The organism is Pantoea sp. EKM103V (genome assembly GCF_011800365.1).
GTDB classification, from domain to species: domain Bacteria; phylum Pseudomonadota; class Gammaproteobacteria; order Enterobacterales; family Enterobacteriaceae; genus Pantoea; species Pantoea anthophila.
In genome coordinates this window covers 1-57,671 of the sequence record NZ_JAALFQ010000003.1, presented here as the reverse complement: position 1 = coordinate 57,671, position 57,671 = coordinate 1, and the positions used below count along the sequence as shown (strand labels likewise).

Sequence of the window (57,671 nt, the reverse complement as noted above, 5' to 3'; positions counted from 1 at the left end):
TAATATTTTATAATCGATAACTCAATGTGGGCTGCGAATATCTATTAAGAATTTAAAGCTTCCCTTTGTAAGTTAATTAAAAAAAGGTTACTCATGAGCATATCGAAATAAATCTGATGTTTGTGGTAAGAAACTTCGCGATTCAGACCAATAACTTCAAACCAAATAAAGCCAGCAATCAATGCTTGGCTTTATATATCACAGGAAAATTATTTTTAGATAATTTATAATCTTTTCCTAAAATTATCATGCTCACCATTATCAGGATTTAATATACTACTTACCTTAAATTTTTCTTCTTTCACCCTTCTTCTGACCAGCATTTCCTCAAGGTTGCTCTCAAAATTATTATCAAACAATTCTTTTACGATCCAACGCTCAATCTCACCATTTATTTCGGTATAATAACCTGATAAATCAAAGTTATTTATTATGAACAGTGCCTTTTCAGCAAATTCAAGTTCAAAATGTTTCCAAAAAACATCGATTACTATATTCCACCCTGGAAATTCTGTGAAGTGGTCATATACTCCTCTTTCAACAAGTAATTGTGATGTAGTTTCTCCAAGCCTAACCACAACTTCTTTTATATCATCACCTGTTATTTCTTTCTTATCCATAATAAACCCCCTCTTTAATCGAAAATCATATAAACTATTAATCTGATTTTTTATAAAAGTCAAACCCACTCAATTAATTTATAACTAAAGAGAAATATTTTTTGATATTTTTACTTAATTCTTATAGTAGTCTCATCGAATATAAAGATTGATGTTTTCGCCTTTGATTTATTCAATTATCTTTATCCTCAATATCAACTAAGCAATATTATACAAAAAATATTTTTCTCCTGACTCTTTCACAATGTGGCTTTCTCATCTTTAAATCGCCCTATTATTGATTCACATTTTAAGGTGAAATTCTATGAATTCTTCTTGTTTCATACTGTCCTAACTCCCACAAACTTAAGCACTTACTCTCACATAGAAGTTGAGAGATGGACCATTTGAAAATATGCCATGAGAAAAGAAAAAAGAGTTGCAACTGACAAAGAATTGATCAATTTTTATACAAATCAATATTCCACAGTTGCACCAAGGCACTGCAATGGATAATAAAATAGAGCAAAAACAGAAAGTTAAAGTAGCACAGTATCTACGGATGTCTACAAATCTTCAGGAGTTTTCGTTAGATAACCAAGCTCAGTTCATAAAAAAATATGCTGACGACCACAATATGGAAATCTTGCATACTTACGATGATGCAGGAAAAAGCGGTGTATCAACGTCAGGGAGGCATGATTTTAACAAGTTAATCAATGACATACTCACCAAGGAAGTTAACATTGAAGCTGTACTTGTATATGATGTTAGTCGTTTTGGTCGCTTTAAAGATCCACAAGAAGGCATTTACTATAAATATCTATTAAAAATGAATAAGGTAGATGTTATCTACTGTGCTGAAAATCTTCCTGCGAATAGTGATACTGAGACATTCATACTCTCATCACTTATGTATGCTGCGGGAGCATTTAGTAAAAACCTTTCAATAAAAGTATTTGCCGGACATGTAAATCTTGTTAAGCGAGGATACTATCAAGGTGGAGTGCCTGGATACGGACTTAAAAGAAAATTACTTGATAATAATAACAAAGCAAAAATGATACTCAACAATGGTGAGAGAAAGAGTCTGCAAACAGATAGGATAGTTTTAGTGCCAGGCAGTAAAAAGGAAACAGACTTAGTAAAGAAAATATTTAACATGTTCATCTTTGAAGGATTAAATGAGTATCTCATCGCTTCAAAATTAAACCAAGAAGGATATAAATACAGCGACAGGTCGGATTGGACACGAAGCCGGATACATTCTGTGCTTATAAATAATCGCTATACTGGTAAGTATACATATAATCGAACATCTCAGAAACTTAAAACTAAAAGAGTTCACAATCCTGAAGAGGATTGGATTGAGTATAATTCCTTTTTCAAACCCATAATTTCAGAAGAAAAATTCAGGTTAGCGAAAGATATTATCGATAACCGCTCAATAAAAATGAGCAATGAAGAGATTCTTGATTTTTTAAAAAAGATCCTTTCGACTCATGGAAAAATATCAGGCTTTATCATTGATGAAGAGGATAATGGCCCATCAAGCAGTGTAGTAGCAAGCCGCTTTGGAGGACTTCTTCCAGCATATAAGCTGATAAATTACACACCCGAACGGGATTACCGCTATTTAGAAATAAACTCAGCCTTACGAATTAAACATGACAACATTGTGAATAAAATACACCAAGAAATTAATAATAGCGATGTATCTATATTAGATAACAAACTAATCACCATAAACAAAAGTTTAACCTTTTCCATAATACTGTCTCGATGTCGAAAAATGGGTTCTGGAAAATGTAGATGGATAGTTAGATTAGACAGGAGCTTAAATCCCGAAGTTAGTGTAATTGCAAGAATGAACAGCCTTAATACCGAACCTGTAGATTATTACATCCTACCTTCAATTGAAAGTTTTGAAAATGAGTTGTGTCTAAAAGAGAATAATAACCTTCTATTCGAAATGTATAGATTTGATAATATCAGGACATTCTTTGATATGCTTTCAACTGCGGAAATAGAGGTAGCCTAAATGAACGACGATCAAATTCATATGCTTGAAATATCAAAAATAAAAGTTGTAATCCCTCGTTCTCGGAACAAATTCAAACATGCTGAGATAACAGATAGTATCGACACAAGTGGATTAAGAAAGCCAATAACAGTAAGAAGGATTTCGGATAGAAAATATGAATTCGCCTTAATTTGTGGTCAAGGTAGACTTGAATCACTCACAGCTTTGGGAGAAAAGCTAATACCTGCTTTCATACTGGACATTGATGAAAACAAAGCATACATAATGAGTTTGGTTGAAAATATGGCTCGTGTAATACCAAGAGCGGGTGAGCAGTTCCAACGAATAAAAGAAATGAATGAGCAAGGTTTATCTAACAAAGAAATATCCTATTCTACTGGCCTATCATTGCACTGGATTACCAGCCTGACTATGCTAATTAGCAAAGGAGAAAACAAACTATTATCTGCTGTAGAATCAGGAAGCATTCCAATCTCGCTTGCAGTTGAAATTGCCAGAGTAGATTTCGAAGGTGGACAAGAATTACTAATTAAAGCTTTTGATGAAGGTTTAATTAAGCATAAAGATGTTGGTAAAATAAGAGATATATTGGACTCCCGAGATGAAGGTTTGAAAGGATTTCTGAACAATAGTTTCGGAGTTGCAAAGAAAAAGAAAAAACTCACTACTGATGAGCTTAAACAGATATATCAAGATAATATTTCACAGCATAGAAAAATTAAAAATAAAGCTGAATATGTTGAGAGAAACTTACTCATAGCCAGTCAAATATTTAAAGAGCTATCTGATAACGAAGAGTTTAGTAAAATCTTATACGAAGAGAATTTAAATGAAGTAGTAAAAGTTATAATGAAAAATACTTCTTGCTGAGGCCAAAATGATTAAATACTGCTTTAATGAAAAAACGGTCAGCTTTAGATTATGTGATCTTATTTATACTAAGAAACTTCCTACCAACTACAAAAGCAGCCAAAAATACATACAAATAAAGAGCACGATATCTGCACTTGGATTAGTCGAACCTATACTGGTTTACATTGATGGGGCTGATGGCACTGCAAAAATCCTTGATGGTCATCTGAGAGTTGAGGCATTAAAAGATATTGGAGAAGAAAGAGTTGCTTGTCTCGTTTCAACTGTTTACGACACTTATACTCCCAACAAAAAAGTTAATAGAATAACAATCATTCAAATTCAGAAAATGTTAAAAGAAGCTGTTCGAGTAGGAGTTCCTGAAGACATGCTCTGTTCAGCCTTGAATATAAGCTCCGATTCACTAAAAAGTAATCTATCAGTTCTTAAAGGCATATGCCCTGAGGTTATAGAGTTATTTAATGATAGAGATATACCTAAGAACACATTTATGATCTTAAAAAGAATGATTCCTTTTAGGCAAATTGAATGTGCAAACCTAATGATAAAATTTGATAATTATTCAAAGATTTTTGCTCAATCGCTTTATCACAGTTCATCACCTGAGCTTTTAAACGACAAAGGTAAACCTAACACTGATGAGAGATCTGGTAATAGAAAAGCAATTGAAAGACTTGAAAAAGAGATGGCTCAGGTCCATTTCGATACACAAAAGATAAAAGAAAACTACGGTTCCAATAGTTTGAAGCTAACGATTGTTATCTCACACATCAAAAAAATACTCGAAAACCCTAATGTTTTCCATTGGCTTCTTAGGAATAAACAAGATTACCTTAGTGAACTTACCAAGATATCTGACATTAATAAATTATCTTAGGTCTTGTTCTTTTGCGGTTTACATTGTTTCCTTTTATAAATTTCAGGATCTACATCAATTTTGCAAATCCTGACTTCGTATCCAAAATTACTGATACTCTTATAAAAGTTCTTTAAATTTATTTTTGAAAATAGAGGAAGATCTTCAGGCAAGTTTTTTTTCGTAGCTATGGCGAAGACTAATCTATATTTTTTGGCATCTGGTCGTTTTGTATGATCAATTAATTTAATATGGTCAGGAAGTTTTTCATTAAGTTTACTTCTGAACTCAATATCGCTTATAAAGAGTTCAGAACCGACATATCCTTGTGAGAAAAGATGACTCATACTTTGCGGACCACTATAATATTTCACATGAATGAAGTCTGATGCCCCATTTATTAAGTCGCAAAATTCAACTTTACTTTTACCCCCACCGTGATAAATAAATTTTTGGTCCATAAGTGTAAATGACTTGTTATCAAGACAAACTTTTTCATTGTAATCTTCTTCTTTATTATAAGAGTAGATAGGTAAATTATTTGACTCTTCATAATGTTGAATCTTTTTCAACTCATCATCGATGTTAGATACAAACTTTCTATCGGCAACATACCATATCGAGTCTCTTAAAATATAGTTTTGGTCGCCCTCTTTTATCTCAGCATAAAAGCATCTATATAGGGACCATTTTTTTATGGATTCAAAATCGGCATTCAAAACATGCAGGTAATTTTTTTTAAGATTATCAATAGTTATCTCTGTATTTTTACTGTCAAAAAAATCACAAACTTGTTCTACTGACAAGTTTTCATGTACAAATCGTTGTCTCTTCTCGAAGCAATAACCTATTTGATTTTCCCAGTCTACGATTTCAGGCTCTCCAATCCATACATCATTAAATTCTCTTGATTTTATTTTTTCAATTAAAATGAGATCCAATATTTCAATTTCTTCTTCGTCGGCTTCTTTAATATTATTAACCCACTCGAATTCTTCAGGAAGTGGTAAAAGATAAATAGAGTTTATTTTAGATAACAATTCAGGAATGGCTTTCAATTCAACATCAGGCATTACTACAAAAGCATCTTTCCCAGTTATTTTATTTCCTAAAACATCTTCAGTGGAAGTGCCTGTAAGGGTTGTGAGAATATCCATCTCAGAATCTATTTTAAGATTATATATATCGACTTCTTTACTACTTTGACTACGAGTTAGAAGATTGGTTTCGTTATGACTACCTTTATCCAGACTACGGATTTTTTTATGCTCAATACATTTAAGGGTTGTTTTCAGTCCAAAACCTTTGACAATGCTACTATCATTGATTAAATGATGACCAGTTCCAAACGGAATAAGATATCTTGTGTTATCAACCTCAACAACCAGAACTGCTCCAGTGCTACTATTCATACCGAAAAAATCGGGTTTTATGTCTACCTTTTGGCTTGTAAATAAAGTTGTCCATTCAGGTAGCACTGGGTCAGAAATTTGCTTTGCATAAAGGTATGCTCTTGCATCATCCATTTCAAATTCAATAGGTTTTTGGACTTTTTCCAAATTCAAAACCTGATCAATGTCATCAGTAATTCTTTTTGCTTTATAAATTGAAAGTTTTATCTTCATTGTATTTACTCCCAATGTCTTATCGGGCCAGTATATTTAAGGAGTTCAATAGCTGAGTGTCTAATGTTTCTCTTACTGGAGTAGGCAATCCATTCGCAACCCTATAATTCTTGATTGCTGTCCTTGTGGCTGGTCCCATACTCCCGTCAATATTACCGTTGTAAAAACCTTTATCGAGTAAGGCGAACTGCACTCTCATGATCAACCGCTTACGTTTTTCTGTATCCGAAGTCAGCCCACCACTTGCTCGGTTGGCACCTTTAGTTCCTGCTGAATTTGTTGTGGTTGTTCTATCTGTGTCATTAGAACGAAGTGAACGGACAGAGGAGGATGACGACGAACGAGTTCCTGAACTGGATGAGTCAGAGGTGCTAGGGGAGCTGTATGTTTTGGGATAGTAAGGAGTGCTTCCACCATAGTAGCCACCGCCTGATGAGGAACGGTGTGAGCTGTGGCTACGGTGAGAACTGTGACTTCTGTGTCCTGCAATGTAGAACGGCACTTCGGTGTTGAGCGGTGCTATCACCAAATCATGTTCGTTCAGAGTCATACCAGGTAAGTCACTGGCACCAGTAGATGAATCACTTGCCCAAACAGAGTTATTAAGAGCCAAAAATCCAGGAAGCAGAGCTGCGAAATTAAACTTTTTCATATTATTGGTCTCGGAGGTTGATGAAAACGGCCTTTTGATGAACTGAAATAACCAGCACAGGAAGACTTCTGAGTGCATTCATCACATTCTTTGGGATAGTAATTTTTCCAGTCAGAGATCGACTGAGTTGCAAAACCCCACGCCCTTTCAGGAAGATGGCATAGTGGGTAATTGAAGATGGTAAGAGGGATACCTGACCTGTGTGCAGTGTCCACAGCCGAAAGAATTTGTTCGCTGTAGTTGTCGTGCTCTATGAAGATTGATGACCAGTTCTTACGGGCCCATCCAATCGACTCTAACCCCATCAGGGAGATTTGGTTAATGTTCGAGAACACACGACCAGCAAACTCTACTATGTCATCAAGCTCGCTGTAGTTTGCCTGAGTAGGGATGACTCTCAGTTCGATGTTGATACCTGAGTTACCAGCATTGATCAGTCCTCTGACTGTTTCATCAAATGCTCCCTCACTTCCGACCAGGTAGTCGTGCACGGATGCTCTTGAAGAATAAAGTGGAATGCCAAAAGTGATTTTGATCTTATCGCTTCGTTCTTTCATCTGCTGGGTAAAGCTGACATCCGCAAACTTGCGTCCATTGGTTAGAACATGCAGTGCTGTGTCAGGAGAGTTTTCTATTATGAAGTCCAGAAAATGCAGAAAGTCTTCGTCATAGAGCAAAGGCTCTCCCCCGCTCACTCCCACTACTCCATTCAGAGAGAAGGAAGCGATAGCAAGAGCTGACTGGTTGAGAAGCCAGTCATCGTTTCCAGCTTTAGGAGGCTGAGAACAAAACAGGCAACTATTGTTGCACCTTTCAGTCACAAGGACAGTGTTGTGGTTTGCTCTACGGGACAGTATCACCCGGAGCATGTTGCCGTTGTTGACGATCCCAATGTCCCCATCTTCTATGGAATCGAAAATTTCCTGGCTCACAACCGAGTCTGCAAAATATGCAGGCAGTCTGGAGTCGAGTTGTGTTGCAGTGACAAGCAAATTTGGCAGATAGAATTGAGGATTCTCGGGCTTGGTTTTGCACAGGCGATAGAAGCCTTGCTGAACTGGTAAGTCTGATGAAAACCGGAAAATATCGTTTCTCAGCACCTCAGACATAAGCCCACCTTTTGAGCATCTCAGCCATTGGTCCATCCTGAGAGATTTCATTCAGTAGGAAGCGGAACATCCCTTTGTGATACTGGCAGAAGGTTGACCGACTCTTGTCACCAACAGGTTCGCCATGAACACTGATGTTCTGACACGGATCTGCTCCACAGAAAGGCTGATATGCGCAGGTTTCACAACCTGGCATGGCAAAGTTGAATGATGATGAGAGAGCGGAACGGTAGTATTCGTTACTACTGAATGAGAGTGAAGCAAACTCTCCTGCACTGAAATCTGCTTCGGGATTTACTTTCTGTAGCATACGGCTTTCGTCGCTACCGTAGACCTTGCCGTCATAGTTAAACAGGATGCAGTTCAGCACGACTCCACTTGGTGATTTCAGATCTGCATAACCACTGAAGCCTGGATTGAAAATTCTCTTTAGATGGATTGAGGCCGAATGCTCAACGACAGGTATACCCTTCTGGTTTTGAAGCAACACTTCCTGCATTAACTTTTTATAAAACTCAAAATATTCAGGCATTGAAAAAGTGAAGCTCTGCTTCTGAGCAAATCCATAGGGACTAACGGGCCTGATAAACATGTCAGTGAGACCAAGAGACAAATGGGCATCCACTATGGAAGCTGGTTCTTTTGTTAGCTCTTTAGTCACTGTGGTGACCGTTGCTACACGATTTGCTCCCAGCTCTTCTGTGATTTTTCTAATGCCCGTGACTGCTTTATTGTGAGCCTGAGAGTCTGTGAGGATACGGTTTTTATTGTGGACGGCTTCATTACCATCAAGAGAGACAGAAAAGGTGATATTCCGTTCTTTAACCCAAGAGAGGATGCTTTCATCGAGTATTGAGAGACTCGTGGCAATAACCATTTCGAAAGCATCGCTACCTAAGGAACTCACACACTCTTCATAAATTGACTGGACGAGATCGAACCTGAGAAGCGGTTCTCCTCCCTGCACTTCTATCTTATACGGCGGAGTGCCAAGTTTCTTAATAGTGCTGACGATTTGCGGTATCAGTATAGGGTTGAGGTCATAACCATCAGCAGTGACCGATGCTCTACTGACCTGGCAATACTTGCAGGTGTGATCGCACCTGAGAGTCGGCACAATCATAAAGATTGGTCTGACGGCCAGTTCGTTCATCAGTCGCTTGGCAAAGGCAGAACTCAGTGAGGCTTTTGAAACTGCCTGAGTTGCATCGTCAGCAATGAACAATCGGCTTTCAAGTAGCTTCGAGGTTGTTTGTTCTGGAGGAAATTTGTTATCAGCAAGAAGATGTAGCTCTTCGTGATCGACGAAGCTGTGAAAGCCAGCAAAATTGCTGATGAAGACTTTGCCATTGCTCAGGCGGTCAAAGTTGAATGGCATAGTGTTCATTGAGAGAGTCTCGAATCAATACTCCTCAGAACATTGTCGATGATAGAAGCCCTGACTTGGCCGGTTTGTGCCTGAAGCTTATCCCTGAGCTTGTAATCATTCAGCAATCGCTCAAACTCGAACTCAACCTCGTCGTTCCAATCTTCGAACGAGACGAGCCAGTGCTCATCGTCTTCATCAAGCTTCCAACGAGCGACAGTGCTCATCCAGTAGAGGCTGTTTCGGAGCACCCATTCAGAATACATTGTTTTTGATATGTTTTTTTGCATAACATTATCATCCAGATAGTAAAATATTATGGTACTAAAGCTTAACTTCTCAGTTTCAAACCGTAATAAATCACTAAAAAAATAAACCCAACTCTGAAAACGATTAAACCAATGATTTTATTGTTCTTTTTCACTAAAAATTACAGAATATTCTTATTTCACTTATCTTAATCCTCGAAATGAAGATTGTAAATTCATTATTAAAATTTTATAATTTTCTCCAAAATCATTACAAAAATGATTGATTTTTTTAAATTCTAATTAATCACTAATTTACGAGTAACATACTGATTTAACTGTAAAATTTGATCTTCTCTTCCAATACGTATAAGGATTTTTTTTAAGCAATTATCCCAATAGATGCCACCATAATATTCATGTGAAATTTTACATTACTGAAATTACGTTAATTAAATTGTTCATCTAAAGCGTTTATAACAACAGGCTTAAATCATGAGAAGAAAATCAATTAAATATTTCTCAATCGCATTAATCCCAATAATAATTTCAATTTGTGCATTCTTTTATTTCATTAAAAGAAATGCCGGATATGAAAATAAAGCAATATCCATTACCAGTCACTTGCAGAAAAAAAACAACCACCTTAATTACGACAATGTAGGATCGCTAACAGGCCGCCTTCTAAAGATGGATTTAGACTATGGATTGATAACTCATGAGCAATACAATTTAGCAAAAATTAACACTATATTTTACTTCAATTCAGTAAACTCAATATGCTCTAAATTTAAAAAAAACAAATCTGATTTTCTTTCTTGTGCAAATAAATTGCTAGGTGATCTTTTCTCATATAAAGATTCTGTAGATATTGGTTCTGACCTTTCATCGAACCAATCAGATTGTGACTCTAATGTCTACCTTCTTTACGATATTGCTAAACAAAATAAAATTGAAACTCGCATTAGATATTTACCAGGGCACGCTGTATTGTGGTTTGAGAGAAAAGTAAACGGCGAAAATCTTTTCTGGGAAAGCACCTATAATGACAATCATGGTGCAATTGCCGACTTTAAAAATAAAAAATACTCATTCAGTAGTGATATTTTCTACAATAATCTTTATGATGAGGGCGAAGTCTTTAATATTTATCCTATTTTGATGTTAAGTAGACTATCAAATAAGCAAGCAGATGTGATTTTAGCAGATAAAAATCCTTTAGTAAGAGATAATCCAATTAGGAAAGAATTTTATTACTGGAAGTTAAATAAACTTTCCTCTGAGGATATAGCCTCACTAATTGAATTACTTGAAAAAACACCATCCTCTACGAATGTTCTTTTAATCTTATCTATTCATTATCTAAAACAAAATGATTTGTCAGTTGCACAGAATTACTTAAAAAGGATCGCCCCACCTCTTTGTAAAAAATTATGCCTCGACATGGATGCTGAAATTAACAACACTACTACTTCAAGATTTATAGTTCAGCATATAATTTCATTTCTGAAGATTGAGGACAATGCTAACAACCAGAACTTTATTGTTAAATACACTTTTATTCCTGTGTTAGCCACTATTTTCCAATGGATTTTATTGTTGCTTGTATATTTATTAAGAAAAAAATGACAACACCCAAGCACCAGTGAGACTAATGAGTATAGAAATAGGAGTTAGTATGAAAAAAAACAATCTGGTTGACCTTTCATTAAATATAAAATGGAAAGTTAGCGTTATATATGGAATGAACCAAAATATAAAAAAACACAAAAATAGCGGTCCGCTTTTCAAAAGTTCATCGAAATCTTTGTATGCTTCCCACTCAGGATGCAATTCCAAATATAAGCTTTTTGGAATTACATAGATAAGCACCTCACCTAAATAACTCCAAAAAATTACTGTAAAAACATAAATAATATTTTTCATTGATGCACCTCCTTGCATTTATTTATCATCCTGTAACAACATGTCAATAGCCTTATTTAAAACTTTATTTAATTAAGTTAAGCAAGGGCTAACTCATAGATGCTCCGCATCTTTGAGTTGCCTTGCTTTTTCTGCCCTTCGGTTGAAAAAGAAAGATCAAACCAAAAAAACACTAAACCCAAGCCATTGACGCAATTGATCTTTATGGTATTTATTATAGTTAGCATATGGATATGCTATTAATGAAAATATCAAAAGGAGTTGATATGAAAAAAAACATTACTATATTCGACGATGAGTTTCCTTCTTCATTTACCAATGATCCTTCTATCAAAAAATTACCCCCTAACCGCCTTCGCAGATATACAGTAACTGTTAGATTAAATGAGATTGAGCTGAGCAAAGTAAACCAGTTCAGAGGACAGCTAAGCAGAAGTTGTTGGCTGAGATCTTCAGCTCTCAAGCAACTTCCCCCTTCTGTTCCCGAAATCAACAAAGAAGCTTGGCAGGAGCTTACTGGTTCCCTACAGAAACTTAATGATCTTACTTCGTTCCTGCTTCGCAGAGGCGAAGATGCTCAGCCACTATCGCAGGAAGTAAGCGCTTTAAAATTGAAACTGTCGCATGTAAGAGATGCTCTGCTGACACTTGAAAAGTGATCATCGCTGATGAAGGGCATGAATAAAATAAAAAGGGGTAAAAACTTCCGAGGAGTCATCTCGTATGCGCTTGCCCCTGCTCCTCATCACATGACTACACCAGTAGTGATTGGTGGCAATCTTGTGGGCATCACTGTAGACGAGCTTATCGCTGAGTTCGCAAACACTCAGAAGCTAAGAGAGGATGTTACTAAACCAGTTTGGCATAACTCCCTTCGTCTCCCAGTCGGTGAATCACTCACAAATCAACAATGGAAGAACATCGCTGACGACTACATGAAGAGAATGGGCTTCTGTGACACTCACCTTCGTTGTTATGTCCTACACAATGATGAAGCTGGTCAGCACATACACATCATTGCTTCCCGTATAAACGTTTTAGTAGATGGCCAACTTTACTTGGGTAAGAACGAGAATCTCGTTAGCACCAGAATCATTCAAGACCTTGAAGGGGATCATCAGCTCACACGAACTAAAGGTCCCTCTCCTGCTAAACAGCCACAGAAGCAAAAGAAGCTCACTCGTAACGAAAAGATGATGCAGGACAGGACCGGGGAGAAACCTTCTAAAAAAGTGATACAGGAAGCTATAGATGCAATCCTCACCTTCTTCGATACCATCACTATCGAAGACTTCATATATGAATTACAAAAGCAAAACATATCAGCGACAGCAAACATCGCATCTACTGGCAAGATGAACGGTTTTTCATTTGAGCATCAGGGAGTCGCTTTTAAGGCATCACAGCTCGGTAAGGCATACAGTTGGTCAAACATGAGTAAACGAATCACCGTCACTCAACCAATAGAGGCTGTTGCTCCTGAATCGATTGCCGACAATGAAAACGTTTCGAATCCCATTGAAGTTCCTCCCACAGCTACACCCCTTAAGGCAAATTCCAGAGAACATATGCGATCTCGCTGGTTGCAGTGGATACCTTACCTTGACGAGCTTGTTGACGGTTTAAAAGCCATTGGTTCAACGATTCTCAATCCTCTCAAAAGAAATGTCATCTATACAGCAATACGAACCGGCAACTCCGAAACACCAGAGATTTCTGAGGTAACTTTTCAAAACTCAGCGATAAAAAACGTTTTCAAACGACCTTAAAGAGCTAGTTTTCAGTGAGTTAAAACTACTTACTAAGTCAAACTCGATAAATTTTTTCATTTTTTTCAAATTGATAGACAAAAACGATCGATCGTTATTACTGATCGATAAAATACACATGATAGCTATAGACTATCAAACCAAAGCGATCGATCGGTACAAATGATTTGCTAGACACTCATTCCTAGCCGTAATGTAACTTCAAACGAAGCGATATAGCTCACTGATTTATCAGCAAAACTAGCTGATGGATGAGTGCGCTCTGAATCCAACGAAACAATACCGGATGGTTCTATGACAACAATGACTGAAATAAAACAGCCCAACTTTCTTTTGATGAAAAGAGTGTGGATAGCTATCGCTTTACCAATCATCATTTTTTACTTCCTGGGTATACAAGGTTTGGTTCAGCTTGCAATCATCTGGGTCTTCGCAAGCATCATGCTCTTGATGTTTGCCTACAAAAAATTCCGAATTAAGAAGTGGAATGCCAGCACCAGAGATGTGTTCGGAGAGTCTGACGGCATGTGGAGCCATGAGTTCGGTCCAACTGCTATGAAGCTCGATGAAAAACGGGGACTGATCCATCTCAAGGAAGAGAACAAACAAAAAACCTATCCGTTCTCAGCAATCAAAGAGTGGCGATACAATTTGTCTACTACGAGAGAACGGGCTGGTATCAACAAAGAACTCGACCGCACTCATGATTTCAGAGAATCAGGCTTTTACATCGCAGTAGACGATGTTCAGTATCCAGAATGGAGAGTAATGTTCTTTCCTCAAAAAGGTGACTTCAACTCACAAGAAGGCATCCGGGATACGGAACTGCAACTTAAGCGATGGATGCATATCTTTGATAATGTAATTAATAAATAAACACTTCAAAATAAATGGAAGTGATAATTCTTTATCGCTTCCATTTTATAAATAAAGCTAACTAAAAAACTCATAATTATTAAATATTTTCTGAATGCTATCTTTTTCAAGTCCGTTATCAGAAAAAAGCACAACTCTCAGATTTTTAATAGCTCTTGATGTTGACACATATAAGAGCCTTCTAACTTCTTCTAAGTCAGGAGACAACTCTACGTTCAAATCCGAATTTAGAAGACTAGAGAAATACGTATGCCTTTTGTTCATCTTATCGTTTAAAAATACAATTACATTTTCATACTCAAGTCCCTTAGACGAGTGACATGTCATGACATTCACCGGACTATCGGTTTTATTGGAATTGATGTATTTCATCCAATGAATCATCTCATCAAAGTCAACCTTTAAAAAATTCTGGAATACTGCGTCATCAAATTTAACTTTTCTTAAACCACAGTATCTAACTAATTTTTCCTTCCAAATATCTTCACTATCAAACTCGATTGGCAAAAGAGAATTAATTAAAGATTTAACTCTCTTGTTTTTGGTGGTGTTAAACAACTCATATAGGTTGACGAAATACTCTTCCAAGCTGCAATAACTCAATGCATTCAACTTACGCACTGCCATCCCAATATCTTTAACTGTGCATTCTTGCAAATGAAGCTTTGGAAATAATTCGATTATAGGAGCATCGCTTTTTATTTTTAACAAGTAAGCAGGCTTACAATAAGAATACATAATAGAAGCAAAGGAACCAAATTTATCAATATTGTTCACAACAAACTCATCATTGACTTTTTTATAATTGTTTTTGTTTTCTGCAACAAACAAATCATTCACTTTTGAATATAAGTTTGAAAAATTACAAACTTCGGCAAGCATCTCATTTTTTGACACAAGACAAGCCATTTGGTTAGATAAACTTACATCCCATTCAGCCCGGTAAGAATCAATTATTTTTTCAATATCTGATTTATTACATTTTGACATCGGATAAATATAACATTTAACACTGCCAAGGTTTTTATTTCTGAAAATAGAAACTTGCTTTATAGGCTGATGTCCCCCTCTGATTTTATTTATACAATCAATAATTTGATCATGTGATCTTCTATTAATGTTTTTATGAACTTCATCGAAGGTCAAAAACGAAGTTCGAGCACCTGAACTGTAGATCTCTTGAGATGGATCTCCAAATAATCCAATTAAATATTGAGAACCACCTGGCTTCAAACGTTCTATAATTAATTTGAAAAAAGCAACGACATTATCATGTGTATCTTGATATTCATCAACAAAGGTATACGGAAATTTGTCGATAAGAATATTTGCAAAGTAAGGATAGTTTTTCATTAATTTATATGAATAAAGTAAAAGCGTATCATGGCCAATTCTATTCTTATAAAGACATTCTGCATTTCTTATGCTGTATTCTATAAAGTCATAACCTCTAACCCCTTCAGCGATGTTTTTTACACAATTCTTATAATTATAGATCCTTCTAATACATGAAAATATTTTAAGCAAGTGAGATTTATTTGTTTTTAATTTATTGCTCAAATCTTGGCCAAGTTCATCATTTAATAGTTGCCAAAAATCCCCAGCATTAAGTTCTTGCATTTTATAGTAAGATTCATTATCTTCCAAAATAAAGTCTGTGACTGCTTCTAATTCAGCTTGATTTAACCCCCTATAAACTTGATATGCAGGTTTGTCATTCTCATCATAAAATAACTCATTTTCATTTTTTTTTATTAAATCAGTTAAGTATGTAACATGAATTACAACAAGAGCATCCATGTGATGTTGAATCATGTCCCATAAAAAATTATGAATTGTAGACACATAAACCAAGTCATTTTCACCCAGCCTGCTGATAATTTCATCTTTAGCATTATTAGTATAGGTGATACATAATATTTTCTGCCTCGATAATGCTAATTGCGATTTTTTATCATGCATTATCTTCTTTATTAAACTTATCAAAGCATGTGTCTTGCCACTACCAGCACCAGAGAGAAAATAAAATGACTTTTTGTCATTAACATACCCAAGTAAGGTATCAAAGACCTTGACTTCTTCTATAAGAACATCCTGAGACTCTACATACATCATAATTCAACCTCGTCAGCGAACTTGTAATTTGAAAGCCAATCAATTCCTTCTTTAATATACTTAGGGATTCTTAATTGATGTTCTGAATTTTCTGCCGAGTTAACCAACGAGTATATAAGTGAGTTACTAAATTTACTTTTACTTTCGGATAAATTCTTTTGTAACCTGTAAGAGTTTTTAAATAAAACATTTTCATCTACATTTTCCCCACCCAGCAATTCATCCATTACAGAAGGGATTACTGATTTTAAAATTTCTCTAAAAAGAGGATTGCTATAATTCTCTAAAATTAGTGCTTCTTCAAAACTAGTAGCATAATATTTACTTAACAGGGTTCCTAAAGAGTAAAGTTCAACAGGTTCAATTTGATATGAAACCCTTACATTTTCTTTTATAAAATATTTATGGAAGGTATTTACTTTTGAGCTTCCATGAATGAAAGTGAGTGTTTTATTAGTTGTGAGTGTAGTTTCATCAATTATTTCTATTTGTGGGTAAAGAGGGACTTTAATGATCTTATTGTCTTTTGCTTGGACCTCTTCATATAAAGATTCTTTTTCTCTTTTAAAATCAATATCAGTAATAATTAAAGAGGGTATTCTCAGAGCATTTAACAATTTAATGTAAACACTTCCGTGGGCACCATCTATTCTAAATACAGAAATTTTTTTCCTTCTAAGTGTAATGTCGTTTTCTATAAAAAAATTAACAACTCTTTCTTCGGTAATGCCTTCTACTAATATAATTGCATCAGAGAAAAATAATTCTGGAACTTGATGCTTTATATGTTTTTTTATGAACTGAAAATAATCACTCTCATTCTTACCCTTAGCAATATCAGAATCTTTAATTATGATATTTTTGCTAAGCCCATTTTCTGGATATGTATAATTAACTTCGTCTAATGAGCAGCTCTCTTGGATCACACTATTCAGTATGTGTGATGAATGTGTAGTAATGACAATTTGAGTTTTTAAATTGGCAAAATCTCTGCTTGATAATTTTAATATTGCAAAAAGTGCTTCTTCTATATGACGAATGAAATTAACTTGCATTTGTGGATGCATAAAAAGTTCAGGTTCTTCAATACATAAAACCTGAACTTTACTTTGCTTTTTCATATATTTGCATCTATAAGAAAAATCAATAATTTCGCTAAGTATATTGATCAGGTTAGTATAACCTAAACCGAATTGCCCTTCTGGCACGTGATGTTCACCGTCTATATACTCATAAGTGACAAGATCGGTCATTAACTTATCGAAGGTAAGATCAGCTCTTAAAGAAAAAGCTAACGCGTTTTCAGAAACGATTTTTTCCAAGACAGATTGAATCCCCTTCTGATGATTTCTTCTAATTTTACCTGTCAATCTATTATTGTTTTTTTCAACTAAACTATTAATACTCTGAAAACTTTTATCATTTACTTCGTACATATACCTAATTATTTTATTAAAAGATTTAGCCAGCAACCTTTTATCATGAATATTATTTGAAGCCGATATAACCTTGAGATCAATTATATCTTTAAGCCTAATGCTTTTCTCTCCCTTACCGTTTAATCCTTTTACTACTCGTCTAAATTGGGTTTCTGATATCTTGTCCACTAAATATTTAAATTTTGTAACTTTATCCTTTTTTTTCAAAGTAAGAAAATCAATACCTTTTTTCATGTCAACTTCAAACAAATCCTTGTCTTTAACTTCATAAAATATTTTAACTATAGCTGACTGCGTTTTTTTAACATCTTCACTGTCACTAATAGTGATAAATTCCCCAAAGTTAGTCGCTAAATCTTGATCACGATTATCAAGAATCACCTCTAAAATAAAGCTCAACTCTGGGGTTTCACTGTAGTCACCTTCTATATACTTATTCAACAAACCATTTAAGTAATCAAAGTTAAAATATGAGCCGACTAACTTATCTCCTTCATCAACAATAAATTCTAATGCTTTAGTTATAGTAGTTTTACCTGCATTATTTTTACCTACTATTAAAGTGGTTGATGAAGCAACTGGTGCTTCATTATTGCCTCCTGAATTAGCTTTTACAAAGCCTATTAAATTATCTTTGCTACCAAATTTTCTGAAATTGTTTATTTTGATACTTTTAAGATACATTCCTTTATGCCTCAAAGTTTAATTTTGATTTTGATTAACTGACTTTCGCTGGTTATGCAGGCTTAGAATAAAAGAAGAAATATAACTATCTATATGAGTAATTGTTAGCAAGCCTTCTGCCGTGCAAGACATAATACTTTACAATTTTTCGCGCAGATTTACACCACATTTTCTTCACATAATGCTTTCATAATTGTGAGATTAGTTGCAGTGATAACTATTGCCATAATAGTAATTATATTTAAAATCAGCTAGTTAAACGATTTTCCTTGCTTGATTATGATAATGAAAAATTTCTTATCATATGAGAAAGTTAGGTGTAAATTTTGCAGTGCAGAAACTCATATCTTTAAGGATGTTGTATGGATAACTACTGGGACAGGAACAGGCAATTAAACTACTTTCTGAGCATGGCAAGTCTTGAGGCTAATCACTTAGTCAATGTTGCCACATCCCTCTCACAGTTCCATCTCAAGGATGCGCTTGTCCGTGTAAGGTTTCAGGATGAAATAAAGGAGTTCACCCGCTTGCAGATCCAGACTATCCGCACTTCTATCTCGGATGATAAGTGTCAGGAGTGTATCCAAAATCTCAAGCAAGAAGCCCAAAACCTAAAGATTCAGGACAGGATGCTCAGAACAGGAGAAGCCGTAGTTTCGTCTTCTGTGAAGTTTTACCATGACCATGAAAAGATCATTTGCTATGTCATCGACGGCATCGGAGTAGTTCTTGGGACTGTTCAGCTAGTGGCTGGGGTAGGCTTGTTTGCTGGATCACTGTTCAGTGGAAATGTTATCGGTGTTGTTGCTGGTTCTGCATTGATTGCTAATGGTGCAGGTTCAATGGCGGAAAGCATAGATAAGTTAAGAGGAGTTTCAAACCCTACTAATCCGGTGATTGAAGCTTATCAGGATGTAGCTGAATTTTTTGGATTTGATAAACGCCTGGGTCTGCTTGCTTACCAAGTAGTTGATCTCACTACATCTTACTACGGAATTTTTAAACTGACTTTGAAACCCGAGGCTTGGAGAATATTCAAGTATCTCCCTACTGATTACTATCGCCAGGTGCAGATGATGAGCAAACAAGACTTGGCTCTAAAGGGTGCAACAGCAGTCTGGAAAGGTAGCGCTATAGGTGTGAACCTCTATCAGATGAATCACAACCAAAATGGAAACTAACTTTTGCTATTACTAGCAAACCTGTGTGCTTTCCAGGCCAGATTCATTGGTATGACAAAGTAAACGATTATGGCACCGATGATAAGGACGATAGCATAAGAAATCAGGCTTTCTTTATGCCCTTTCGCTATACCATAAATGAAAACTGATAAAATAATGAGCATGGAAATTATACCAGCCCAAAAGCGCTTGCTCAGCTCCTGAATGAGAGACTGAAGTGTATCTGATTTGTTCTCATCTCGGGTAAGAATTTCATTAAGCTTGCGGATATCCTTCGCCGAAAATCCATTCTGAAGGAGCTTTTGCTCAAAATCGTTCATTTCATCATCCTGAAAAGCCATAAGATAAAAGAAAATATATCATACATTAAAGCTGAGATGCCATATGATCCATTTGCAGAACACTCGCCCTAAGTTAAGTGTAAAGATCATATGGCATAGTTATTGTATCGCCATACTCAATAAAAAGTATATCCTAAACCCTTTTCTTCATTTTGAAACCATCTGATTTAAGCTCTGGTGAAGGCGTAAAGCTCTGTTTTTGAGTAGCAAATATTCTTTCTACTTCATACTCATTCCAGATAATGTATTCGATGATAAACTTGTAGAAATACAGCACTCGTTCAAGGCTGACAGTTGAAGGTATTGTATAGAAGTTTGGACTGAGCAAAGCCGAACTCAAAACTGCAATAATGTTGCTTGGTCCCTTCAGATAAGGATTCTGATAGTCTTGCTGATACTTCAAAAAGTATCCTACACAGAACAGGTAGGCATCTTTTACAATTTTTTCTTTATTGCAGTCTGATTCATCGTATCTAAGAATGAAGCGATTAAGGAGTATCAAAAACTTCTGATCTGGCAAATATCTGTTTAATTTATTCATAGTAGCATCCTTGCTGTTGTGAATGTCATCCTGACATTTAAAGAAATATCATAATATTCAGTCATGTCAATAGTTAAAACCTATCAATTTCTATTTGAATATCTTTTTTAGGTAAAGGACGATTAAGCTCATCGATTGTTATTTGCTTTAAATGAGAATTATATAGCCATATCTTAAACTGCTCTAAATATTTGTTATTCAATGCTATCAAGGCTTCGTTTTCAGTTTCGAGTCTTTTTATTCTCTGACAAGCAATTTTTAAATTAGCAGGTTTAACCGCACATGTTTCTTTCACACCAGACTTGAGAAGCTTCTTTTTTGAATTAAAACAATCCGCAATTTTAACATGACTACTTAAAGATTGCCTTGAAGGTCTCTTCCCAATAATCTTTATCAACTGGTCACATAAAGCCTCCCAGGTCAGCTTCTCATCGTCATTCCAGGTATTAATAACTTTCATTATCAATTTTTCATCATAACCAGTAATGTGTTTAGCCATTTATACTCCTTTTATTATTTTAGTTTGAAATTTATACCATTTATCAGCATTAACATTCCCATCATTTTTATCATAATTGGTTTTTTCAATAATTTTATTATGTATTACCATTAGTCGTTCATCATCCTTTCCAGAGTCTTGCATTGGATAATAACCACATGGGTCAAAAGCATATGAGTGCTTGCAGTAACCGTGCTTAGTGACAAGCACAGCTCCATTCTTCAATGAATCGAAATCAGTTATTTCCATAACAGCTATTTCTTTTTTCCTATGACTGTTAACGGCTCCGATTGAAGTTTTATCTTTCATGAGATTGATCATTTGTAAGTGTGATCGGTGATCATAGGAAACATTTTGTGAGACCAGCTTCCTCCCAGACCATCTGGCGATGCTAAACTCGTCCATGCCATTGATTTGAGAAAACGTATTGAGTAGATGTCTTAATTGATGGGTCCTAAGCGAATACGGGCTACCATCTTCGTTAATATAACCGTGTCTTTTAAACAAGTTTGTAGTGCCTTTGATACTTGCAAAGGCATCAATATCCGATCTAAAAAACTGAGCAGTGGGTCTGATCAAAGGTGCCAAATGATTGCTCGTTTTCTTACATAATTGTCCCTCAAATAACAGACATAAAGCATTCGAATATTTGATTTTCTTTTCTTCATCATACCAGGGAAAATTTTGAGGCTTTTTAGTAAAGAGTTCATGTTTGTATGACTCAGGGACCTTCCCTTCCATCGTTTTTGCAACAAACCTTGGATGGGTGGACAACTTTCTCAACCGGGCTATGGCCTTTTGAGCGACAGGAACCATTACTGAAGGAATCCATTTGATGTCTCCAGCATACCCCTTCGCTGAAAAAAACCTTAAACCATATCGTTCAATGCCGTTCTCATTATGCTCTGTAATCTCACAATCCGCAGGAAGGCTTAAAATTTCCGAGATTCGTCCTGGTGCACACATCAGTAGTGCAAGAACAGACGTTGTGAAAATGTCCCTCACAGACAGTTGGCTTTCATCTTTTGAGAAAATCTCCGCAATGGCTATGACGGCTTTTATATCTGGTAATTTTGAGTGCCCTTCCAGAGAAGGTTCATAACCTTGCCAACTTTGAGTTATTTTATGCCTTAACGGATTTACCCAAAAAAAGTATGATGAGCTTGTCATTCTGTTTTCACTCAAAAATAAACATAGTTTCTCAAGTTCCTTACCAATGCCAATTGCTGTTAATTTCGTATATTTAGCCGTTGCTACTCTTACACACTCATCAAAAATGTTATTATTACACTTGACCACATTAGCTTCACCGTATGATTTCAATAACACAAACTCAACGATCTTCAACATTGCCAAGGCATTCTGGTTTAACTTTGACTTGTTAAACGAGTGAATATGAAACATATAAGCTTTAGCAAAATCAATAAAACTATCATCTAATCTATCTTTACTATTTCGATTATTGTTGATATCAAACTTATTGAATCTATAACATCCTTTCCATACATTGCTTTTCCATGAACTGGCTAACTTGGAGTTAAAAATATTACTCTTACAAAATTCAATAAAATCATTAACATTTAAATTTGGATTATTAGCATTGATTGGCTCGAATAAAATCACATTGGTCATTCAGAACTCCAGGCTGTAAAGTTTTTGCAGGTAAAACACTCTATGTGTTCGTGTTTAAAATCAGTGAATCCAAAAGAATTTAAAACATATTCTCTAAACAACTTCTTGTTCTGAATGCTATCGCCACCTAGAAAGATCTTTGATAGCGGTTCAAAAAATGAATGAAGTTTCATATCAATATCGTGAACATTGTCTGGGCTATTTTTTACATATATTCCTGATGAGTTAATAGATTTATGGTCTAATGCTTTAGCGATCACTTCAATTGAGGCTCCTTCCTTTGCTAAACGAGATCCAAGCGTATACCTGAATCGTCTTGCATTAAGCCGTATAGCCTCGTCATTCCTTGATGATTTAATGTTGAATTTAGTAGTAAAGTTATTTAGTTTGTTTGAAATAAATGAATTCTTCATGTGTAAAAAATCAGTTGCAATAATGGTATCTAAACTTTGACCAGACTGAATTGATACCGATTTTTTGGTGTCCATGAATATAGGTAATTTATTTTTCATATGAGAAACACTCTGACTAATATTATCTTCAATGTATTTTTGATTCATATTAATCAAGGTTGTTAATTTCTCATAAAGGCAGTCATCGATACTTACCAAGCTAAACTCACTTCTAAAGTCCTTCCTTTGTTTTACTTTCGGTATGTTTAGAAAGCAACCTTCTCCCGTTCTGATGAGATCTTTTGCTTTTAAGGAAGTTAACTGTAATGGCCTCCTTCCCGTGGTTGCTAAAAGAATGACATAGCAATAAAGATACATAGGAATTTTGTCTTCTTTCAACAAGTTGCTGATACTCTCAAGAACGATTTCCAGTTCTTCTCCAGTTAGCGGTCCACTATTTGGATCTCTTCGTTTGACCGCTTCACCTGTCAAATTAGTCTTAACCTTTATTTTTTCCAGCATTGTTAAAGCTGAGGTTTCAACTCCTACATAACCGAGCTTTTTCCACTTCGTTAGAAACTTCTTTATAGAATTTAGTTTATAGTTTTTCTCAGGACCTAAATTAACATTAAGTTGATAAACCGCATTAGCATCTATCGTCTTAATGTCTATCATCCCTAACCATTTACTAAATATCTGGTTGATGTTTTTTGTGTAACCTGCACTGTATTCAGCCGAAAAGCAAGCCAAGGTAGTAAGGTAACCAATACGCATCGACTCTGGCATTTTATCGGCAATCTTATGTGGGAAAATAGAATTCTCTTTATCTAATTGCCATTTGATATCAGAAAGCTTGAAGCTATACACCTGCATCTTTGCAAAAACCAGACTCTCTTTTCTTAGTTCACATGTTTCCATTATATTGACCCTCAGTTATCTTTTTCAAAGATTCATAAACTCTTCCAATAACTTCCTTTTCTTTAATTGATATGTGTTTGAAGTTATAATTCTCTGACATCTTTGAATCTTTGGACCAACCCATTAGATAGCATCTCAATCCTGATTTTCGGCTGACATCTAAATTTGAATTATCAATTTCATTTGAATAAAAATAGTTCCAAGAGTGTCTCAATCTATGTCCTGATAAGTTCTTTAATTCTGGGCTTGATTTTTTAATAGTAGAAATTATTTTTTCATATGCTGAAACAGATAAAGGTTCCCCTACTGTTTTACCTGCACTGTGAGTTACAAATAGAACGTCATGTTTTTTCTTTTTAGTGTATTTATCCCTAAAATTATTTATGTAATCGAAGATCTCTATCACTAACTCGTCTGATAATGGGATTATCCTTTCGCCAGTTTTGACTAATGGCTGATTCAGCCTTCGGTCTTCAATGCAGTCATGTCTTCTAACAATACTCAGTGTGTTATTTCTAGGATTTAGATCATTTACCCTAAGATTTAGTAACTCACCTGCTCTCAACCCACAATTCAGTAACAAGGTAAAAATGAGTCTGTTCCTGACTTGAACCTCCTTCTGAAATGGGTTTTGGCTCCCTTCGACTTCCAACAGCTTAAACAGAATTTTTATTTTTTCTTCACTTATCGATTTGTCAGTTCTGTCATTGATGCTGAGTGAGCGATTTCGCGGGATGTGCGCCTTTATGCTTTCAATGAAACTTTCGACTTCATATCTGGCATGGATTCCCTTCATAGAATGGATCAATCCGCACAACCAATTTAGATAGCTTGAAAAAACGTGTATCCTGTAACTAAAAGTTCGTGTAGCAATCTGCTTTCCTTTTAGTAATCTTACATTCGTGATTTTTTGATGATCGAATCTTTGCTTTGCATACCGTATCAGGTCATCGACTTCGGCTACACTTAGGAACCGCTTGCTTTCAATCCTATCAATGATGTTGATTTTCCTACTTTCCATAAAATTGCTAAGGATAAGTAGATTCGTTGCGACTATCTCCATCGTAGATGCAGTCGCACTTCTGTTCCTGACATTAGTTGTGAGATAAAGGTTCTGATAGTAAACTGGTAGCAGTGTTTCTTTGTTGAGAATTAAGCAACCGCGTTCTCCATTGCTCATAACAAATTTTTTTATTTTGAATGACATTATAATAACCCTCCGAAAACTTTACATTTAGTAATCACTACGGCTTATCATTATTTTATCGATTTAAACTTTGCAATTTTATTTTGTTATTTTTGGATTTATTTATAATCCATTTAGATACTTAAAAAAATTTCTTTCACGTGAAAGAAACCAGTACGGCTAGTAAGTAGTAGTCATACCCGATTCAAGAAGAAAAACTAATAAATCCTTATGGCATAAGTAATACAGCGGTTCCAAAAAAATAATTTGGAAAGTATTCTGTTAAATTTTACTAGTTTTTGATATTAAAACTTTACACTTTTGGAATGATGACATTTTAAATAATAATTTGTATTGCCGTTTGTCCGTTGTAAATATTTTCTACTTCTTTCCAGTATTCCTCTTGAATAACTTTAGCTTTACTGCGGAGTTCATCTCCCATATGAATCATCAATGCTCCTCTTTCCAACATGTCACACAGCAAAATTTTCGTTATATCTTCAGTGCTTAGCTTAAGAAAATTCATGTCATCTGTCATAAATGAATCTTCATCTGGGAGAAGACCCGGCATTGTTTTCACATAATGGTCTAACATCCCTTTTTGCACACTTAAGCTACAGAGCAAGATATGATCTTCGCCCTTTCCAGCCTCTTTTACAGCAATATGAATTTCGTTCTGTGTGATTTTTTTCGATAACTTTCTGAGTAGCTCATTACATTTGATCACTGACAGTATGGTTTCATAGATATAGTTTCGACTATCTTCATTTAACTCAGGTAAAACTTGGAATGGATTGTATTCGCTATCTTCGAGGTAATAGCTTAAACATTCCACGGATTTCTTACTCAATGTATTCACAGGTAATAACCTGATAGCTTTAGCATCGAAAATCTTATCGAAGTTTTTTTGACTCACAAGCCTTGAAAGGTTTCCAATTTTCATGAATTCTTTAATTTCCACGTTGTCCTCACTTTGTCGATGTTGTTCGTCTGGAGCCTAACTATGAAGCTGTTCTCGAATTGCTAATGGTGTCAGAAATCCACTCATCGACTTCAATCTCAATGAAAGCTACAGACCTTGCCCCCAGTTTGATAGGTTTAGGGAATTTATTTTCAGAAATCAATCGGTAAATCCATGCTTTCTTGTAACCTGTTTTATGCATGACTTCTGGTAAGCGGATGAGTCGTGTGGTTTGTTTAGTAGATGTGTTCATGATTGTATCTCCTCGTCTTGTCGATGAGTTGATACTAAGTAGACGGGAACAGGCTTTGAAGGGATTGTGTGGATTTAGTTTTCTGGGGGAACAGATTATAAAAATGTCTGAGGGGTAAAATTTTTCACCCCTTGACTCTTGACATATAATTATATGTGTGAGCGTAACTCAACATTTATTTCATCGAATTTAATCATAAATACTGCATAAATTTCATAAATGATCATTTAATTCGGCTAATTTTTCGTCAAAATTAATTTTAAAATCTAAAAAATAAAATATTAGGACTGACTCTTTAAGAACTTACAATAATCATATACATTCATTATATTGTCCGTATTCATTTTTGTTGATATCAAAAGTTTAATTATAGTAATAAATGACTCATCTTTATATTTATCGACAATTAATTCCAATGGTAAAAAAACAGTTTGAGTTAATATTTTATTTATTTCATTTGGATGTTTGTTACGAAAGCCCTCGATTAAAGCATTCAGCTCGTCTAAATACTTATTCGCTTTCATGAAATCTTTATGACCCTTTTTAACCGAATCTGGTTCGACATCAAAAGTCAACCCAGTTACCGCTGGTAATATCAAGGACGATGGGTTATTCATAATGCTATACCAATTGTTAGTTGATATTGATATTTTTATTATATTTTGTCCATCATATTGAAGAGTCTTATTATCTTTTTCAAACTTAATCTGTTTATACAGCCTGATATTTTTCTCGTGATTAAATAATTGTTTTTGAGAAAAACCAAAAGATAAAATAAAATCCTTTAGTATCTCGGATTCATCACCTGAAAATGCAACTCGTGTTAAATATTTGTTTTTATTTTCAATCAAAATTAAGTCATTATCTGATTTTATTAACAGATCACTTTCTGGATTTTCTTTCTTGGGTGGTGTATACCTTCCAGAAAAAACCTCAAATTTATTTTTCTTTTGAAGGCTTTTAAAAATATTTTCTACTAAATTATCTATGTTACCACCAATTTTAGAATTGATTTCTTTATCAAACTCCCTTCTTATTTTTTCTAACAATGCATTATAGAAATTTAACTTAAAATACTTATACCCAACTAAATAAAACTTTCTTTTGTATTTAACAACAGGGTTTAAGGCGAAAATGTTTTCATTAAATATTAAACTACTCATTGAAGAGTAGTTTTTATTAATTACATCTGCATCTATTGAAAAAAAATCAACTATCTTTGCGTCAGCTTCACTTATAGTTTCTTTCTCTAAAACTAACACATCACTTACTTGCATACCTATAAACTTAAAGAAACTAATCAACTCATTGAAACTAAAACCAAACTTTTCACGAAACATATCAATTTTAATGTTCGGTTCCACAATACCTTTAATATATTCAATCAGTGTTTCATTTTTTAGTGGGTATATGGGGTAGAAGTTTGAGTATAAGACTTGTTTTCTTAAATATTGAGTTAAGTTTGCATTTGAAATCCCAGCTATAGCAAACCTACTTTCTTTAAGTTGATATAATGATATAAATGCATTCATTAACTCAAACACATTAATTATTTTTTCATTTTTGCTTATTTTATGGTTTGATTTTGCTATGTTTTTCACCATCATATTTATGATGTATTTGTATGGTAAAGTCTTCTCTATTCTATTTTTTCTTTTTTCATTTTCATATATAGAAAAAATCAACCTCAAACCTTGAAATAAGTTTAGACTACGTAATTTTTTTTCGATTTTACTTACAATCCTTTCCTCTTGACCCTCAGTGAAACAAACAATTCCATCTTTGAAAGATATAATTTCACTGATCTTTTCTTCGATCAATTTCACAGCGATTACTAAATTTGGCAAATCATCAAACCCTTCAATTTTATAAGCGTTCTCGTCGCATCTGCTTGAATAATAGCTCTGATTTAGAAGATTTCTCACATATAACATCTTTAACAAATCTCTCCAAAAAATTAAATTAGAAAACGATGGTAAACCACTCCCTTTATAAAGGCCATAGTAATTTATCCCGTCTGATAGGGATATGTATAAAAGAGCTTTTTCTTTTGTTATGTTACCACTCAAGAAATCAATTTCTAACTGCTTTGTTGTATTTTCTAAAACATCTTTAGTAATTTTATCTTGCGCATTGAAACCTACTATATATTCCTTTAATAAAAAATCAAATTCATTCCAATCATTTACATTCATTCCTCCGTATTTCAAATTATAATCCGCATATACTTTCCCTTTAACATTCAAGTCATTTTTTTTCATCTCAATTAGTTGCAAAAAATAGTGTTCATTACTACTCATCATCTCATCGACTAACTTTATAAAAGCTGAGGTATTATTTTCCATCAACGCAATTCCTTTTTATTTAAATATCAAACTCAATCATTTAAACAATCTAAAAACAATGGATAGAAATTTTAACAATCGGCATCATTTTCCATATAAAATTTCCATGACTTTCCCTTAATGACATTTAGTTTAAATTTCTTAAACCTACGATAGGAATATCTTTAATATGACTATTTTTATTAATAAAACTTTCAATATTTTTGCAAGTCTCACCTGACAATGCTTTTTCAGCTATTGGACGATCTGTATCCTTGAGTTGCTCATCTCCTCGAACCTCATCTGTGAGCTTTGGATAAAGCACTCTGGAAAGGATGGTGTTTGAAAGAAAGACATCATTTAACTTAGCCCACATGAGCAGATCAATCATTGGAAGGATACGGTAGTCAACCAACTTTAGAATCTTTCCAAGACCGAAAGCCTCTTGCTTCCTGTCCTTGATTCCATACTCTTTCCTCCATACCGGAAGTAGTGCACGAAGCGAGCCTATGATTTCTTCATCTGATGAGCTTTCGAGGTCAAAGTGTGTATACACACGGCTTTCATTGGTTCTCATAAAAACGGCTCTCATACTTTGAGTTAGTGTCTGCTCTTTGACCTCTTTCTTAAGTTGATTTGTTCCTTTGACAAACGATTCCTGAGAGAACATCCCAAGAGATCTTTTGAGTGCTTCAACATGATTGAAAGTGACTTGTCGTATGTGTGTTTGGCTTTCCGTCAGATGAGTGTTGCTATCAAACGTTTTACTGATTAAGGGCTTACCTGCAAGGATCTGGTCAAAATAAACATCCCCTTCTCCAAAAAACTCAATTGAGTCGAGGATGTTCTTTCTGACCTGTAACTCCTTATGTAATCCTTTCAAAGTGCAAGACTCAACATCAACATAGTTGTCGTAGTTAAACCAAGCCTGTAGCTCTTTGTAGATCTGAACCGTATCCATACCGAGGCCTTACATTTGTGTTTTATAGCTCAATGTAGAAGTCAGCTCATCATCACCTTGAACCAGCTCTTCAATCAACAAGCTGTGAAACAGTAACAACGGCTGATAAAATTGAGTATAATTAAGACGCTTTTTTCAGTGTCTCACAACAGTTTTTAAGGTTATTTTTGAGTGTTGGTATCTATGATGGTATAAAAGGTTTAACTTCAATTAAAACCTTTAAAATCAGTAAATTAACCACTAGTTCGATTTCTGCAGGGGACAATATCTGCCCTCTCCTTTACACCTGCCCGCATTACAACACCTGCTTTTTACCGGCGCGATAAATCCTCACTGGTTAACCTGATCAGAGTGCTGTCCATGACGTTTCGTCACGCAACGAGTCTGACCCGGTAATACGATTTCCGGAATGTCTTTCGGGCAGGCATTGAGCAAAGTCTGCAGAACATTCATCCGCGCTGACTGCATCGCGGTCAAGTGTGTTTTTAACGGTCAGATTGACGTTTGGGGAATATTCGGAAAGCACTGCGTCAAAGTTATTTTTGTTGAGATTAACTTTCTTACGCTCAGACAGGGGTGCAGATTCCTGACCATGACTGAAGTCACCCGCCACCAGTAATTTAAGGGGGAGTTCCGTTTTCTTGCTTGCGCCCCCCGTATGCAAATCGAGTTTCAAATTAATACGTGCCTTCGGCACTTCACTCTGGAAACTATCCGACATCTCATCATCCCTCAGATTATCGCTACATGGATTTTTCAGACTAAAGCTATAGACGCACGATAATAGAATAATGATCGAGATAAGATCAAATATTAAGATCATTACGCTATTTACTAAACATATTAAGAATTTTCTGCTGAATTTTAATAGCGGTGATTGTCGCCATACCAGCGATTTGAGCCAGAAGTGAGCGATTAAATAAACATTTATGTTGTTGCAGTGAAAACGAACGAAAAATTACGCGTAACTGGTTATGGCATTGATTTGCATCAATACAGCTACACCAAAAAGAGTCATTGACTGACTGAAGGAGCATTCTGGAACAGAAGATATAAAGGCGGAAAGAAACGTCGGACGTTATAACGCGGGCTGACAGGAGAAACTGTAGAATATTCCTAAGAAAGATGTCCAGAATGACATCGAATTTTTATTAAGAAAAGCGTGCCTGATTTAATGCGATAATTGCAGGAACCGCTGGTGAGAATAGATTTAAACCCTCCCCCACACCCAGCCAGCGCGGTGATTTACGCCACCAGAAGATACCGATTCACGCACTCTTTAAAACGCGGCCGGATATCATTTAAAACGTTTTTAAAACCGCCTTCAGCTCTGCGCCCGACGGCAGGCGGAGGGCGTCATGCCATAAACCTGGCGGAACCGATGACTGAAATGCGCGGAAGAGTGAAAACCACACTGAAAGGCAATTTCGGTCAGTGTCAGATCGGGACGTGCCAGCAAAGCGTGTGCGCGTGCCATCCGACGCTGCATCACAAACTGGTGTGGCGCTGCGCCGGTGGTGTGCCGGGACATGCGGGCAAAGTGAAACTCGCTGAGCGCCGCTTCCTGGGCCAGCACCGCCAGGGTTAAAGGCTGGTCGAGATGGGTTTCAATAAAGTCCAGCACCCGCCGTAACACCGCCGGTGCCAGGCCGCCCCGCACCTGGGGCAGCTGCCACTGCACGTCGCTGTAGTGCTGCAACAGGTGGGTCAGCAGTAAGGTGGAGGCGCTGCTCAGCATCACCTGACTGGCAGGCTGCTGCCAGTCGCAGCTCAGCAGAAAGTGTCGGTAAAGCTGCGTGATACGGTCGTCAGCAGAAAAGATTTTCTCATGCAGGGTTAACTGTGCCGGGCTGCGATCCCATACCCGCTCAGCCAGTTGTCGCAGCTGCGTCTCACTGCAGTAGAGATGGACAAAGGCGAGATCGGCCCGCAGGTCCCAGGTCGACTCGGTGCCGGCAGGCATCAGACAGAAGCGATCCGGTGCCCCACCGTTGCGCCAGCCATGCGCAGTTTTGTGCCAGGTGTCATATCCCCCCGCGACATAGAGGCTCAGCGTGTGGTGATCGCTGAAGTTGGTGACACGATCGCCACTGTTAAACCAGGCGGCCAGCTGAATGCCGCTGTGAAGCTGCACCTGATCACGCAGTTGGGCTTTCTGGCGCTGCAGCATTTCAAAAGTCTGATAAACAGGCATCGGGGTCGCATTTCAGGTTGAACAGAGTGCCAGTTTACGGACAACGCGGGACAGAAAACAGGTCACATCGGGACGACACAGAAAAATGCGCAAGATTTTGCAAACTCCGCGCAATCCGCTGTAAGACCTGATTGCCGTACCGGGGCAGACTCCGCGTTTTAACGTGGAGATTCAGGCCATGAACCTGTTTTTATATCTTTCTGTGGTGGTGATCTGGGGCACAACCTGGATTGCGATTTATGCGCAACAGTCTGCGGGCGCCAGCGCGGTGACCGTCGCGGTTTTCTGGCGTTTTTTACTGGCCTCGGTGGTGATGCTGCTTCTGCTTAAGCTGATAAAGCGGCTGGATAAGCTGACCCTGCGCGATCATCTCTTCTGTCTGCTGCAGGGCTGCTGCGTGTTTGGCTTCAATTTTGTCTGTTTCTATTACGCTTCGGGATATATCAGCAGTGGTCTGGAGTCGGTCATCTTCTCCATGGCGGTGATCTATAACGCCATTAACAGCTGGATATTTTTCCGTCAGCGCCCTTCCGCGCGACTGCTTCCGGCTATGATACTGGGGATTGCAGGCATTGTGGCGCTGTTCTGGCACGATCTGCGCAACACAGAGACCTCTGCGGGCCTGCTATGGGGCATTGGATTAAGTGCGCTGGGCACGCTGGGATTCTCATTCGGCAATATGATCAGTCAGCGGCATCAGCGTCTGCATCGTGACGTGCTGACCACCAACAGCTATGGCATGTTGTACGGCGCGTTAATGATGGCGCTGGTTTCACTGCTTCAGGGGGTTTCACTGCAGCCGACGTGGAACGCGCAATGGACAGGCGCGGTAAGCTATCTGGCGATTGTGGGATCGGTGATGGGGTTTGGTGCGTACTTTACGCTGGTGGGTCGCATCGGTGCCAGCCGGGCGGCCTACACGACGGTGCTGTTTCCGCTGGTCGCGCTGGCACTGTCAACCCGCTATGAGGGATATGAGTGGCACGCCAGTGCCATCCCTGGCCTTGTCATGATTTTGCTGGGCAATGTCGTGATGTTTGCCCGCTGGCCGCTCAGCGTTAGTCGGGCGACCGTCTGACAGAGATGCGGGCGTAGCGCCCGCATGGGCTGACTGTTATGCCCACGACTGCGGGAGGAGTTGCTGCGGCTGATTGATCGCTTTGCGCGCAATCCAGTAGAGCAGAACACGCTCATCGTCACTGTCACGGTCAGCCATCGACAGCAGCTTGAGTGCCAGCGTCGATTTCGTCACAGGCTGCTGTTCTGTACTGAGTTCAACCACGGCCTGACCGATGATGCAGCAGACTTCGTCTTCACTGGTAGTGGATTCATATGTCCGGTCTTTCATATTTCCTCCTGTTGAGTGAACCCCTATCCTGGCAAAAGATCCGGAAACCTGCTTACAGAAACAGCAGTGTGAAACATTATCTTACCGCTCATTACGCTTACTCATCAGGTTGCCGCTTTGGTTACCTTCAGCGCGACCTCACAGAGAGTGCACAATGCCATTCATACCCGCTGAATGGCATTTCATTCCCTGATCCGTTCCGTTCATGCGTTTGCTACGCCTGCGCGCGCGTTAGTGCTTTATTCTGACCGCAGTTTCCAGATTCCCGGACGGGAGAGATAAATGATGAACCAGACGCAGCAGGCTTCATACCAGCGTTCCCGCTGGCTTACATTGTTCGGCACCGTAATCACTCAGTTCGCGCTGGGGTCAGTCTACACATGGAGTCTTTTCAACGGCCAGCTCTCCCACAAGCTGAATGCACCGATCAGTCAGGTGGCTTTTTCGTTTGGCCTGCTGAGTCTGGGGCTGGCAATTGCCTCGTCACTGGCCGGTAAATTACAGGAACGTTTTGGCGTACGCCGCGTCACGATCGGAGCCGGTGTGCTAATGGCGGTCGGCTTCTGGCTGACCGCCCAGGCTGATAACCTGATGATGCTCTATTTCAGCGCCGGGTTGCTGGTGGGTCTGGCCGATGGGGCGGGTTACCTGATGACGCTGTCAAACTGCGTGAAGTGGTTCCCGGAGCGCAAAGGGATGATCTCTGCCTGTGCCATTGGCGCATATGGCCTGGGCAGTCTTGGATTCAAGTTCATCTGCGGCGCTCTGCTGGCCTCGGTGGGTCTGGAGCAGACCTTTATGATCTGGGGCGTGCTGGCCATGTCGATGATTATCCTGGGGGCTTTGCTGATGCGCGATGCGCCTCTGCAGGAAAACAGCAGCAGCCAGCGAGGTCAGCAACAGGCGCGTGATTATACGCTGGCACAATCGGTGCGTATGCCGCAGTACTGGATGCTGGCGCTGATGTTCCTGACCGCCTGCATGAGTGGTCTCTATGTTATCGGGGTGGCTAAAGACATCGGTGAAGGCCTGGTGCATCTGACCACCCAGACTGCCGCCAGTGCCGTCACCGTGATCGCCATCGCTAACCTGAGCGGCCGTCTGGTGCTGGGCGTGCTGTCCGACCGGATGATGCGCATCCGGGTGATTTCGCTGGCGCAGATAGTGTCGCTGATTGGGATGAGCGTGCTGCTTTTCACCCGGATGAATGAGAGCACTTTCTTCCTGTCACTCGCCTGTGTGGCCTTCAGCTTTGGCGGAACCATCACGGTATTCCCTTCGCTGGTCAGTGACTTCTTCGGCCTTAATAACCTGACCAAAAACTATGGCCTGCTCTATCTCGGCTTTGGCATCGGCAGCGTACTGGGCTCACTGGTTGCCTCACTGTTTGGCGGTTTCACGGTGACATTCAGCCTGATTATGACGCTGCTGGTCATCTCCCTGTTCCTGTCACTCACTATCCGTCTGCCACAGCGTACGGTTGCGCCAGCACCGGTATTGCAGCGTCACTGATCCTGTCGGGCCGTGTTGCCACGGCCCAATCATCCTCAGCCGCGGAAACGCGGCTCTGCCACACCCGCCACGGCCACGTCCACAGCAAAGAGATCGCCCGACAGGGGATAGCGCGCCAGCTCCTCCTCCGTTCGATCTTCCCGTGAGCTGGTGATAAACAGCGTTTTAAGGTCGGCGCCGCCAAAGGCCACCATGGTTGGCCACTTCACCGGCAGCAGGATCTCATCGACGATTTCACTGCTCTGCGGGTCGATACGCACCACACGTCCGCCATCGAACTGGGCTGACCAGTAAAATCCTTCGCTATCCACCGCAGCACCATCCGGTAGCCCCCCTTTCGCATCGAAGCGCCGGAATACCGTACGTTCGCCCGGTTCACCCTGCTCATCTAAAGGATAGCGATAGAGGGTCTCGTTCGGCGTGTCACTGTGATACATCCAGCGCCGATCGGGGGAGAAAGCCAGCCCGTTAGAGATTTTGATGTCGCGCGCTTTCACCTCCAGCGTCAGGTCGGGCGTGACGCGGCAAAGCAGGCCGCCATTTTTATCCTGCGGCTCCCACAGGCTGCCACACCAGAAATTGCCCCAGGGATCGACGCGTCCATCATTGAACCGGCTTAACGGCGCGTCACCCGGATTTTCGGCAATCTTTTTTTCAGGCCGGCCCTGTGCGTCCAGCAGCCAGACGCCGTTACGCAAGGCGGCGATCAGTCCACCCTGCTCGCGCAGACCAATGCAGCCTACCTCTTCCGCCTGCGGAAAAGTCTGCAGTTCACCGCTGGCCGGGTCGAAACGGTGAATCGCCGGTGCCAGAATATCGACACTCCACAACACCTGTTCTTCCACTGACCAGAGCGGACATTCGCCCAGCTCAGCCTGTAATGCCAGAATATGTCTTACTTCATGTGCCATGTTTTTCTCCCGTTAAACTGACCTGCTAATAATGTAGTGATAAAAACGGTCAGATGAGAATTATTTTCGCTTGATTTTAAGAAGATTCTCTCTGATAGTGTTTATTATTCAGCCCATTCTGATTTATTTATTTTCAGCCGCCGCAGAAAAGATCGCGCTGAAATATTCCGTCATATCTGTTTAACTAACTCTACAAAGCCTGCATTCTCACTCCACTTTTCCGTCGTAATGTCATAGTCATTGGAAAAGAGGAGACGCTTCCGATGAAGAGATTAATTAAAGTCGCTTCGGTGGTAACGCTGATGACCTTATTAAGCGGTTGTATCATCAGCCCGAGGCACGACAACGGCTGGCACCATGGAGGTGGCGGGTATCACGGAGGCTATTACGGAGGTCATCACGGAGGGTATCATGGCGGTCACCATCGCCATTAACGGGCAAAGATGTCACACAGCATAAAATAAAAATATAAAATCGTCAGGGCGGGATAATTATCCCGCCCTTTTTTATTTAGCTTTTTATGGCGTAATTACACTGGAACCACGCTTTCTTCAGCCCCGGAATATGACTTTCCTGTGCCGGCAGCGCCTCCACTTTATCAAATCCTTTGTTGCTGCAGTAATTCGCCAGGTCAATATCCATCGCATCACGATTGACCTTCAGCGGGTCAAACCGATACTGAACGGTATTTGAGCTGGGATCTTCGTCAACACGTTCAAATGCCCCGGGTTTGCTGGAGGTACATCCACTCAGCAGAATAAGCGCCAGTGCGCCGGTAATTAATTTTTTCATTTCGTTGTCCTCACTTTGCCGCGCAGTGTATGACGCGGCCTGTCACGCATCCATAGGATTAATGCGCGAAAAATCGAAACCTTAGAAGATTTTGCCAATTAATGCGATACGATTAAACGGCTATCGCTATCGTACCAGACATGACAGGATGCAGTCAGACCCAACGAAAGACTGCACCACACCAGGAAATGCCAAAAATAAGAATCTGTTCCTCTCTTCCCTGCCCGCGCTTAGCGGGCTTTTTTTTGCCCGCTTCCAGCCATCCGTTACTGACCGGTCAGGGCAATCATTCTACGTAACAGATTAGCGGCGCGCTTGTCAGGTAATGCCAGAATGGCACTGTAGAGATCGATAGACATGGCACACAGCGATGAACGGTCTACCGCCGTGTCGGCAGGCATATTCAGCTGCTGCAGCTTTTCGCCCCACTGCTGATAGAGGCGACCGACGATGTTCTGCAGATCCGCCTGTGCCAGCGGCTTATCCAGTGGCTGATCGGGCGGAGGACTGTTCAGCAGCAGCTGTTCCATCGCATCCGCCTCCTTGCGATTCAGGGAAGGTGGCAGCGTGGTCAGCAAATTGATGCCTCCGCTCACCTGCGGATAGAGATAACGGAAGCAGAGGCCCGGATCGAGTCTGTTCAGCGCCTTCATCTCTTCGACTGAGACGCGGATATAGTTAACAACCGCCTGATCCGTTCCGCGCATCAGCCGCTGATTAATCACCTCGATCAGCCAGCCGCGCAGTTCGCCCGTCGCCTGCTCAGCCGGTTCTCCGGCCCGGATGCGGCGGGTCAGTTCCTGGGTCAGCAGCAGCCACAGCGCCGGTTCCTGCGTCTGCAGCACCCGGTAGCCCGGCATTGTTGCCAGCTGCTTCACCGCCTGCTCATGCTGGCTGGCCTGCAACCGATGCGGGGCGACCCAGCTGAACCAGACCAGATTCGCCAGTATCAGCGGCAGCAGAAAGAGAACCAGCCCCTGCCACAAACGCAGCCGGGTCGTTTTGATCAGAACAATAATGATCAGCGCCAGCAGCGCAAACGCCGCCAGCGTAATAAAAAGCAGCCCATTCATGCGGCGGGATTAATCCTTACGCACATCGATCAGCACCGGACAGTGCGCACGTTCAATGACCGACGCGCTGACGGAGCCTTTCAATAACCGGTTAAAAGAGGAGAGATGGCGACGCCCCATAATGATCATGCTGGCCTTGAGCTGCTGCGACTGGGCAACGATAGACTCTGCCGCGTCACCGGCCAGAATCATGCCTCGGGCCGTAATGCCGGCGCGCAGCAGCGGTGCCAGCGCATGGCGCACCACCAGCTCCGCAGTGTTCTGCTCATCCTGCGCGGCCACAAAATCGGCCGGATCTTCACCCGCGTCGATTTCCATCGGCTGATTGCAGGCGGAGTAGGCAGGATCTATACAGCACAGCACCACCACTTCCGCACGATGTGCCAGCGCTTCTTCAATGGTTAAGGCGACCACTTTCTCCGCTACCGGAGAGTGATCAATGGCCATCAGCAGGGTTTTCATCAGATGCTTATCCTTCTATCGCGGCAACTTTGCCGATTTCACGTACCAGTGCCTCTTTACACTTCAGCATCTCGTCACGAAAGCGGGCTTCGTGTCGCAGAAAACGTGCAGAGGGCACCAGCAAAGAGACAGAAAAACGACCAAACAGCGTATCCAGCGCAAACGCCATGGTAGAGACCCCTTCCAGCGTTTCGCCACGATCCACGGCAATGCCGGTTTCGCGAACCTCCCCGAGCAGCTGCAGCAGCTGCGGCAGGGTTTTCACGGTCATATCCGTTAACTCCTGCCAGTCATCGCCGACAATGGTTCGCACATCTTTGTCACACTCGAGCGCCAGCAGTGCCCGCCCTCCGGATGTGCTGTAAAGCGGCAGATTAAGCCCCATATGCGGAACAACGCGAAGCTCACGCGATGCCACCACGTGATGAACAATCGCCAGCTGGCTGCCGCTGGCGCGTGCCAGTGAGACGGTTTCGTTGGTATCGGAGGAGAGTTTTTCCAGCAGCGGGCTGACCAGGTCTACGACATCGGTATGGACGCTGGAGATGAGTTTTAGCAGTGCCGGCCCCAGCCGCAGTCCCCCCGCCCCGCTGCTGCGCACCAGCTCTGCGCTGTCCAGCGCGGCGACAATGCGCTGCACCGTTGAACGCGGCAGTTCGACCGCCTGCGCGATCTCGCCGAGGCTCATGCCGCCCGGCTGCTGGCCCAGCGCATTAAGAATTTTTGCCGCACGGGCGATGACCTGTATACCGCCCGTTTTTTCATCCTCGCGGCTGGAGGGGTGATGTGCCATAGCGTCGTCCTGTTTGAGCTGCCTTACTGTAACCCGATTGCCGCACTTTTTACAGCCTGTACCACATTGCAATACAGCATACCGGGATGTAATATTACCATCTGTATCACATCGCAATACACCGCATCATAATAACGAGATCGCCTGCTATGAACGCCAGGTCCGCCGCTGTGCCGGCCCCCCACCCTTTTACGCTGCGTCTGGCGCTGGGTTTAGTCGGTGTCCTGATCGCCGCCCTGACCTCCGGACTGAACGATCGCGTCAGTGATATTGCGCTGGCCGATATTCGTGCCGCAATCGGTATCAGTGTCGATCAGGGTAGCTGGATTATTTCCGGTTATCAGGCGGCCGAAGTCGCTGCCATGATGATTGCGCCCTGGTTTGCCGTCACGCTGTCGCTGCGACGCTTCACGCTCGGCGTGTCAGCGGGATTTATGCTGACCGGTATTCTGCTGCCGCTGGTGCCTGACCCTACGCTGTTTATCAGCCTGCGCGTTCTGCAGGGACTTTTTGGTGGCGCATTACCGCCGATGCTGATGACGGTCGCCCTGCGCTTTCTGCCGCCTCCGTTTAAACTCTTTGGCCTGGCGGGCTATGCCCTGACCGCCACGTTCGGTCCCAACATGGCGGCCTCGCTCGCCGCGTTGTGGACCGATCACGTCAGCTGGATGATGGTCTTCTGGCAGGTGGTGCCCGGCATGCTGATTGCCATGCTGCTGATCAGCCGTGGGATCCCGCAGGACCCGCTGCGTCCCGAACGCTTTCAGCAGATCGATCTGTTCGGCATGGTGACCGGCTGCAGTGGGATGGCGCTGCTGGTGCTGGTGCTGACCCAGGGGGAACGCCTCGACTGGCTCAATTCGCCGCTGATTACCGGGATGCTGCTGACGGCTCTACCGCTGCTGCTGGTCTTTCTGATTAACGAGTGGTTTCACCCGCTGCCGCTGTTTAAGCTGCAGATGCTCCGGCGGCCCAATCTGGCGCATGGCTTGCTGGGTCTGGCCTGCGTGCTGATCCTGGGACTCTCAGGTTCTGCCCTGCCCTCCGCCTATTTTGCTCAGGTCAGCGGATTTCGCACCCTGGAGTTTGCCCCGCTGGCGCTTACGGTCGGCCTGCCGCAGCTGCTGATCGCGCCGCTGATTGCCGCCCTGCTGAATATTCGCCGGGTCGACTGCCGCTGGATGCTGACAGCGGGCGTCGGCCTGCTGGTGGTTGCCTGTCTGCTGGGGACACAGATCACCAGCGACTGGGCGCGACAGAATTTCTGGCTGCTGCAGATCCTGCAGGCGTTCGGACAACCCATGATCATTCTGCCGATTCTGATGAGCGCCACCAGCGTCGTGGCGCCACCCGAAGGCCCCTTTGCCTCGGCGATGTTTAATACGGTGCGCGGCTTTTCCAGCATCGCAGCCTCCACACTGGTTGAAGTATTCCTGACTCACCGCGAGCAGTTTCACTCCAGCGTGCTGATTGACCAGGCGGCCAGCCGCAGCTGGCTGATGACCGCCCCGACTGCCGCTCAGGCCAGCAGCAGCCTGCCGCTGTTGCCTGACGGCAGCATCAGTACCAGCGCGAATCTGAGTGGATTCGCCACCCTGGTGCGGCATCAGGCAACGGTGCTGGGCCTGAGCGACAGCTGGCTGATGCTGACAGGCTTTGCCGCCTGCCTGCTGGTGCTGACCGCCATCCTGCCAAAACGGGTCTGGCCGCCGCAGACTCTGATTCAACCCCCTTCCCGGAATAACTGAATATGCGTGCTTTTGAAATGAAAAGAACCCTGCTGCTGACTCTGCTGCTGGTGATTTTGCTGGTCATGGCCTTTGTCGTCTGGTCACTGATGAACGGCAACGATCACCGCACCAACGATGCTTACATCAATGCCGATTACACGCTGGTGGCGCCGAAAGTCTCGGGCTATGTCAGCAGCGTGCAGGTTCAGGATAATCAGCAGGTTAAAGCAGGCCAGCTGCTGGCCACGCTGGACGATCGTGACTATCGCGTGGCGCTGGAGAGCGCCACCGCTGACCTGCAGGTGAGCCAGGCGAAGCTGCTCAGCAGTCAGGCGCAGCTTGAACAGCAGCAGTCCGTGATCGATCAGCAAAAAGCCAGCGTAGCGGCCAGTCAGGCGTCAGCACAGTATGCCGGTCAGAGCGCGGAACGCTACAACCGCCTCTACAAGAGCGGCACCGTTGCAGCCGACGATCAGCAAAAAGCGAGCTCAACTCAGCGCTCAGCCCTGGCGGCGGTTCACCAGAGTCAGGCCGCGCTGGCGTCAGCCGTTAAACAGGTGGGGGTACTCCAGGCAGCGGTGCGGTCGGCGGAAGCGGATGTGGCTGCCGCGAAGGCCAGCGTCGATCAGGCCCGGCTGAATCTCTCCTACACGCGTATTGTCGCCCCGGTGGACGGCATGGTCGGTCAGCGTGCGGTGCGGACAGGCGCCTATGTCTCCGCCGGAACCCGTCTGCTGGCGGTGGTCCCGCTGCAGCAAACCTATGTGACCGCGAACTATCTTGAGACGCAGCTCAGCGATGTGCGTCCCGGTCAGCGGGTGCAGATCCGGGTAGATGCCCTGCCTGGCAGGACGTTCACCGGCCATGTGGACAGCATTGCACCGGCAACCGGCGCAACTTTTTCCGCTATCTCTCCCGATAACGCTACCGGCAACTACACTAAAGTGGTTCAGCGTTTGCCGGTCAAAATTGTGCTGGATAGTGACCAACCCAATCTGGCCCAGTTGCGTGTCGGCATGTCTGCGATCCCGGACATCGACGTACCGTAATATTGTGAGCAATATCTCAGAACGGACCTATTTCATTTGGGCGGGATTACGCGTAAATTAGCGCTCGATCCTGTTCTGAGTTATTCAGATCGACCCGGACAAGAGAAGACCCTGCCGCTTATGGCGCTCTCTTTTCCACATCTGTTCGCGTTGCACTGGTTTGGGATCGCCATCATCGTAACCGCTCAGAGGAGTTGCTTTGTGAAATATGCCTTGATGGGAATTTCTTTTTTCGCATTACTTTGGTTCGGAACCTTCGTTCTGCTGCTGAAGTAACGGCGTGACAGTGCCGCCAAAGGGCGACGTTAACGTCGCCCTTGCTGGCTGTCAGCTTTCTTCTTCCTGCAGTTTCATGCTGCCCGGCAACACGCCGTCGGCACGAAACATCGCTTTTATCCCCCGCACCGCCTGACGTATGCGATCGCTGTTTTCAATCAGCGCAAAACGCACGTGCGTATCACCGTAGTCGCCAAATCCGATACCGGGCGAGACACAGACTTTTGCCTCCTGCAGCAGATGTTTGGCAAATTCCAGCGATCCCAGATGCGCATAGTGGTCCGGGATTTTTGCCCAGACGTACATAGACGCTTTCGGATTCTCCACCATCCAGCCCGCTTCATGCAGGCCTTTTACCAGCACATCGCGACGGCGTTTGTACTGCTCGGCGATGTCGCGCACGCACTGCTGATCGCCCTCCAGCGCAGCAATCGCCGCCACCTGGAGCGGTGTGAACGTGCCGTAGTCGTGGTAGCTTTTAATACGCGCCAGTGCGGCAACCAGCTCTTTGTTGCCCACCATGAAACCGATGCGCCAGCCCGCCATGTTGTAGCTTTTCGACAGGGTAAAGAATTCCACGGCGACATCACGCGCCCCCGGCACCTGCATGATTGACGGCGCTTTCCAGCCGTCGTAGACGATGTCGGCGTAGGCCAGATCGTGGATCACCAGCACGTTGTACTGTTTCGCCAGCGCAATGACCCGTTCGAAAAAGTCGAGTTCCACACACTGGGCGGTGGGGTTGGACGGGAAGCCGAGGATCATCATTTTTGGCTTGGGATAACTCTCGCGGATGGCGCGTTCCAGCTCGTTGAAGAAATCAACGCCCGCCACCAGCGGCACTGACCGCACCTGCGCACCCGCAATCACCGCGCCGTAGATATGAATCGGATAGCTGGGGTTCGGCACCAGCACGGTGTCGCCGTGGTCCAGCGTTGCCAGCATCAGATGCGCCAGCCCCTCTTTAGAACCGATAGTGACAATCGCCTCCGATTCCGGATCGATTTCGACCTGGTAGCGATCGGCGTACCAGCGGGAAATGGCCCGGCGCAGGCGCGGAATGCCGCGGGAAGTCGAGTAACCGTGGGTGTCATCACGCTGTGCTACCTGGCAGAGCTTTTCGACGATATGCGGTGGGGTCGGACCATCGGGATTGCCCATTGAAAAGTCGATGATATCTTCGCCGCGCCGACGCGCAGCCATCTTCAGTTCAGCGGTGATATTAAAAACGTAAGGGGGTAAACGTTCAATACGCGAGAAACGACGGGGTGTGCTGTTATCAGCCATAGTGTCCTCTGGATTACGTAAGCGCCCGGACCGTCCGAGCGACGCGGGTCACTGCGGTGACCCGTTATGAACATAACGTGGTGAGGATCATTTTGTCGAGCATGGCAGAAAATATTTTTATTGCTGCGGATTCAGTCGTCCCAGCAGCCAGTCGTTCACCCAACAGCCGTTCAGCAGATAATTATCCCGCAGCGTCCCCTCCAGCTGAAAACCGTTCTTCTCCAGAATACGGCGCGAGGCCCAGTTACCTTCCACCACCAGCGCCTTGAGTTTATGGAAATCAGCCTCCAGTAAAAACTGGCACAGGGCCGCCAGCGCCTCGCTGCCATATCCCTGACCGCAGTAGCGATGCAGCAGCATGTAGCCCACTTCTGCCTGCCGATGCGGCTCCCACTCCGGGCTGCAGCCAAACAGGCCAATCGGCTCCCCGTTATCCCGCCGCCGCGCAACCAGACAGAGCATATGAAAGCTCCCGGGCTGCCAGGGGGCCAGACGCGACGTGAAGCGCTGGCGGATATCCGCCTCATCAGGGATTTCACTCACCCAGGCCATGGTGTCGCGATCTTCATGGACGGCGCGAAACAGCTGCCAGTCTTCTGGCTGTAATCGGGTGAGGGTTAAACGGGTGGTGACAAGTTGCATCTGCTGCTCCCGGGTGATGCGGTTTACCGGCGATCGCTGGCACGCGTTATCGCGCAACATAGCAAAACGGCCTTCCAGCGACCAGCGTTAACCGGCGGGAAAACTGTTCCCCTTTATTGCGCTCAGACTTTCCTCTTTTAGCTGCATCCCCTTAAAAATTGACCTGCAGCAGGAATGCCCGGCACGATTCACCAGGAGGCTGGCGGTTCGCGATCACATTTTTTATCATAGGGTCACTTTCCCTTGCCGACGAGCCGCCTGTGCCCTCCCACTTCACGATGTTGCTGGCCGTTTTTGACCGCGCCGCCCTGATGCTGATCTGCCTGTTTTTCCTGACGCGCACCCGTCCGTTTCGTCAGCTGCTGCAGAAAGATGAACATACCCGCGCAGAGAAGATAGCGGTCACGGCGATCTTCTCCCTGTTTGCCCTGTTCAGCACCTGGTCGGGGGTCAATGTGGATGGGTCGCTGCTGAACGTGCGGGTGATCGCCGTGATGGCGGGCGGCATCCTGTTTGGTCCCTGGGTCGGTATCGCCACCGGCATCATCGCCGGCCTGCACCGTTTTCTGATCGATATCCACGGCGTGACCTCTGTTCCCTGTCTGATTACCAGCATCATTGCCGGTGTTGTGGCGGGTGGTATTAACCGGCGGGTCCTGAAAGAGCATCGCTGGCGTGCCGGTATCGTCGGCGGGATGCTGTGTGAAGCCCTGACGATGGTGCTGATTGTCTTGTGGGCGCGCCCCACATCGCTCGGCCTGGCGATAGTGTCCGAAATCGCCCTGCCGATGATCCTCGGCGCCTCCAGCATCGGCCTGATTGTGTTGCTGGTGCAGAGCGTTGAAGGGGAAAAAGAGGCGATTGCCGCGCGTCAGGCCAAGCTGGCGCTGGAGATCGCCAATAAAACGCTGCCGCTGTTTCGTCAGGTTAACAGCGACTCACTGGGCAACATCTGTGACATTATCCGGCGGGAAATCAAAGCCGATGCGGTGGCGATGACCGATAAAAAGCAGATTCTGGCCTATGTTGGCTATGGCGAACATAATTATCAGCACGGGGATGACGGTATCAGTCCTACCACCGCGCAGTCGATCGCCAGCGGTAAAATTATTATCAAAAACAATGATGAAGCCCATCGCACCAAAGACATTCACTCCATGATTGTGATTCCGCTGTGGGAAAAGGGCAAGGTCACCGGCACGCTGAAAATCTACTACCGTCGTGCGCATCGTATTACCGGCTCGCTGAAAGAGATGGCGATCGGTCTGTCACAGATTATCTCTACGCAGCTGGAGGTGTCGCGCGCCGAGCAGCTGCGCGAAATGGCCAATAAAGCGGAACTGCGCGCGCTGCAAAGCAAAATAAATCCCCATTTTCTGTTTAATGCCCTGAACGCTATCTCCTCCTCCATCCGGCTCAATCCCGATACCGCCCGCCAGCTGGTGATTAACCTGTCGCGCTATCTGCGCTACAACCTGGAGCTGAACGACGATGAGCTGATCGACATCCGCAAAGAGCTGTGGCAGGTCAAAGATTACATCGCCATAGAGCAGGCGCGGTTTGGCGACAAGCTGACGATGATTTATGACGTCGATGAAGATCTGCACTTTCTGCTGCCCAGCCTGCTGATTCAGCCGCTGGTGGAGAATGCCATTGTGCACGGTATCCAGCCCTGTAAAGGCAAAGGCGTGGTGACGCTGAGCGTGCGGGATCAGGGCGACCAGGTGCGGATTTCGGTGCGGGATACCGGCAGGGGGATCAGCGAGGAGGTGATGGCCCGGGTGGCGCGCAACGACATGCCCGGCAATAAAATCGGCCTGCTCAACGTGCATCACCGGGTGAAACTGCTGTCGGGTCAGGGATTGTGCATTGTGCGGCATGAGCCGGGCACGGAAATCTCTTTTACGCTCAGTAAAAACGGCCAGCGGCTGGCGGAGAATCTGTTATGAAAGCCATTATTGTGGAAGATGAATTCCTGGCGCAGCAGGAGCTGAGCTGGATGATCCAGCATCACAGCAAAATCGAAATTGAAGCCTGCTTTGATGATGGCCTCGACGTGCTGAAGTATCTGCAACAGCATCGGGTGGATGTGATCTTTCTCGACATCAACATTCCTTCACTGGATGGCATGCTGCTGGCGCAGAACATCCATCAGTTTGCCCACAAGCCGCTGATTGTCTTCATTACCGCCTGGAAAGAGCATGCGGTGGAGGCGTTTGAGCTGGAGGCATTTGACTACATTCTCAAGCCCTATCAGGAATCACGGATTGTCACCATGCTGAACAAGCTTGAAGCCACGGCACAGGCACAGCAGGCGGTCAGCCACCTCAGTGCCACACCCGCCCCGCAGACGGTCAATCTGGTCAAAGATGAGCGCATCATCGTCACGGACGTGAATGATATTTACTACGTTGAGGCACATGAGAAGCTGACGTTCGTCTACACCCGGCGTGAATCCTATGTGATGTCGATGAACATTACCGAGTTCTGTTCCCGCCTGCCGGAGCAGCAGTTTTTCCGCTGCCATCGCTCTTACTGCGTCAGCCTGAACAAAATTCGCGAAATCGAACCCTGGTTTAACAATACCTATCTGCTGAAACTGCGCGATCTGGAGTTTCAGGTGCCGGTCAGCCGCAGCAAGGTCAAGCTGTTTCGACAGTTAATGCGGCTCTGATGCCGGGGAAAAGCGTGTCCGGGAAGGGAGTCGTAAAGCGGATAAGGCGTGCCCGGGCCCGCCCTGATCAAGTCGGGAACCCGCTCGCGCACAGTCAGATGCCGTGCACGAGCGGAAGCCGGATCAGATTTCGCGACCCAGGGTCTGACGCAGATGCGCGCCCGCGCCCAGCAGGCCAGGCTGATCGTGCGTAATCATATAGACCGGGATGCTGGCCACATAGTCGCGGAAACGCCCTTTGTCTTCGAAAGCAGCGCGGAACCCGGACGCCTTAAAGAACTCCAGGAAGCGAGGCACGATGCCCCCTGCGATGTAGACGCCCCCGAAGGTGCCGAGATTCAGCGCCAGATTGCCACCAAAACGGCCCATGATGACGCAGAACATCGACAGCGCACGACGGCAGTCGGTGCAGCTGTCATCCAGCGCACGCTGGCTGACATCTTTCGGCTTCAGGTTTTCCGGCACGCGCTTGTCCACTTTAACAATTGCGCGATAGAGGTTAACCAGACCGGCACCCGACAAAACGCGCTCGGCGGAAACATGGCCGAGCTCTTCGCGCAGCACTTCCAGAATCTGATCTTCTTCTTCGCTGTTGGCCGCCAGATCGACATGGCCGCCCTCGCCCGGCAGGCTTACCCAGCGCTTGTCCACATGCACCAGATGGCTGACGCCTAACCCTGTACCGGCACCATAAATCGCGATAGGTTTATCTTTTACCGGTTCAGTTCCGCCGAACTGAATCACGTTGTCAGCGGTCAGCATCGGGATCGCCATTGAGACTGCCGTGAAGTCGTTAATGATTTCCAGGTGTTCAAAACCGATGTTCTCTTTGAGCTTGCGCGTCGAAAACGCCCAGTCATGGTTGGTCATTTCAACCCAGTCATCGGTAATCGGGCAGGCAATGGCAATACAGCCATCTTTAACATCCTGCTGTTGTTCATCAAGATAGTGGCGGATGACAGCTTCGAGGCTGTCGTAGTCTGATGTTGAGAATGTTTTGGCCTGGGAGATGCTGCCGCTTTCCACCTCACACAGGGCGAGGCGCGCGTTAGTCCCGCCGACATCGCCGACCAAGGCATAGGTTGTCATTCTTCTGTTGCTCCGCTTGGGGTCTTAAGAGTTGGAGGACACTATAAAATTCTGCCCATAAAACAACAACGCTCACCGGTGCGATTGGTGAGCGTCTTACTCAGGTGTGCTACAGCCTAACCGCGATAGTCAACCCTGCACAGCGGCAACTATCTGAATCTTAGCCGCCGTTGCGTTGATTCAGGCAGGCCGTGACTTTTCGTAACAGCGGCGGCAGATCGTCTTTCGGCATCACCACCTCAACCAGCGACAGCCATTGAGGCCGTGAGAGCCGCGCCATCACCTCGTTTAACTGCACCGTTTCACTGATGCGCCAGCTCTGCGCCTGGCCCTGCAGGCTGAAAGCGTGCGGTAAGGCGGTCCAGTTCCACTGTGCAATATCATTATAACGTTGAGTTGCGCCGTGAATCGCTCTTTCTACGGTATAACCTTCATTATTCAGCAGAAAGATAATCAGCGACTGTTGGTCGCGCAGCATTGAGCCCAGTTCCTGAATGGTCAGCTGTGCCGAGCCGTCACCGATGATCAGGATAACCCGGCGATCCGGCGCGGCCGTCTGCGCGCCAAAGGCTGCCGGAAGAGTATAGCCGATTGAACCCCACAATGGCTGCACCACCAGCTGTGCCTGTGAAGGCAGTCGCAGGGCCGCTGCACCAAAGGCTGCCGTCCCCTGTTCGGCCAGAATCAGGTCGCCGGGTTGCAGGAATGACTGCATGGCCTGCCAGAACGCCTGCTGACTGATGATCGCCGCTGGCGCTTCGGGCTGCGCGACGGTGGGCGTGTCGCCACTCTGCCACTGCTGCCCATATTGCGCGAACAGCGACTGGAGTTCGCTTAACGCATCGGCCATCGACAGCGGGGCAAACTGTTCCGAGCCTGCGCGGGCGCTGTGCGGCTGCAGATCAATACATTTCTCCGGGACGAACTGCTGCGTGAAGCCCGCGGTGATCGTATCGGTAAAACGGACGCCGACGCAGATCGCCACGTCCACCTGCTCAATCTGTTCACGCACCTGTCCGGCGCTCGCCTCACCGGCATAGGTGCCGACGTAACCCGGCTGCTGTTCATCCAGTACGCCTTTACCCATCAGCAGCGTGGCGCAGGGTATCGCACGCTGTTCACGCAGCGCGGCCAGTGCCGCCTGCTGCTGCCAGCGCAGCGCAAGGAAATCCGCCAGCAGTGACACGCGCTGCGCCGAAGCCAGCATCCGCTCCGCCGCAGCGCGGAAAGCACGGCGGACGTCGGGCGAAGAGGTTTGCCGGATAATCAGCGGCCGGGCGGGTGGCGGGACTTCCGTCGCCGCGACGTCAACCGCCAGCGAAAGATAACCCGGACGACGTGCCTGCAGCGCATGGGTTATCACCCGGTCAATCTCAGCCGTGGCGTTGTCCGCGGTAAGCCGGGCGGTTGCGGCGCTGACCTCCCCGGCCATGCGAATGAAATGCTGAAAATCGCCATCGCCCAGCGAATGGTGAACGCAGTCGCCCTGCGACTGTGCGCCTGTCGCAGGCGCACCCACGATGTGAATGACCGGCAGATATTCAGCATAGCTGCCTGCGACGCCGTTGATTGCGCTCAGCTCGCCGACACCAAAGGTGGTCAGTAGTGCCCCTGCGCCGTTGCAGCGCGCATAACCATCCGCCGCATAGGCTGCGTTAAGTTCATTGGCGCACCCCACCCAGCTCAGGGTGGGATGGGCAATGACCCGATCAAGAAACTGGAGGTTATAGTCGCCCGGCACACCAAACAGATGCTCTATACCAATCTCCTGCAGACGGCTTAGCAGGTAATCGCCAACGGTAAATGTAGACATCGCGCATTCCTTTCAGGGAAGAGTCGGCTTAAGTATCTGACAGCCGTTGAAATTAGCGAGAAAAGGGGTGGTTTTCAGCCGCCGCAATGTGCGGAAAGCGGGCGTTACGCTGGCGGAATATTCTGTAAAATTGCGAACTGGTGCGCATTGCCACTGAGTGTAACCGTATACACTGATAGACTTTTGGCACATCTTCCCGTTTTTACTCAGGAGCGCTGAATGTCCTCTTTCCCCCATCCCGACCGTTATCAGCAGATGGAATACCGGCGCAGCGGCCGCAGCGGCATTAAGCTGCCCGCCATTTCGCTGGGGCTGTGGCATAACTTTGGTGACAGCACCCGCGTCGATAACAGCCGTGAACTGCTGCGCCATGCCTTTGACCGTGGCATTACGCACTTCGACTTAGCGAATAACTATGGTCCGCCGCCCGGCTCGGCAGAGGAGAACTTCGGCCGGCTTCTGCGGGAAGATTTTCGGGCGCATCGCGATGAGCTGATTATCTCCACTAAAGCGGGTTACACCATGTGGCAGGGGCCTTATGGCGACTGGGGATCGCGTAAGTATCTGGTCGCCAGTCTGGACCAGAGCCTGAAACGTATGGGGCTGGAGTATGTGGATATTTTCTATCATCACCGCCCCGATCCGGACACCCCGCTGGAGGAGACAATGCGCGCGCTGGATCATGTGGTGCGTCAGGGCAAAGCGCTCTACGCCGCCCTCTCGAACTATCCGGCCGGGCTCGCGGCTGACGCGATAGCGATCCTGCGCGATCTCGGCACGCCCTGTCTGATCCACCAGCCGCGCTATTCGATGTTTGAACGCACACCGGAGCAGGGACTTATTCAGACGCTCGGCGAGGCGGGCGTCGGCTGTATCGCCTTTTCCCCACTGGCGGGTGGTGTCCTCACCGATCGCTATCTGCAGGGCATCCCGGCCGATTCGCGTGTGGCCAGCGGCAGCCGCTTCCTGGATGAGAACCAGCTGACGGAGGAGAAAATGGCACGGGTGCGCAGACTGAATACCCTGGCGCAGCAGCGCGGGCAGAAGCTGGCGCAGATGGCGCTGGCGTGGGTGCTGCGCGATGAGCGTGTCACCTCAGTACTGATTGGTGCCAGTAAAACGGCGCAGATTGATGATGCCGTGGCGATGCTGGCCCGCCGTGAATTCAGCGACGCTGAGCTGGCAGCCATTGACGCGGCCCTGATGTGATCCCTGCCCTGCCCGGTGCTCACCGGGCAGTTTCAGGGCCAGAATTGTCTCAATCCCCTTTCTCTCCCCAATTTCCTCACAATCTTCCGACACAATGATAGGGTAACAACAGCAATCCGCAGGCACAGACTGCGCCGCAACAGCATCAGACTGTTGATGAGGAGAAAAAAATGAAAAGAGCCCTGATATTTGCTGCCCTGCTGGCCCTGTTGTCGCCACTGGCACACCAGACCGCCCAGGCCTCTGGAGCCTCTATTACACTGGCCCCCGGCGTAACCCTGAACCTGGGTGACCGCGATCGCCGTGGCTACTACTGGGATGGCGGTCGCTGGCGTGAACCGCGCTGGTGGAACGATCGTTATTCTTATAATGAACGCCGCTGGTGGCGCCACGAAGAGTGGCGGCGTCATCAGCAGTGGGAGCGTGAACGTCGCTGGCATGAGCGCGACCGTGAGCGTCGCTGGGAACATCAGCATCGCCGCGATCGTGACTGGGATCATCATGACCGTCGTGGTCCAGGGCCGCATGGGTTCGGGCCTCACGGACCGGGCCCGCACGGCCACGATCGTCACTAAACAAAACGCCCGGCATAACCGGGCGTTTTTTGTCAGTCAGGCGCGTTACAGCCCCAGCGCCTCTCCCACCAGCAAATAGAGGTTCAGCGTAATCACCAGCAGCACAATCAGGCGGCCGGTGTTCTGCATCAGGCGGGAGTTAACCATATCCTCCCCCATCAGCTCGCGATTGCCGGTAAAAGCCAGCAGCGGGATCAGCGCCAGTGCAATTCCGAAACTCAGCAGCACCTGACTCATCACCAGAACCCGGGTCGGGTCCCACCCTGCCGCGATGACAATAAACGAGGGCAGCATGGTGATGGTGCGGCGTAACCAGAGCGGAATATGGAAGCGGATAAAGCCCTGCATCACCACCTGTCCCGCCAGGGTGCCCACCACGGTCGAGGATAATCCCGCAGCGACCAGACTCAGACCGAAGACCGTCGCCGCTGCCTGACCCAGCAGCGGTTGCAGCGTCAGGTAGGCCTGATCGAGTTCCGCAATTTTACTGTGACCGCTGAAGTGAAAGGCGGCTGCCGCAGTCGCCATCATCGCCAGATTGACGAATCCGGCAATCGTCATGGCAATCGCTACGTCCAGCTTGGTCGAGGAGTAACGCTGACTTTTACTGTCCTCACTTTTACCCTGCGTCAGGGCAGAGTGCAGATAGATAACGTGCGGCATGATGGTGGCGCCCAGCACACCGGCCGCCAGGAAGACGGCATCGGATGTCGGCAGCGCGGGCAGTGCCATCCCGGTCACCAGCTCTTTGACGTCAGGCTGAGAGAAGAAGAGTTCGACGATATAGGCCGCCGCCACAAACAGCAGCAGTCCTCCTATCACCAGCTCCAGCGGCTTTTGCCCCCGGCTCTGCAGCATCAGGATCAGGAACGTGGCGACACCGGTCAACACTGCGCCCTGCATCAGCGAGATGCCGAGCAGCAGTTTGAACCCCAGCGCGGCCCCGATAAACTCCGCCAGGTCGGTCGCCATCGCGATAATTTCCGCCTGCACCCAGTAGAACCAGACGGCGGGCCGGGGAAAACGATCGCGGATATGTTCAGCGAGGTTTTTACCCGTGGCGATACCCAGCTTGGCGGACATCAGCTGGATCAGCATGGCCATGACGTTTGCCCACACCACGACCCACAGCAGCTTATAGCCGTAAGCGGCGCCCGCCTGAATATTGGTCGCAAAGTTGCCCGGATCGATATAGCCGATAGCGGCGATAAAAGCGGGCCCCAGCAGTGCGAGTTTGACTTTTCTGACTCCGCGAGCGGCGCGCTCGGCGGTACGACTTTCAAACATATCCGGTACCCTGTCTGAACATGTGCCTGCCCCGGCAGCTTAGGGGTTGGCATGAGCAAGTGAAATTCGTTTATTGTTATCGGTGTAATAGATACTGCTATAAAGTATGGCCATTGCTATACATTACAGCAAAGGAAGTGACTGCTAAAAATGTGAGCAAGCATGTCACTTTACGCTCTGTGTAAAATATAGACAATAATTATGTGGTTATAAGAGGTAAATGATTTGTAAACAGGACGTGATCACGGAAACTTTTCTGGAAAATATAGCGATAGCGAATACTTATATTGTGGTTCAGATCTCGTTTTTAAGTAACGCGTTACATAGAATACGCAGCAAAATACAATCCTCCTCAAATTTGGAGCAACTATGTCCCATATTTTGCAGTTTATTCTGGCACTGGTGGTGGTCGGGATACTCTCCCTGCTGGTCAGTCACGATCGTAAAAGCATTCGCATCCGCTACATCATACAGCTTCTTGTGATTGAAATAGTCCTCGCCTGGTTCTTCCTGAACTCAGAAGCGGGACTGGGCTTCGTTAAAGGTTTCGCAGGCTTCTTTGACCATCTGCTGAAGTATGCTGCCCAGGGAACCAACTTTGTCTTTGGCAACATGAACGACAAAGGTCTGGCCTTCTTCTTCCTGAACGTCCTCTGCCCTATCGTCTTTATCTCAGCGCTGATCGGCATTCTGCAGCATTTCCGTATCCTGCCGTGGGTGATTCGCGGTATCGGCACCGTGCTGTCGAAAGTGAACGGCATGGGAAAACTGGAATCTTTCAACGCCGTGAGTTCTCTGATTCTGGGACAGTCAGAAAATTTCATTGCCTATAAAGATATCCTCGGCAAGATGTCTAACCGCCGCATGTACACCATGGCAGCAACCGCGATGTCGACCGTCTCGATGTCTATCGTCGGTGCCTACATGACCATGCTGCAGCCAAAGTATGTGGTCGCGGCGCTGGTGCTCAACATGTTCAGCACCTTCATTGTGCTGTCGCTGATTAACCCTTATCGCGTTGAGAACGAAGAAGACCTCCAGTTGCAGGATCTGCACAAGGGTCAGAGCTTCTTTGAGATGCTGGGTGAATATATTCTGGCGGGGTTCCGCGTCGCGATTATCGTTGCGGCTATGCTGATTGGTTTTATCGCGCTGATTTCAGGCCTGAATGCGCTGTTTGACCTCATCTTCGGCGTCACCTTCCAGGGCGTGCTTGGCTTTGTCTTCTATCCGTTTGCGTGGATGATGGGCGTGCCGTCCGGTGAAGCGTTGCAGGTTGGCAGTATTATGGCGACCAAGCTGGTCTCCAATGAGTTTGTTGCCATGATGGATCTGCAGAAAATTGCGGGTCAGCTGTCGCCAAACTCAGAAGGTATCCTGTCGGTGTTCCTGGTGTCGTTTGCTAACTTCTCATCCATCGGCATCGTGGCCGGTGCGATTAAAGGTCTGAACGAAGAGCAGGGCAACGTGGTCTCCCGCTTTGGCCTGAAGCTGCTGTACGGCTCTACGCTGGTCAGCGTGCTCTCCGCCGCTATCGCCGGGCTGGTGCTGGCGTTTTAAGTTTCAGAGGGCGAGCCGGTCTCGCCCTTCTCTTCTGCCTTACCCTTCTCTTCCCTGCATCGCTTTAGCTTATCCCCTTCGCTCGCCTTCCGCCTGCCTGCTCAGGCCTGTTCTCTTCGTTTAACCGCCGTGCAGAGGCCGCGCAGCGTGTCCGGGACAGTAGCTTGGCGCAGAGCAACCCTGATGGCTGAAAGCGTTAACGAGGGCAAAGCGGGAGAAACAGCAACAGGAAGTGAGACTCGCAGAAAAGGCGAAGAATGCGCACTACAGAAAGGATGTTGACAGCGATGTGTCAGAAAATGGTGGAGATAAGCGGGATCGAACCGCTGACCTCTTGCATGCCATGCAAGCGCTCTCCCAGCTGAGCTATACCCCCACATCTGGAATCGTTTTTCAGTACCAAACTTTTGGGAAGAAGTTTGGTGGAGCTAAGCGGGATCGAACCGCTGACCTCCTGCATGCCATGCAGGCGCTCTCCCAGCTGAGCTATAGCCCCGAACCGAAAAACTGTCGTGTTAAGCGACGGACGGCATAATATGAAACCGCCCTCAGGGTGTCAACGGCAAAATCACATTCTCGGTTTGATCGCTGAAAAAGGCGGCAACCTGCGAAGTTTCAGCAGCATGGCGCAGCGGAAAACCGTGACGCTGACCTCATACGGGGACAATGGCTGTTATTTACCCTGAGGTCAGGTTAATTCATGGTTAAATATGTTATAGGAATTTTCTTGTCTTCATCTTTTACGCATGCAAAACTTAGCCCGCTAATTTAGCGGATGCCGGGACCCTCTCCCGCGCGCCGCGCGTCCACCAGGCGTTTATCGTCCCATTATTCATAAAAAAACTACTGAGATACTATGTCGCTGCATACACCTAAAGAAATCGCACAACTGGCGATCCAGGCAGGCGTGGCTAAAAGCCGTGTGCCTGTCAGCATCCTTCTGATTCTCGGCTTTTTGGCGGGCGCGTTTATCGCGACCGGCTTCCTGCTGGATCTTCATGTCATTAACTCCCTGCCTGCAGACTGGGGTTCCTTTGGCGGCCTGCTCGGCGCAGCCGTTTTCCCGGTCGGGTTGATTCTGACGGTACTGGCCGGTGGTGAGCTGCTGACCGGTAATATGATGACCCTGCCTGTCGCCTGGTTCGCCCGCCGCATCAGCTTTATGAGCGTGGCGCGCAACTGGTTCTGGGTAACCCTGGCTAACTTCCTCGGCAGCGTGGCTGTCGCCTGGTTCTTTGGCCACATCCTGGGCATGACCGAAGGCGATTATCTGAAGAAGACCGTAGCCATCGCCTCGGCAAAAGTTCACGCCGATTTCCTGCACGCTTTTATTTCCGGCATCGGCTGCAACTGGCTGGTCTGCCTGGCGGTCTGGCTGGCGTTTGCCAGTAAAGATGTGGTGGGCAAAATCTTTGGCATGTGGTTCCCGATCATGGCGTTTGTGGCCATCGGCTTCCAGCACGTCGTCGCGAACATGTTCATTATTCCGGCCGCCATTTTTGCCGGTCAGCTGAGCTGGGCGGAATACTTCCCCAACTTCGTTGCCGTCTTCGCAGGCAATGCCGTAGGGGGCGCCGTCTTCGTCGGCCTGGCCTACTTCCTTGCCTTCCGTCCTGCCGCTGAACCTGCCAGCAACCCGCAATAATCCTCTTTTGCCTTTTGTCGAGCGACAAAAGGCAATTTCTGCTTCAGTTACTTTCACGCGTTAGGTTTTGCTGTAATATGTACCGCTAATGTATTTAACAGGGATAGCATCGTGAAAAAGGAATGGCTTACTCCCGAAGAGCTGGCTGCAGAAACGGGTTACAGTCGGCAAACGGTGAATAAATGGATTAAGCGTGAGAACTGGACGACGACACCGAAGCCCGGTGTGCAAGGCGGCAAAGCGCGTCTCATCCATATTGATGAGCGTGTGAAAAGTTTTATACAGTCTACCCGCAATCTCCACGAACCGGTGGCAACCTACGGTGCCGCAGCCAATTCGTTACCTGCGTTATTAATAAGTTCCGTCCAGCAAATGAGTCAGGAAGAGCAGGATCAGTTCACTGCGTTAATCTTACGTGAAGGGATAAAAGGCGTTCTGCAGCGACTGGGCATCAGCCAGGAGTAAAGAAACCGGAAGCGTGATGCTTCCGGCTGTGTGAATTAAGCCTGCGCTTCCCGCTCACTGATAAAGGCCAGAGCCTGCTCAATGCGCGCCACGCTGCGGCTGCGGCCGATTGCTTCCACGGTGACATCCAGACCCGGAGACTGACCAGCACCGGTCACCGCAACACGCAGCGGCATGCCGACTTTGCCCATCCCGACTTCCAGCTCATCTGCCGTACTCTGAATAGCCTGATGCACGTTTTCAGCGTTCCACTCAGCGATTGCGGCCAGCTTATCGCGCACCACTTCCAGCGGCTGACGCGCCACCGGACGAAGATGTTTCTTCGCGGCATCCGCATCAAATTCGGTAAAGTCTTCATAGAAGTAGCGGCACGATTCCGCCATCTCTTTCAGCGTCTTGCAGCGTTCGCCCAGCAGGCCAACCAGCTTCGCCAGTTCCGGGCCGGTGCGGGTATCAATGTTCTGCTGTTCAATATGCCACTGCAGATGAGTCGCCACATATTCTGGCGGCAGCGCGTTAATATAGTGATGGTTCAGCCACTGCAGTTTCTCAGTGTTGAACGCACTGGCAGACTTGCTGACCGCATCCAGGGTAAACAGCTCGGTCATTTCAGCTACGCTGAAAATTTCCTGATCGCCGTGTGACCAGCCAAGACGCACCAGGTAGTTCAGCAGCGCTTCCGGCAGGTAGCCATCATCACGATACTGCATAACCCCTACCGCACCGTGACGTTTAGAGAGTTTTTTACCGTCATCGCCCAGGATCATCGAAACGTGCGCATAGACCGGAACCTGTGCACCAATCGCTTTAAGGATGTTGATCTGGCGTGGCGTGTTGTTGATGTGGTCTTCACCGCGAATAACGTGGGTGATACCCATATCCCAGTCATCCACGACGACGCAGAAGTTGTAAGTTGGCGACCCGTCGGTACGACGGATGATCAGGTCATCCAGCTCCTGGTTGCTGAACTCAATCGGGCCACGGATCTGGTCGTCAAAGATGACCGAGCCTTCCTGCGGATTGCGGAAGCGCACGACGCAGGGCTCATCATCGGCATGATGTCCATGGCTGTCACGGCAGCGGCCGTCATAACGCGGCTTTTCATTATTGGCCATCTGCGCTTCACGCAGCGCTTCCAGACGCTCTTTAGAGCAGTAGCATTTATAGGCGGTGCCCGCTTCCAGCATTTCATCAATGACCGCGTTGTAGCGATCAAAACGTTTAGTCTGGTAGTAAGGGCCTTCATTCCAGTCGAGGCTCAGCCAGTTCATCCCATCCATGATGGCTTCAATGGCTTCCGGCGTGGAGCGCTCCAGATCGGTGTCTTCGATGCGCAGCACAAACTCGCCCTGGTTGTGACGGGCAAAAAGCCAGGAGTAAAGTGCGGTACGAGCGCCACCGACATGTAAGTAGCCGGTCGGGCTGGGCGCGAAGCGTGTTTTGATTTTCATTGAGTATTGCCTTAGATGCGCGGGTTCGTTGTCTGGATGACAAAAAACAGGTTAGACGCGAAAAACAGTGGGCACATTCTAGCATCTGCCCATGAATCCTCAATGGATGCCAGCCGGTTGCCGGCCGCGAAAAGACGCTTTTCTGCCAGTAAAACCAGCATATTGGCTAAAAGCGCGACAGGATGTTTAAAAATAAACCGAACGAACATTTATGTTTTAAAAAGCGTTGACTCAAAATCAACTATCCCTATAATGCGACTCCACACAGCGGGGGTGATTAGCTCAGTTGGTAGAGCATCTCCCTTACAAGGAGGGGGTCGGCGGTTCGAACCCGTCATCACCCACCACTCTTAACAGGGTGCCCGCAGTGAACAGGTATGAAGATATGGGTGATTAGCTCAGTTGGTAGAGCATCTCCCTTACAAGGAGGGGGTCGGCGGTTCGAACCCGTCATCACCCACCAC

General features: G+C 45.3%; 51 protein-coding genes, 4 tRNA genes and 1 pseudogene. 22 read left to right on the top strand and 34 right to left on the bottom strand.

Annotated features, from left to right (window positions below; genetic code table 11):
* Positions 1-224: 224 nt before the first annotated feature.
* Positions 225-620 carry a hypothetical protein gene (locus HFD97_RS09220; protein WP_167431333.1) on the bottom strand — a complete coding sequence of 132 codons (396 nt, stop codon included), beginning with the start codon at positions 618-620 and terminating at the stop codon, positions 225-227.
* 487 nt (positions 621-1,107) lie between these two features.
* Between HFD97_RS09220 and HFD97_RS09215 the strand changes: the two genes are divergently transcribed.
* Genes HFD97_RS09215 through HFD97_RS09205 form a run of 3 tightly spaced genes read left to right on the top strand, consistent with a single transcriptional unit; the run spans position 1,108 to position 4,393 of the window.
* Positions 1,108-2,640 carry a recombinase family protein gene (locus tag HFD97_RS09215; protein WP_167431332.1) on the top strand — a complete coding sequence of 511 codons (1,533 nt, stop codon included), beginning with the start codon at positions 1,108-1,110 and terminating at the stop codon, positions 2,638-2,640.
* Positions 2,641-3,513 carry a ParB/RepB/Spo0J family partition protein gene (locus HFD97_RS09210; RefSeq protein ID WP_167431331.1) on the top strand — a complete coding sequence of 291 codons (873 nt, stop codon included), beginning with the start codon at positions 2,641-2,643 and terminating at the stop codon, positions 3,511-3,513.
* Positions 3,514-3,520: 7 nt separating this feature from the next.
* On the top strand, positions 3,521-4,393 hold the full coding sequence (locus tag HFD97_RS09205; protein WP_167431330.1) for a plasmid partitioning protein RepB C-terminal domain-containing protein: 873 nt from the start codon (positions 3,521-3,523) through the stop codon (positions 4,391-4,393).
* Here HFD97_RS09205 and HFD97_RS09200 read toward each other — a convergent pair.
* The 5 genes from HFD97_RS09200 to hxsD are packed head-to-tail and all read right to left on the bottom strand — an operon-like array spanning position 4,390 to position 9,414.
* A complete protein-coding gene (locus HFD97_RS09200; protein WP_167431329.1) occupies positions 4,390-5,997 on the bottom strand; it encodes a TIGR04141 family sporadically distributed protein in 1,608 nt (535 codons plus the stop codon). The genes HFD97_RS09205 and HFD97_RS09200 overlap by 4 nt on opposite strands.
* Before the next feature lie 19 nt (positions 5,998-6,016).
* A complete protein-coding gene (gene hxsA, locus HFD97_RS09195; protein WP_167431328.1) occupies positions 6,017-6,649 on the bottom strand; it encodes a His-Xaa-Ser repeat protein HxsA in 633 nt (210 codons plus the stop codon).
* On the bottom strand, positions 6,646-7,758 hold the full coding sequence (gene hxsC / locus HFD97_RS09190) for a His-Xaa-Ser system radical SAM maturase HxsC (protein ID WP_167431327.1): 1,113 nt from the start codon (positions 7,756-7,758) through the stop codon (positions 6,646-6,648). The genes hxsA and hxsC overlap by 4 nt, the downstream gene beginning before the upstream one ends.
* Positions 7,751-9,145 (bottom strand): His-Xaa-Ser system radical SAM maturase HxsB, encoded by a 1,395-nt coding sequence (gene hxsB, locus HFD97_RS09185; RefSeq protein ID WP_167431326.1) that lies wholly within the window; start codon positions 9,143-9,145, stop codon positions 7,751-7,753. The genes hxsC and hxsB overlap by 8 nt, the downstream gene beginning before the upstream one ends.
* Complete coding sequence (gene hxsD, locus HFD97_RS09180) at positions 9,142-9,414, bottom strand: His-Xaa-Ser system protein HxsD (RefSeq protein WP_167431325.1); 273 nt, start codon at positions 9,412-9,414, stop codon at positions 9,142-9,144. The genes hxsB and hxsD overlap by 4 nt, the downstream gene beginning before the upstream one ends.
* 453 nt (positions 9,415-9,867) lie before the next feature.
* Between hxsD and HFD97_RS09175 the strand changes: the two genes are divergently transcribed.
* The 4 genes from HFD97_RS09175 (at position 9,868) to HFD97_RS09160 (ending at position 13,943) form a co-directional block, all read left to right on the top strand.
* On the top strand, positions 9,868-11,001 hold the full coding sequence (locus HFD97_RS09175; protein ID WP_167431324.1) for a hypothetical protein: 1,134 nt from the start codon (positions 9,868-9,870) through the stop codon (positions 10,999-11,001).
* 563 nt (positions 11,002-11,564) lie between these two features.
* Complete coding sequence (locus HFD97_RS09170) at positions 11,565-11,957, top strand: hypothetical protein (RefSeq protein WP_167431323.1); 393 nt, start codon at positions 11,565-11,567, stop codon at positions 11,955-11,957.
* A gap of 18 nt (positions 11,958-11,975) precedes the next feature.
* The gene (locus tag HFD97_RS09165) at positions 11,976-13,067 is read left to right on the top strand and encodes a relaxase/mobilization nuclease domain-containing protein (protein WP_167431322.1); all 1,092 of its coding nucleotides are present in this window, start codon (positions 11,976-11,978) and stop codon (positions 13,065-13,067) included.
* 294 nt (positions 13,068-13,361) lie between these two features.
* On the top strand, positions 13,362-13,943 hold the full coding sequence (locus tag HFD97_RS09160; RefSeq protein WP_167431321.1) for a DUF4755 domain-containing protein: 582 nt from the start codon (positions 13,362-13,364) through the stop codon (positions 13,941-13,943).
* Positions 13,944-14,000: 57 nt separating this feature from the next.
* Here HFD97_RS09160 and HFD97_RS09155 read toward each other — a convergent pair whose 3' ends face one another.
* Both HFD97_RS09155 and HFD97_RS09150 read right to left on the bottom strand, forming a co-directional pair.
* Complete coding sequence (locus tag HFD97_RS09155; RefSeq protein WP_167431320.1) at positions 14,001-16,058, bottom strand: UvrD-helicase domain-containing protein; 2,058 nt, start codon at positions 16,056-16,058, stop codon at positions 14,001-14,003.
* Positions 16,055-18,181, bottom strand: a complete 2,127-nt coding sequence (locus HFD97_RS09150; RefSeq protein ID WP_167431319.1) for an ATP-dependent endonuclease — start codon at positions 18,179-18,181, stop codon at positions 16,055-16,057. Before HFD97_RS09150 ends, HFD97_RS09155 begins: the two co-directional genes overlap by 4 nt.
* A gap of 362 nt (positions 18,182-18,543) precedes the next feature.
* Between HFD97_RS09150 and HFD97_RS09145 the strand changes: the two genes are divergently transcribed.
* On the top strand, positions 18,544-19,362 hold the full coding sequence (locus HFD97_RS09145) for a DUF4225 domain-containing protein (protein WP_167431318.1): 819 nt from the start codon (positions 18,544-18,546) through the stop codon (positions 19,360-19,362).
* Here the strand turns inward: HFD97_RS09145 and HFD97_RS09140 are convergent.
* The 12 genes and pseudogenes from HFD97_RS09140 to HFD97_RS09085 form a co-directional block, all read right to left on the bottom strand.
* Complete coding sequence (locus HFD97_RS09140) at positions 19,359-19,682, bottom strand: hypothetical protein (RefSeq protein ID WP_041455851.1); 324 nt, start codon at positions 19,680-19,682, stop codon at positions 19,359-19,361. The genes HFD97_RS09145 and HFD97_RS09140 overlap by 4 nt on opposite strands.
* A gap of 154 nt (positions 19,683-19,836) precedes the next feature.
* Positions 19,837-20,244, bottom strand: a complete 408-nt coding sequence (locus HFD97_RS09135; protein ID WP_028725047.1) for a hypothetical protein — start codon at positions 20,242-20,244, stop codon at positions 19,837-19,839.
* A 73-nt stretch (positions 20,245-20,317) separates the two neighbouring features.
* Positions 20,318-20,743, bottom strand: a complete 426-nt coding sequence (locus HFD97_RS09130; RefSeq protein ID WP_167431317.1) for a hypothetical protein — start codon at positions 20,741-20,743, stop codon at positions 20,318-20,320.
* Complete coding sequence (locus tag HFD97_RS09125) at positions 20,744-22,375, bottom strand: DNA-binding protein (protein WP_167431316.1); 1,632 nt, start codon at positions 22,373-22,375, stop codon at positions 20,744-20,746.
* Complete coding sequence (locus tag HFD97_RS09120) at positions 22,372-23,685, bottom strand: site-specific integrase (protein ID WP_167431315.1); 1,314 nt, start codon at positions 23,683-23,685, stop codon at positions 22,372-22,374. The genes HFD97_RS09125 and HFD97_RS09120 overlap by 4 nt, the downstream gene beginning before the upstream one ends.
* Positions 23,672-24,892 carry a tyrosine-type recombinase/integrase gene (locus HFD97_RS09115; protein WP_167431314.1) on the bottom strand — a complete coding sequence of 407 codons (1,221 nt, stop codon included), beginning with the start codon at positions 24,890-24,892 and terminating at the stop codon, positions 23,672-23,674. Before HFD97_RS09115 ends, HFD97_RS09120 begins: the two co-directional genes overlap by 14 nt.
* 316 nt (positions 24,893-25,208) lie before the next feature.
* Positions 25,209-25,832: a hypothetical protein gene (locus HFD97_RS09110; RefSeq protein ID WP_167431313.1), complete on the bottom strand. Its 624-nt coding sequence runs from the start codon at positions 25,830-25,832 to the stop codon at positions 25,209-25,211.
* 40 nt (positions 25,833-25,872) lie between these two features.
* Positions 25,873-26,085, bottom strand: coding sequence for an AlpA family transcriptional regulator (locus HFD97_RS09105; RefSeq protein WP_111208571.1), 213 nt, complete (start codon positions 26,083-26,085; stop codon positions 25,873-25,875).
* A 281-nt stretch (positions 26,086-26,366) separates the two neighbouring features.
* A complete protein-coding gene (locus tag HFD97_RS09100; RefSeq protein ID WP_167431312.1) occupies positions 26,367-28,430 on the bottom strand; it encodes a hypothetical protein in 2,064 nt (687 codons plus the stop codon).
* A 127-nt stretch (positions 28,431-28,557) separates the two neighbouring features.
* Positions 28,558-29,370 (bottom strand): DUF6387 family protein, encoded by an 813-nt coding sequence (locus tag HFD97_RS09095; protein WP_167431311.1) that lies wholly within the window; start codon positions 29,368-29,370, stop codon positions 28,558-28,560.
* A 433-nt stretch (positions 29,371-29,803) separates the two neighbouring features.
* A pseudogene (locus HFD97_RS09090) lies at positions 29,804-30,091 on the bottom strand (type VI secretion system contractile sheath small subunit); the annotation flags it as partial.
* Positions 30,092-30,694: 603 nt separating this feature from the next.
* The gene (locus HFD97_RS09085; RefSeq protein ID WP_167431310.1) at positions 30,695-31,564 is read right to left on the bottom strand and encodes a helix-turn-helix domain-containing protein; all 870 of its coding nucleotides are present in this window, start codon (positions 31,562-31,564) and stop codon (positions 30,695-30,697) included.
* 178 nt (positions 31,565-31,742) lie between these two features.
* On the opposite strand from HFD97_RS09085, the gene HFD97_RS09080 reads away from it, so the two are divergent.
* The gene (locus HFD97_RS09080; RefSeq protein WP_167431309.1) at positions 31,743-32,642 is read left to right on the top strand and encodes a DMT family transporter; all 900 of its coding nucleotides are present in this window, start codon (positions 31,743-31,745) and stop codon (positions 32,640-32,642) included.
* Between the two features lie 36 nt (positions 32,643-32,678).
* Here the strand turns inward: HFD97_RS09080 and HFD97_RS09075 are convergent, their stop codons facing one another.
* Positions 32,679-32,912: a hypothetical protein gene (locus HFD97_RS09075; RefSeq protein ID WP_058958160.1), complete on the bottom strand. Its 234-nt coding sequence runs from the start codon at positions 32,910-32,912 to the stop codon at positions 32,679-32,681.
* A 285-nt stretch (positions 32,913-33,197) separates the two neighbouring features.
* Between HFD97_RS09075 and HFD97_RS09070 the strand changes: the two genes are divergently transcribed.
* Positions 33,198-34,424 (top strand): OFA family MFS transporter, encoded by a 1,227-nt coding sequence (locus HFD97_RS09070; RefSeq protein WP_033736497.1) that lies wholly within the window; start codon positions 33,198-33,200, stop codon positions 34,422-34,424.
* 35 nt (positions 34,425-34,459) lie between these two features.
* Here HFD97_RS09070 and HFD97_RS09065 read toward each other — a convergent pair whose 3' ends face one another.
* The 5 genes from HFD97_RS09065 to HFD97_RS09045 form a co-directional block, all read right to left on the bottom strand.
* Positions 34,460-35,335, bottom strand: coding sequence for an SMP-30/gluconolactonase/LRE family protein (locus HFD97_RS09065; RefSeq protein ID WP_009088893.1), 876 nt, complete (start codon positions 35,333-35,335; stop codon positions 34,460-34,462).
* A 510-nt stretch (positions 35,336-35,845) separates the two neighbouring features.
* Positions 35,846-36,127 carry a lipoprotein gene (locus HFD97_RS09060; RefSeq protein ID WP_009088892.1) on the bottom strand — a complete coding sequence of 94 codons (282 nt, stop codon included), beginning with the start codon at positions 36,125-36,127 and terminating at the stop codon, positions 35,846-35,848.
* Positions 36,128-36,393: 266 nt separating this feature from the next.
* Complete coding sequence (locus tag HFD97_RS09055; protein WP_009088891.1) at positions 36,394-37,200, bottom strand: hypothetical protein; 807 nt, start codon at positions 37,198-37,200, stop codon at positions 36,394-36,396.
* Between the two features lie 9 nt (positions 37,201-37,209).
* Positions 37,210-37,662 (bottom strand): universal stress protein, encoded by a 453-nt coding sequence (locus tag HFD97_RS09050; RefSeq protein ID WP_009088890.1) that lies wholly within the window; start codon positions 37,660-37,662, stop codon positions 37,210-37,212.
* Positions 37,663-37,669: 7 nt separating this feature from the next.
* A complete protein-coding gene (locus tag HFD97_RS09045) occupies positions 37,670-38,455 on the bottom strand; it encodes an IclR family transcriptional regulator (RefSeq protein WP_009088889.1) in 786 nt (261 codons plus the stop codon).
* Between the two features lie 149 nt (positions 38,456-38,604).
* On the opposite strand from HFD97_RS09045, the gene HFD97_RS09040 reads away from it, so the two are divergent.
* The 3 genes from HFD97_RS09040 (at position 38,605) to ypdK (ending at position 41,510) form a co-directional block, all read left to right on the top strand.
* Positions 38,605-40,203, top strand: coding sequence for an MFS transporter (locus HFD97_RS09040; protein WP_167431308.1), 1,599 nt, complete (start codon positions 38,605-38,607; stop codon positions 40,201-40,203).
* A gap of 2 nt (positions 40,204-40,205) precedes the next feature.
* Positions 40,206-41,234, top strand: a complete 1,029-nt coding sequence (locus HFD97_RS09035; protein ID WP_167431307.1) for an HlyD family secretion protein — start codon at positions 40,206-40,208, stop codon at positions 41,232-41,234.
* A 201-nt stretch (positions 41,235-41,435) separates the two neighbouring features.
* Entirely contained in the window at positions 41,436-41,510 is a 75-nt protein-coding gene (gene ypdK, locus HFD97_RS09030) for a membrane protein YpdK (protein ID WP_099257831.1), read from the top strand.
* Between the two features lie 51 nt (positions 41,511-41,561).
* Here the strand turns inward: ypdK and alaC are convergent, their stop codons facing one another.
* Both alaC and HFD97_RS09020 read right to left on the bottom strand, forming a co-directional pair.
* Complete coding sequence (gene alaC / locus HFD97_RS09025; RefSeq protein WP_167431306.1) at positions 41,562-42,797, bottom strand: alanine transaminase; 1,236 nt, start codon at positions 42,795-42,797, stop codon at positions 41,562-41,564.
* 117 nt (positions 42,798-42,914) lie between these two features.
* Positions 42,915-43,439, bottom strand: coding sequence for a GNAT family N-acetyltransferase (locus tag HFD97_RS09020; protein ID WP_111208575.1), 525 nt, complete (start codon positions 43,437-43,439; stop codon positions 42,915-42,917).
* A 278-nt stretch (positions 43,440-43,717) separates the two neighbouring features.
* Here HFD97_RS09020 and HFD97_RS09015 point away from each other — a divergent pair, with 278 nt between their 5' ends.
* Together HFD97_RS09015 and HFD97_RS09010 are read left to right on the top strand one after the other, a co-directional pair.
* Complete coding sequence (locus HFD97_RS09015) at positions 43,718-45,388, top strand: sensor histidine kinase (protein ID WP_280117047.1); 1,671 nt, start codon at positions 43,718-43,720, stop codon at positions 45,386-45,388.
* Positions 45,385-46,113 carry a LytTR family DNA-binding domain-containing protein gene (locus tag HFD97_RS09010; protein WP_009088880.1) on the top strand — a complete coding sequence of 243 codons (729 nt, stop codon included), beginning with the start codon at positions 45,385-45,387 and terminating at the stop codon, positions 46,111-46,113. Before HFD97_RS09015 ends, HFD97_RS09010 begins: the two co-directional genes overlap by 4 nt.
* A gap of 123 nt (positions 46,114-46,236) precedes the next feature.
* Here HFD97_RS09010 and glk read toward each other — a convergent pair whose 3' ends face one another.
* Together glk and ipdC are read right to left on the bottom strand one after the other, a co-directional pair.
* On the bottom strand, positions 46,237-47,202 hold the full coding sequence (glk, locus tag HFD97_RS09005) for a glucokinase (RefSeq protein WP_009088878.1): 966 nt from the start codon (positions 47,200-47,202) through the stop codon (positions 46,237-46,239).
* Positions 47,203-47,362: 160 nt separating this feature from the next.
* The gene (gene ipdC, locus HFD97_RS09000; RefSeq protein WP_167431304.1) at positions 47,363-49,015 is read right to left on the bottom strand and encodes an indolepyruvate decarboxylase; all 1,653 of its coding nucleotides are present in this window, start codon (positions 49,013-49,015) and stop codon (positions 47,363-47,365) included.
* 219 nt (positions 49,016-49,234) lie between these two features.
* Here ipdC and mgrA point away from each other — a divergent pair, with 219 nt between their 5' ends.
* Positions 49,235-50,224 (top strand): L-glyceraldehyde 3-phosphate reductase, encoded by a 990-nt coding sequence (gene mgrA, locus HFD97_RS08995; RefSeq protein ID WP_167431303.1) that lies wholly within the window; start codon positions 49,235-49,237, stop codon positions 50,222-50,224.
* Positions 50,225-50,394: 170 nt separating this feature from the next.
* Positions 50,395-50,799, top strand: a complete 405-nt coding sequence (locus HFD97_RS08990; protein ID WP_009088875.1) for a DUF2502 domain-containing protein — start codon at positions 50,395-50,397, stop codon at positions 50,797-50,799.
* 45 nt (positions 50,800-50,844) lie between these two features.
* On the opposite strand, the gene HFD97_RS08985 is transcribed toward HFD97_RS08990, so the two are convergent.
* Entirely contained in the window at positions 50,845-52,086 is a 1,242-nt protein-coding gene (locus HFD97_RS08985) for an Nramp family divalent metal transporter (RefSeq protein ID WP_009088870.1), read from the bottom strand.
* A gap of 369 nt (positions 52,087-52,455) precedes the next feature.
* Here HFD97_RS08985 and HFD97_RS08980 point away from each other — a divergent pair, with 369 nt between their 5' ends.
* Complete coding sequence (locus HFD97_RS08980) at positions 52,456-53,646, top strand: NupC/NupG family nucleoside CNT transporter (protein ID WP_009088868.1); 1,191 nt, start codon at positions 52,456-52,458, stop codon at positions 53,644-53,646.
* 300 nt (positions 53,647-53,946) lie between these two features.
* On the opposite strand, the gene HFD97_RS08975 is transcribed toward HFD97_RS08980, so the two are convergent.
* Positions 53,947-54,022: transfer RNA gene (locus tag HFD97_RS08975), tRNA-Ala, on the bottom strand.
* A 44-nt stretch (positions 54,023-54,066) separates the two neighbouring features.
* Positions 54,067-54,142 (bottom strand) — tRNA-Ala (locus HFD97_RS08970).
* A gap of 360 nt (positions 54,143-54,502) precedes the next feature.
* Between HFD97_RS08970 and HFD97_RS08965 the strand changes: the two genes are divergently transcribed.
* Positions 54,503-55,291, top strand: a complete 789-nt coding sequence (locus HFD97_RS08965; RefSeq protein ID WP_009088865.1) for a formate/nitrite transporter family protein — start codon at positions 54,503-54,505, stop codon at positions 55,289-55,291.
* A gap of 111 nt (positions 55,292-55,402) precedes the next feature.
* A complete protein-coding gene (locus HFD97_RS08960) occupies positions 55,403-55,756 on the top strand; it encodes a YfeC-like transcriptional regulator (protein WP_009088863.1) in 354 nt (117 codons plus the stop codon).
* Positions 55,757-55,791: 35 nt separating this feature from the next.
* Here the strand turns inward: HFD97_RS08960 and gltX are convergent, their stop codons facing one another.
* Positions 55,792-57,207 carry a glutamate--tRNA ligase gene (gltX, locus tag HFD97_RS08955; protein WP_167431302.1) on the bottom strand — a complete coding sequence of 472 codons (1,416 nt, stop codon included), beginning with the start codon at positions 57,205-57,207 and terminating at the stop codon, positions 55,792-55,794.
* 271 nt (positions 57,208-57,478) lie between these two features.
* On the opposite strand from gltX, the gene HFD97_RS08950 reads away from it, so the two are divergent.
* A tRNA-Val gene (locus tag HFD97_RS08950) sits at positions 57,479-57,554 on the top strand.
* A gap of 40 nt (positions 57,555-57,594) precedes the next feature.
* A tRNA-Val gene (locus HFD97_RS08945) sits at positions 57,595-57,670 on the top strand.
* Position 57,671 lies beyond the last annotated feature (1 nt).

Bases quoted from the DNA above. Each gene is read 5' to 3' on its own strand.
- HFD97_RS09220 (WP_167431333.1), bottom strand. From the start codon at position 620: ATGGATAAGAAAGAAATAACAGGTGATGATATAAAAGAAGTTGTGGTT.
- HFD97_RS09215 (WP_167431332.1), top strand. From the start codon at position 1,108: ATGGATAATAAAATAGAGCAAAAACAGAAAGTTAAAGTAGCACAGTAT.
- HFD97_RS09210 (WP_167431331.1), top strand. From the start codon at position 2,641: ATGAACGACGATCAAATTCATATGCTTGAAATATCAAAAATAAAAGTT.
- HFD97_RS09205 (WP_167431330.1), top strand. From the start codon at position 3,521: ATGATTAAATACTGCTTTAATGAAAAAACGGTCAGCTTTAGATTATGT.
- HFD97_RS09200 (WP_167431329.1), bottom strand. From the start codon at position 5,997: ATGAAGATAAAACTTTCAATTTATAAAGCAAAAAGAATTACTGATGAC.
- hxsA (WP_167431328.1), bottom strand. From the start codon at position 6,649: ATGAAAAAGTTTAATTTCGCAGCTCTGCTTCCTGGATTTTTGGCTCTT.
- hxsC (WP_167431327.1), bottom strand. From the start codon at position 7,758: ATGTCTGAGGTGCTGAGAAACGATATTTTCCGGTTTTCATCAGACTTA.
- hxsB (WP_167431326.1), bottom strand. From the start codon at position 9,145: ATGAACACTATGCCATTCAACTTTGACCGCCTGAGCAATGGCAAAGTC.
- hxsD (WP_167431325.1), bottom strand. From the start codon at position 9,414: ATGCAAAAAAACATATCAAAAACAATGTATTCTGAATGGGTGCTCCGA.
- HFD97_RS09175 (WP_167431324.1), top strand. From the start codon at position 9,868: ATGAGAAGAAAATCAATTAAATATTTCTCAATCGCATTAATCCCAATA.
- HFD97_RS09170 (WP_167431323.1), top strand. From the start codon at position 11,565: ATGAAAAAAAACATTACTATATTCGACGATGAGTTTCCTTCTTCATTT.
- HFD97_RS09165 (WP_167431322.1), top strand. From the start codon at position 11,976: ATGAATAAAATAAAAAGGGGTAAAAACTTCCGAGGAGTCATCTCGTAT.
- HFD97_RS09160 (WP_167431321.1), top strand. From the start codon at position 13,362: ATGACAACAATGACTGAAATAAAACAGCCCAACTTTCTTTTGATGAAA.
- HFD97_RS09155 (WP_167431320.1), bottom strand. From the start codon at position 16,058: ATGATGTATGTAGAGTCTCAGGATGTTCTTATAGAAGAAGTCAAGGTC.
- HFD97_RS09150 (WP_167431319.1), bottom strand. From the start codon at position 18,181: ATGTATCTTAAAAGTATCAAAATAAACAATTTCAGAAAATTTGGTAGC.
- HFD97_RS09145 (WP_167431318.1), top strand. From the start codon at position 18,544: ATGGATAACTACTGGGACAGGAACAGGCAATTAAACTACTTTCTGAGC.
- HFD97_RS09140 (WP_041455851.1), bottom strand. From the start codon at position 19,682: ATGAACGATTTTGAGCAAAAGCTCCTTCAGAATGGATTTTCGGCGAAG.
- HFD97_RS09135 (WP_028725047.1), bottom strand. From the start codon at position 20,244: ATGAATAAATTAAACAGATATTTGCCAGATCAGAAGTTTTTGATACTC.
- HFD97_RS09130 (WP_167431317.1), bottom strand. From the start codon at position 20,743: ATGGCTAAACACATTACTGGTTATGATGAAAAATTGATAATGAAAGTT.
- HFD97_RS09125 (WP_167431316.1), bottom strand. From the start codon at position 22,375: ATGACCAATGTGATTTTATTCGAGCCAATCAATGCTAATAATCCAAAT.
- HFD97_RS09120 (WP_167431315.1), bottom strand. From the start codon at position 23,685: ATGGAAACATGTGAACTAAGAAAAGAGAGTCTGGTTTTTGCAAAGATG.
- HFD97_RS09115 (WP_167431314.1), bottom strand. From the start codon at position 24,892: ATGTCATTCAAAATAAAAAAATTTGTTATGAGCAATGGAGAACGCGGT.
- HFD97_RS09105 (WP_111208571.1), bottom strand. From the start codon at position 26,085: ATGAACACATCTACTAAACAAACCACACGACTCATCCGCTTACCAGAA.
- HFD97_RS09100 (WP_167431312.1), bottom strand. From the start codon at position 28,430: ATGGAAAATAATACCTCAGCTTTTATAAAGTTAGTCGATGAGATGATG.
- HFD97_RS09095 (WP_167431311.1), bottom strand. From the start codon at position 29,370: ATGGATACGGTTCAGATCTACAAAGAGCTACAGGCTTGGTTTAACTAC.
- HFD97_RS09085 (WP_167431310.1), bottom strand. From the start codon at position 31,564: ATGCCTGTTTATCAGACTTTTGAAATGCTGCAGCGCCAGAAAGCCCAA.
- HFD97_RS09080 (WP_167431309.1), top strand. From the start codon at position 31,743: ATGAACCTGTTTTTATATCTTTCTGTGGTGGTGATCTGGGGCACAACC.
- HFD97_RS09075 (WP_058958160.1), bottom strand. From the start codon at position 32,912: ATGAAAGACCGGACATATGAATCCACTACCAGTGAAGACGAAGTCTGC.
- HFD97_RS09070 (WP_033736497.1), top strand. From the start codon at position 33,198: ATGAACCAGACGCAGCAGGCTTCATACCAGCGTTCCCGCTGGCTTACA.
- HFD97_RS09065 (WP_009088893.1), bottom strand. From the start codon at position 35,335: ATGGCACATGAAGTAAGACATATTCTGGCATTACAGGCTGAGCTGGGC.
- HFD97_RS09060 (WP_009088892.1), bottom strand. From the start codon at position 36,127: ATGAAAAAATTAATTACCGGCGCACTGGCGCTTATTCTGCTGAGTGGA.
- HFD97_RS09055 (WP_009088891.1), bottom strand. From the start codon at position 37,200: ATGAATGGGCTGCTTTTTATTACGCTGGCGGCGTTTGCGCTGCTGGCG.
- HFD97_RS09050 (WP_009088890.1), bottom strand. From the start codon at position 37,662: ATGAAAACCCTGCTGATGGCCATTGATCACTCTCCGGTAGCGGAGAAA.
- HFD97_RS09045 (WP_009088889.1), bottom strand. From the start codon at position 38,455: ATGGCACATCACCCCTCCAGCCGCGAGGATGAAAAAACGGGCGGTATA.
- HFD97_RS09040 (WP_167431308.1), top strand. From the start codon at position 38,605: ATGAACGCCAGGTCCGCCGCTGTGCCGGCCCCCCACCCTTTTACGCTG.
- HFD97_RS09035 (WP_167431307.1), top strand. From the start codon at position 40,206: ATGCGTGCTTTTGAAATGAAAAGAACCCTGCTGCTGACTCTGCTGCTG.
- alaC (WP_167431306.1), bottom strand. From the start codon at position 42,797: ATGGCTGATAACAGCACACCCCGTCGTTTCTCGCGTATTGAACGTTTA.
- HFD97_RS09020 (WP_111208575.1), bottom strand. From the start codon at position 43,439: ATGCAACTTGTCACCACCCGTTTAACCCTCACCCGATTACAGCCAGAA.
- HFD97_RS09015 (WP_280117047.1), top strand. From the start codon at position 43,718: ATGTTGCTGGCCGTTTTTGACCGCGCCGCCCTGATGCTGATCTGCCTG.
- HFD97_RS09010 (WP_009088880.1), top strand. From the start codon at position 45,385: ATGAAAGCCATTATTGTGGAAGATGAATTCCTGGCGCAGCAGGAGCTG.
- glk (WP_009088878.1), bottom strand. From the start codon at position 47,202: ATGACAACCTATGCCTTGGTCGGCGATGTCGGCGGGACTAACGCGCGC.
- ipdC (WP_167431304.1), bottom strand. From the start codon at position 49,015: ATGTCTACATTTACCGTTGGCGATTACCTGCTAAGCCGTCTGCAGGAG.
- mgrA (WP_167431303.1), top strand. From the start codon at position 49,235: ATGTCCTCTTTCCCCCATCCCGACCGTTATCAGCAGATGGAATACCGG.
- HFD97_RS08990 (WP_009088875.1), top strand. From the start codon at position 50,395: ATGAAAAGAGCCCTGATATTTGCTGCCCTGCTGGCCCTGTTGTCGCCA.
- HFD97_RS08985 (WP_009088870.1), bottom strand. From the start codon at position 52,086: ATGTTTGAAAGTCGTACCGCCGAGCGCGCCGCTCGCGGAGTCAGAAAA.
- HFD97_RS08980 (WP_009088868.1), top strand. From the start codon at position 52,456: ATGTCCCATATTTTGCAGTTTATTCTGGCACTGGTGGTGGTCGGGATA.
- HFD97_RS08965 (WP_009088865.1), top strand. From the start codon at position 54,503: ATGTCGCTGCATACACCTAAAGAAATCGCACAACTGGCGATCCAGGCA.
- gltX (WP_167431302.1), bottom strand. From the start codon at position 57,207: ATGAAAATCAAAACACGCTTCGCGCCCAGCCCGACCGGCTACTTACAT.